48 protein-coding genes and 1 tRNA gene are annotated in these 46,915 nt (G+C 53.6%); 32 read left to right on the plus strand and 17 right to left on the minus strand.

From position 1 onward, the window contains the following. The coding region (locus tag ACKVOS_RS07780) for a 3-deoxy-7-phosphoheptulonate synthase (RefSeq protein ID WP_409211449.1) at window positions 1–848 on the minus strand (848 nt) is incomplete at its 3' end. 289 nt (window positions 849–1,137) lie between these two features. On the opposite strand from ACKVOS_RS07780, the gene petA reads away from it, so the two are divergent. The 7 genes from petA to ACKVOS_RS07815 all read left to right on the plus strand — a co-directional run bounded on the left by petA (window position 1,138) and on the right by ACKVOS_RS07815 (window position 7,080). Continuing rightward, a complete protein-coding gene (gene petA, locus ACKVOS_RS07785) occupies window positions 1,138–1,791 on the plus strand; it encodes a ubiquinol-cytochrome c reductase iron-sulfur subunit (protein WP_409211450.1) in 654 nt (217 codons plus the stop codon). 14 nt (window positions 1,792–1,805) lie between these two features. Next, complete coding sequence (locus tag ACKVOS_RS07790; RefSeq protein WP_409211451.1) at window positions 1,806–3,101, plus strand: cytochrome b; 1,296 nt, start codon at window positions 1,806–1,808, stop codon at window positions 3,099–3,101. A 19-nt stretch (window positions 3,102–3,120) separates the two neighbouring features. Continuing rightward, window positions 3,121–3,966, plus strand: coding sequence for a cytochrome c1 (locus ACKVOS_RS07795; protein WP_409211452.1), 846 nt, complete (start codon window positions 3,121–3,123; stop codon window positions 3,964–3,966). Between the two features lie 125 nt (window positions 3,967–4,091). After that, window positions 4,092–4,165 (plus strand) — tRNA-Gly (locus tag ACKVOS_RS07800). A gap of 144 nt (window positions 4,166–4,309) precedes the next feature. Then, window positions 4,310–4,888 (plus strand): EF-hand domain-containing protein, encoded by a 579-nt coding sequence (locus tag ACKVOS_RS07805; RefSeq protein WP_409211453.1) that lies wholly within the window; start codon window positions 4,310–4,312, stop codon window positions 4,886–4,888. Window positions 4,889–4,936: 48 nt separating this feature from the next. Next, entirely contained in the window at window positions 4,937–5,656 is a 720-nt protein-coding gene (locus ACKVOS_RS07810; protein ID WP_409211454.1) for a response regulator, read from the plus strand. Between the two features lie 56 nt (window positions 5,657–5,712). Next, window positions 5,713–7,080 (plus strand): sensor histidine kinase, encoded by a 1,368-nt coding sequence (locus ACKVOS_RS07815; protein ID WP_409211455.1) that lies wholly within the window; start codon window positions 5,713–5,715, stop codon window positions 7,078–7,080. A gap of 268 nt (window positions 7,081–7,348) precedes the next feature. Here the strand turns inward: ACKVOS_RS07815 and ACKVOS_RS07820 are convergent, their stop codons facing one another. Next, window positions 7,349–8,512, minus strand: a complete 1,164-nt coding sequence (locus tag ACKVOS_RS07820; RefSeq protein ID WP_409211456.1) for a cell wall hydrolase — start codon at window positions 8,510–8,512, stop codon at window positions 7,349–7,351. Between the two features lie 97 nt (window positions 8,513–8,609). After that, window positions 8,610–9,641, minus strand: a complete 1,032-nt coding sequence (locus ACKVOS_RS07825; RefSeq protein WP_409211457.1) for a glycosyltransferase — start codon at window positions 9,639–9,641, stop codon at window positions 8,610–8,612. A gap of 29 nt (window positions 9,642–9,670) precedes the next feature. Between ACKVOS_RS07825 and ACKVOS_RS07830 the strand changes: the two genes are divergently transcribed. Genes ACKVOS_RS07830 through ACKVOS_RS07855 form a run of 6 tightly spaced genes read left to right on the plus strand, consistent with a single transcriptional unit; the run spans window position 9,671 to window position 13,824 of the window. Further along, on the plus strand, window positions 9,671–10,132 hold the full coding sequence (locus ACKVOS_RS07830) for a tRNA (cytidine(34)-2'-O)-methyltransferase (protein WP_409211458.1): 462 nt from the start codon (window positions 9,671–9,673) through the stop codon (window positions 10,130–10,132). Next, window positions 10,129–10,986: an oxygen-dependent coproporphyrinogen oxidase gene (gene hemF, locus ACKVOS_RS07835; RefSeq protein WP_409211459.1), complete on the plus strand. Its 858-nt coding sequence runs from the start codon at window positions 10,129–10,131 to the stop codon at window positions 10,984–10,986. The genes ACKVOS_RS07830 and hemF overlap by 4 nt, the downstream gene beginning before the upstream one ends. A gap of 6 nt (window positions 10,987–10,992) precedes the next feature. Next, a complete protein-coding gene (locus ACKVOS_RS07840) occupies window positions 10,993–11,580 on the plus strand; it encodes a GNAT family N-acetyltransferase (RefSeq protein WP_409211460.1) in 588 nt (195 codons plus the stop codon). Beyond that, complete coding sequence (gene lipB, locus ACKVOS_RS07845; protein WP_409211461.1) at window positions 11,577–12,254, plus strand: lipoyl(octanoyl) transferase LipB; 678 nt, start codon at window positions 11,577–11,579, stop codon at window positions 12,252–12,254. Before ACKVOS_RS07840 ends, lipB begins: the two co-directional genes overlap by 4 nt. After that, on the plus strand, window positions 12,254–12,544 hold the full coding sequence (locus ACKVOS_RS07850; protein WP_409211462.1) for a hypothetical protein: 291 nt from the start codon (window positions 12,254–12,256) through the stop codon (window positions 12,542–12,544). Before lipB ends, ACKVOS_RS07850 begins: the two co-directional genes overlap by 1 nt. Continuing rightward, window positions 12,541–13,824, plus strand: a complete 1,284-nt coding sequence (locus ACKVOS_RS07855) for an NADH:flavin oxidoreductase/NADH oxidase family protein (RefSeq protein WP_409211463.1) — start codon at window positions 12,541–12,543, stop codon at window positions 13,822–13,824. The genes ACKVOS_RS07850 and ACKVOS_RS07855 overlap by 4 nt, the downstream gene beginning before the upstream one ends. Here the strand turns inward: ACKVOS_RS07855 and fdxA are convergent. The 4 genes from fdxA to ACKVOS_RS07875 all read right to left on the minus strand — a co-directional run bounded on the left by fdxA (window position 13,821) and on the right by ACKVOS_RS07875 (window position 18,491). After that, window positions 13,821–14,159, minus strand: coding sequence for a ferredoxin FdxA (gene fdxA, locus ACKVOS_RS07860; RefSeq protein ID WP_183941401.1), 339 nt, complete (start codon window positions 14,157–14,159; stop codon window positions 13,821–13,823). The two genes, ACKVOS_RS07855 and fdxA, sit on opposite strands and share 4 nt — an antisense overlap. A 106-nt stretch (window positions 14,160–14,265) precedes the next feature. After that, window positions 14,266–14,529 (minus strand): RNA-binding S4 domain-containing protein, encoded by a 264-nt coding sequence (locus tag ACKVOS_RS07865; protein WP_409211464.1) that lies wholly within the window; start codon window positions 14,527–14,529, stop codon window positions 14,266–14,268. 2 nt (window positions 14,530–14,531) lie between these two features. Continuing rightward, on the minus strand, window positions 14,532–17,249 hold the full coding sequence (locus tag ACKVOS_RS07870; protein ID WP_409211465.1) for a helicase-related protein: 2,718 nt from the start codon (window positions 17,247–17,249) through the stop codon (window positions 14,532–14,534). Between the two features lie 3 nt (window positions 17,250–17,252). Then, window positions 17,253–18,491 (minus strand): NAD(P)/FAD-dependent oxidoreductase, encoded by a 1,239-nt coding sequence (locus ACKVOS_RS07875; protein ID WP_409211466.1) that lies wholly within the window; start codon window positions 18,489–18,491, stop codon window positions 17,253–17,255. Between the two features lie 107 nt (window positions 18,492–18,598). Between ACKVOS_RS07875 and ACKVOS_RS07880 the strand changes: the two genes are divergently transcribed. The 4 genes from ACKVOS_RS07880 (at window position 18,599) to ACKVOS_RS07895 (ending at window position 22,926) form a co-directional block, all read left to right on the plus strand. Then, on the plus strand, window positions 18,599–19,765 hold the full coding sequence (locus tag ACKVOS_RS07880) for an isovaleryl-CoA dehydrogenase (protein WP_409211467.1): 1,167 nt from the start codon (window positions 18,599–18,601) through the stop codon (window positions 19,763–19,765). After that, window positions 19,762–20,499, plus strand: coding sequence for a gamma-glutamyl-gamma-aminobutyrate hydrolase family protein (locus tag ACKVOS_RS07885; RefSeq protein ID WP_409211468.1), 738 nt, complete (start codon window positions 19,762–19,764; stop codon window positions 20,497–20,499). The genes ACKVOS_RS07880 and ACKVOS_RS07885 overlap by 4 nt, the downstream gene beginning before the upstream one ends. A gap of 173 nt (window positions 20,500–20,672) precedes the next feature. After that, window positions 20,673–22,061, plus strand: a complete 1,389-nt coding sequence (locus ACKVOS_RS07890) for an aspartate aminotransferase family protein (protein WP_409211469.1) — start codon at window positions 20,673–20,675, stop codon at window positions 22,059–22,061. 55 nt (window positions 22,062–22,116) lie between these two features. Next, window positions 22,117–22,926: an FKBP-type peptidyl-prolyl cis-trans isomerase gene (locus ACKVOS_RS07895; protein WP_409211470.1), complete on the plus strand. Its 810-nt coding sequence runs from the start codon at window positions 22,117–22,119 to the stop codon at window positions 22,924–22,926. Here ACKVOS_RS07895 and ACKVOS_RS07900 read toward each other — a convergent pair. From ACKVOS_RS07900 to mscL, 7 genes are all read right to left on the minus strand, one after another. Beyond that, window positions 22,923–24,053: an ABC transporter ATP-binding protein gene (locus tag ACKVOS_RS07900; RefSeq protein WP_409211471.1), complete on the minus strand. Its 1,131-nt coding sequence runs from the start codon at window positions 24,051–24,053 to the stop codon at window positions 22,923–22,925. The two genes, ACKVOS_RS07895 and ACKVOS_RS07900, sit on opposite strands and share 4 nt — an antisense overlap. Then, window positions 24,053–24,895 (minus strand): ABC transporter permease, encoded by an 843-nt coding sequence (locus ACKVOS_RS07905; protein ID WP_409211472.1) that lies wholly within the window; start codon window positions 24,893–24,895, stop codon window positions 24,053–24,055. The genes ACKVOS_RS07900 and ACKVOS_RS07905 overlap by 1 nt, the downstream gene beginning before the upstream one ends. Next, window positions 24,895–25,809, minus strand: coding sequence for an ABC transporter permease (locus ACKVOS_RS07910; protein ID WP_409211473.1), 915 nt, complete (start codon window positions 25,807–25,809; stop codon window positions 24,895–24,897). The genes ACKVOS_RS07905 and ACKVOS_RS07910 overlap by 1 nt, the downstream gene beginning before the upstream one ends. Window positions 25,810–25,812: 3 nt before the next feature. Next, window positions 25,813–26,922, minus strand: a complete 1,110-nt coding sequence (locus ACKVOS_RS07915) for a PotD/PotF family extracellular solute-binding protein (protein WP_409211474.1) — start codon at window positions 26,920–26,922, stop codon at window positions 25,813–25,815. 139 nt (window positions 26,923–27,061) lie between these two features. Further along, window positions 27,062–28,276: a serine hydrolase domain-containing protein gene (locus ACKVOS_RS07920; protein WP_409211475.1), complete on the minus strand. Its 1,215-nt coding sequence runs from the start codon at window positions 28,274–28,276 to the stop codon at window positions 27,062–27,064. Between the two features lie 25 nt (window positions 28,277–28,301). Then, window positions 28,302–29,555: a class I SAM-dependent methyltransferase gene (locus ACKVOS_RS07925; RefSeq protein WP_409211476.1), complete on the minus strand. Its 1,254-nt coding sequence runs from the start codon at window positions 29,553–29,555 to the stop codon at window positions 28,302–28,304. A 55-nt stretch (window positions 29,556–29,610) separates the two neighbouring features. Continuing rightward, window positions 29,611–30,024, minus strand: a complete 414-nt coding sequence (mscL, locus tag ACKVOS_RS07930) for a large conductance mechanosensitive channel protein MscL (RefSeq protein ID WP_409211477.1) — start codon at window positions 30,022–30,024, stop codon at window positions 29,611–29,613. 139 nt (window positions 30,025–30,163) lie between these two features. Here mscL and ACKVOS_RS07935 point away from each other — a divergent pair, with 139 nt between their 5' ends. The 10 genes from ACKVOS_RS07935 to ACKVOS_RS07980 all read left to right on the plus strand — a co-directional run bounded on the left by ACKVOS_RS07935 (window position 30,164) and on the right by ACKVOS_RS07980 (window position 38,366). Next, on the plus strand, window positions 30,164–30,772 hold the full coding sequence (locus ACKVOS_RS07935) for a LemA family protein (protein WP_409211478.1): 609 nt from the start codon (window positions 30,164–30,166) through the stop codon (window positions 30,770–30,772). A 23-nt stretch (window positions 30,773–30,795) separates the two neighbouring features. Further along, window positions 30,796–31,599 carry a TPM domain-containing protein gene (locus tag ACKVOS_RS07940; protein WP_409211479.1) on the plus strand — a complete coding sequence of 268 codons (804 nt, stop codon included), beginning with the start codon at window positions 30,796–30,798 and terminating at the stop codon, window positions 31,597–31,599. A gap of 12 nt (window positions 31,600–31,611) precedes the next feature. Further along, window positions 31,612–32,301: a TPM domain-containing protein gene (locus ACKVOS_RS07945; RefSeq protein WP_409211480.1), complete on the plus strand. Its 690-nt coding sequence runs from the start codon at window positions 31,612–31,614 to the stop codon at window positions 32,299–32,301. Beyond that, entirely contained in the window at window positions 32,298–32,816 is a 519-nt protein-coding gene (locus ACKVOS_RS07950) for an NUDIX hydrolase (protein WP_409211481.1), read from the plus strand. The genes ACKVOS_RS07945 and ACKVOS_RS07950 overlap by 4 nt, the downstream gene beginning before the upstream one ends. A 552-nt stretch (window positions 32,817–33,368) precedes the next feature. Continuing rightward, window positions 33,369–34,055: a GH25 family lysozyme gene (locus ACKVOS_RS07955; protein ID WP_409211482.1), complete on the plus strand. Its 687-nt coding sequence runs from the start codon at window positions 33,369–33,371 to the stop codon at window positions 34,053–34,055. After that, window positions 34,052–34,474, plus strand: a complete 423-nt coding sequence (locus tag ACKVOS_RS07960; RefSeq protein ID WP_409211483.1) for a cytidine deaminase — start codon at window positions 34,052–34,054, stop codon at window positions 34,472–34,474. The genes ACKVOS_RS07955 and ACKVOS_RS07960 overlap by 4 nt, the downstream gene beginning before the upstream one ends. A gap of 9 nt (window positions 34,475–34,483) precedes the next feature. Next, window positions 34,484–35,038 (plus strand): dCTP deaminase, encoded by a 555-nt coding sequence (gene dcd, locus ACKVOS_RS07965; protein ID WP_409211484.1) that lies wholly within the window; start codon window positions 34,484–34,486, stop codon window positions 35,036–35,038. A 32-nt stretch (window positions 35,039–35,070) separates the two neighbouring features. Next, a complete protein-coding gene (locus tag ACKVOS_RS07970; RefSeq protein ID WP_409211493.1) occupies window positions 35,071–36,231 on the plus strand; it encodes a saccharopine dehydrogenase family protein in 1,161 nt (386 codons plus the stop codon). A gap of 42 nt (window positions 36,232–36,273) precedes the next feature. After that, window positions 36,274–37,038: a metallophosphoesterase family protein gene (locus ACKVOS_RS07975; RefSeq protein WP_409211485.1), complete on the plus strand. Its 765-nt coding sequence runs from the start codon at window positions 36,274–36,276 to the stop codon at window positions 37,036–37,038. A 17-nt stretch (window positions 37,039–37,055) separates the two neighbouring features. Then, complete coding sequence (locus ACKVOS_RS07980) at window positions 37,056–38,366, plus strand: M20/M25/M40 family metallo-hydrolase (protein WP_409211486.1); 1,311 nt, start codon at window positions 37,056–37,058, stop codon at window positions 38,364–38,366. 72 nt (window positions 38,367–38,438) lie between these two features. Here the strand turns inward: ACKVOS_RS07980 and ctrA are convergent, their stop codons facing one another. After that, entirely contained in the window at window positions 38,439–39,140 is a 702-nt protein-coding gene (gene ctrA / locus ACKVOS_RS07985) for a response regulator transcription factor CtrA (RefSeq protein WP_143776146.1), read from the minus strand. Between the two features lie 440 nt (window positions 39,141–39,580). Between ctrA and ACKVOS_RS07990 the strand changes: the two genes are divergently transcribed. The 5 genes from ACKVOS_RS07990 to ACKVOS_RS08010 all read left to right on the plus strand — a co-directional run bounded on the left by ACKVOS_RS07990 (window position 39,581) and on the right by ACKVOS_RS08010 (window position 45,277). Then, window positions 39,581–42,364, plus strand: a complete 2,784-nt coding sequence (locus ACKVOS_RS07990) for a TonB-dependent receptor plug domain-containing protein (RefSeq protein ID WP_409211487.1) — start codon at window positions 39,581–39,583, stop codon at window positions 42,362–42,364. A 164-nt stretch (window positions 42,365–42,528) separates the two neighbouring features. Then, window positions 42,529–43,245, plus strand: coding sequence for a pirin family protein (locus tag ACKVOS_RS07995; RefSeq protein ID WP_409211494.1), 717 nt, complete (start codon window positions 42,529–42,531; stop codon window positions 43,243–43,245). A 107-nt stretch (window positions 43,246–43,352) separates the two neighbouring features. Then, a complete protein-coding gene (gene arfB, locus ACKVOS_RS08000; RefSeq protein ID WP_409211488.1) occupies window positions 43,353–43,754 on the plus strand; it encodes an alternative ribosome rescue aminoacyl-tRNA hydrolase ArfB in 402 nt (133 codons plus the stop codon). A gap of 12 nt (window positions 43,755–43,766) precedes the next feature. Further along, window positions 43,767–44,249, plus strand: coding sequence for a GAF domain-containing protein (locus ACKVOS_RS08005; RefSeq protein WP_409211489.1), 483 nt, complete (start codon window positions 43,767–43,769; stop codon window positions 44,247–44,249). A gap of 149 nt (window positions 44,250–44,398) precedes the next feature. Beyond that, window positions 44,399–45,277, plus strand: a complete 879-nt coding sequence (locus tag ACKVOS_RS08010) for a glycine zipper 2TM domain-containing protein (protein ID WP_409211490.1) — start codon at window positions 44,399–44,401, stop codon at window positions 45,275–45,277. 13 nt (window positions 45,278–45,290) lie between these two features. Here ACKVOS_RS08010 and ACKVOS_RS08015 read toward each other — a convergent pair whose 3' ends face one another. Together ACKVOS_RS08015 and ACKVOS_RS08020 are read right to left on the minus strand one after the other, a co-directional pair. Then, complete coding sequence (locus ACKVOS_RS08015; protein WP_409211491.1) at window positions 45,291–46,046, minus strand: arginyltransferase; 756 nt, start codon at window positions 46,044–46,046, stop codon at window positions 45,291–45,293. Between the two features lie 106 nt (window positions 46,047–46,152). Then, the coding region (locus ACKVOS_RS08020) for a pyridoxal-phosphate dependent enzyme (RefSeq protein ID WP_409211492.1) at window positions 46,153–46,915 on the minus strand (763 nt) is incomplete at its 5' end.

Below are 46,915 nucleotides of genomic sequence, written 5' to 3' on the forward strand. Positions count from 1 at the left end.
CCGCGCAGATATTCAACGTGCGCCGATCCTTCAAAACGTGTCCGGTCGCCGATCCACAGGAAATGCGCCGATGTATCGTACCACCGGCCCGTCAAACTGTCCTGCCGTGTCATGGCCTGTTCATAAGGCAAAAGAAGAGCCTCATGACTGGTATAGAAACTCGTTCCCTTTATCTGCGGAACTGTTTCCGGTGTGATGCCGCATGCTTCCATGAAGGAAAGCGCTTCTCCGATACGATCAGCGGTTTCCTTATATTTCTGCGCCCATGGCGAGCGTCCCATATAATCATGGGTCCAGGCATGCACTTGCTGCAAATTGGCATAGCCCCCGTTGGAGAACGCCCGCAGCAGGTTCAACGTCGATGCCGCTTGGCTGTAAGCGCGAACCATGCGCGCCGGGTCAGGGGCGCGGCCGGCCGCATTAAATTCGATATCGTTGATGATATCTCCGAAATAGCTGGGAAGCTCAACGCCATCGATGGTTTCGGTGGGGGTCGAACGCGGCTTGGCAAATTGCCCTGCCATCCGGCCGAGTTTGACCACGGGCACTTTACCGGCGAATGTCAGAACCACCGCCATTTGCAAAATGACGCGAAACGTATCGCGAATGTTATTGGGGTGAAACTCCGCAAAGCTCTCGGCGCAATCGCCGCCCTGCAACAAAAATGCCTTGCCCTCGACAACCTTGGCCAGATCGGAAGTCAGGTTGCGCGCTTCACCGGCAAACACCAGTGGCGGGTAATTACGCAATGTTTCCTCGGTCGCGGCCAACGCGGCTGCGTCCTGATATTCGGGCATGTGAATACCCTTGGCGTTTCTCCAACTATAAGGCGTCCAATCCGTCGCCATGGCCATCACTCCAGCATTATTCATTTCAAAGGGGCGCTCTTTAGGCTCATTTTCTATGCACTAGCAAGCAAAAGCGGCAATTTTCCGTCACTTTCGAAATTTGCAACTGTCCTGCAAACTTTTAGAAGAATAACTGCCAAATTCCCTGTTGGCAAATTGGCACAAAGGCGTCTATCAGACCCGCTGAATCGCCCTGACAAAGAAGATGAAAATGCTTCCATTGTCTGGGTATCATGGGGTTTCGACGGTATAGCGGACATCATGTTCGCGTCGGTAATAAGGGCAGCATATGGCTACGGTCAAAAAGACAACAGGCACAACTCGAGCTCCGCGCAAAAAGCCCGCTGAAGCTTCAGCCGAGTCAAAAGCGACTGCGTCCGCTAAAAAAGCAGAGGATGCAGGAACTTCGCACAGCGAAGGCGAAGGCGTGCGACGCCGCGATTTCATCCACATCGCAACCGTAAGCTTCGCTGGCGTCGGCGCTGCGGCCGCTGTCATCCCGCTTGTATCGCAAATGAGCGCAAGCGCAGATGTTCTGGCGCAGGCATCGATCGAAGTGGACGTAGCGTCCATTCAGCCAGGCCAATCAATCAAGACAAGCTGGCGCAAGCAACCTGTGTTCATTCGTAATCTTACGGCAGAAGAAATCGCCGAAGCCAATAAGGTGAGCGTTGCTTCGCTTCGTGAACCGCAAACTTTGGCAGAACGGACCCAACCTGGTAAGGAAAACTGGCTGATTACGCTTGGCGTGTGCACCCATTTGGGATGCGTTCCACTTGGCGCGGCTTCGGGTGAAGTCAAAGGTGAATATGGCGGTTATTTCTGCCCTTGCCACGGTTCGCATTATGATACCGCCGGACGCGTTCGCAAAGGCCCGGCTCCGCTGAACCTTCAGGTTCCCGAATATGTATTTCTTTCCGACACAGTCGTGAAAATAGGTTGAGGAGCTAAGTCAAGATGAGCTTCCCTTGGGCAAATGAGTATAAGCCGCAAAGCGCTGTGACCAAATGGGTGGACGAGCGTCTTCCCCTGCCGCGTCTGGTGTATAATGCGATCGGTGCGGGTTATCCTGTGCCACGTAACCTGAATTATTTCTGGAACTTCGGTGTTTTGGCCGGGGTCGCTTTGGTTATTCAGATCGTAACCGGTATCGTTCTGGCGATGCATTATTATGCAAGTGTTGACGGAGCATTCAACTCCGTTGAGCACATCATGCGCGATGTAAATGCGGGCTGGTTTGTGCGCTATGCCCATATGAATGGGGCCAGTTTCTTCTTCATTGTGGTCTATATCCATATTTTCCGGGGCCTTTTCTATGGCTCGTACAAAGCGCCGCGCGAGATGATATGGTTGCTCGGCGTGGTCATCTTCCTGCTGATGATGGCGACAGCGTTCATGGGTTATGTGCTTCCTTGGGGCCAAATGAGCTTCTGGGGGGCGCAGGTTATCACAGGGTTTTTCTCCGCGATTCCTTTGGTTGGCGAACCTTTGCGCCAACTTTTGCTCGGTGGCTTTGCTCCCGATCAGGCGGCATTGAACCGCTTCTTCTCGCTCCACTATCTGCTGCCTTTCGTAATCGCAGGCGTCATCATTCTGCACGTTTGGGCTTTGCATATCCCAGGTTCGTCGAACCCGACGGGTGTTAGTGTAAAGGGTGAACAGGATACCGTTCCCTTCCACCCTTATTACACTGCCAAGGACGGCTTTGGTCTCGGCGTATTCCTGATTGGATTTGTTGTCATCACGTTCTTCGCGCCGAATTTGCTTGGCCACCCTGACAATTATATTCCAGCCAATCCGCTGTCGACACCGGCGCATATCGTTCCTGAATGGTATTTCTTGCCATTTTACGCGATCCTTAAAGCGTTCACTGTCAATTTCGGCATACCGTTTACTGGTATCGTGCTTATCGAAGCAAAGCTGATGGGTGTGTTGGCGATGTTCGGATCGATTTTGCTGCTGTTTTTCCTGCCTTGGCTCGACACTTCGCCTGTTCGTTCAGGACATTATCGTCCATTGTTCCGCAAGTTTTTCTGGTACGGCTTAATTCCTAGCCTGCTCGTCCTGACATATTGCGGCGCACAGCCACCATATACCCAATGGGTTGTATTGAGCCAGATTGCTGCGGCTTATTATTTCGCCCATTTCTTAATCATCCTGCCAATCGTCTCTCGCATTGAACGGCCACTTCCGCTGCCTAATTCAATTACCGAAGCCGTAACTGGCAAACCGCTGCAAACAGCGACCGCATAAAACAGGGAAAGCCTCTATAATGGTTCGTTTAATTGCTTTTTTGGTAGGCGTGTTCTTCAGTGGGATGCTGCTGATCGGCCTTGCTGACACCATTATTGGTGCGATCAAGGAACCCGCAGTTCCGACAGCGGAGCACGAATTCCACAAGACGCCAAAAGCGGTTAGTTTCGCTCACGACGGTCCCTTGGGTAAATTCGACACCGCCCAGCTGCAACGCGGCTTGAAAGTGTATGCCGAAGTATGTTCGGCATGTCACAGCCTGAGCCTCGTTTCCTTCCGCGATTTTGCTGCGCTGGGCTATGACGAAGAACAGGTTAAGGCGATTGCGAAGGGGTGGAAAACCGAAGTTCCTTCCATAAATCCTGAAACCGGAGAGCCGGCTACTCGGCCTGCCATTGCGGCCGATAAGATCCCCTCGCCTTTTGCGAATGAAGTTGCAGCGCGTGCGGCAAATAACAACGCATTGCCGCCCGATCTTTCACTGATCACCAAAGCGCGCGCTGATGGCCCGGCATATGTGTATTCATTGCTCATCGGTTATGAAGCCGCGCAGCCTGCGGAGCTTTTGAAAGAGTTTCCCGATGCCAAAACGCCGGACGGATTGCATTATAACCCGTATTTCGCCAACCTGAATATCGCAATGGCAGCGCCATTGACCGCCGATGATCAGGTGACATACGATGATGGTACGAAGGCAACGAAGGCTCAGATGGCAAAGGATGTTGCCGCGTTCCTGACCTGGACCGCAGAACCTAAGCTGGAAAACCGGAAAAGCGCTGGTTGGGCTGCACTGGGTTTCCTGATCATTTTCACGGTTTTAGCCTGGATGTCCTACAAAAGCATATGGGCCGACAAGAAACATTGATCGCTCGATTGAACGACCGCAATTAAAAGAGGCCGCGATTTTGCGGCCTCTTTCTTTGCAATCGACCCGTTGACGACGACGCAAGTTGCTGGCAATAGCGGCGCGACCAAGTGTCAAACCGGATTGCGGGTATAGCATAGTGGTAATGCACTAGCCTTCCAAGCTAGCTAGAGGGGTTCGATTCCCCTTACCCGCTCCAATACCGGGCCCTAATGATCGCCCTTGCTACTTTGATACACTTTGCGACAATGCAGCGATTGCGCTGACAAACCCTTGCGACATATTCTAGTTATACACCATTCATCCGGCCCATCGGTCGGTCACGAAGACAAGGAATGACGAAATGGACAAAAGCAAGATTGTTGGAGCGATATTCGCAATTACACTGACTTCAGCGGCACTTTATGCCGCACCAGATGTGGCCCCGGCCGCAGACGGCAGTAAAATCGTCACCAAAGCCGATGCACTTGCTGCCGCCGATGCCCGCTTTACAAAAATGGATGCGAATGCTGACGGTAGGTTAAATGAATCGGACCGGACGGCAATGATGAAGAAGCATTTTGCCGAAATGGATTCGGACAAAAATGGTGCCGTCAGCGAAGCTGAATTCATAGCGTCGTTTCAGGCGCGGGATGCAAAGCGCGGTGATCGTCATGCAAAGCGAATGGAACGCGGCAGTTCTCATGACGCGCATGTAGCCATGGGAAAAGGTCGAGGCGGACCGCATATTGGCGGAATGAAAATGCTGGCTATGGCGGACACTGATGGCGATAAATCGGTCACACAATCCGAATTTCGTAAAGCTGCCGAAGTCCGCTTTGCAAAGGCCGATAGCAACAATGATGGCACAATTTCAGATTCTGAACGCAAATCAATGCGGAAGGATCGCTGGTCTCATCAAGCTGCCCCTGCGGTACAATAGCATGCCTGGCCGCGCCGGTTATTTCAGGATTTCATTACAATCGAACCGATGAATAAATCCCGCCCTCATCTTTTGCTTGTTGATGATGAAGTTTCGATCCGGGAACCGCTTGGTAAATATCTCGAGCGGCAGGGATTCCGAATAACCGACGCGTCAGATGCAGTAACGGCGCGTTCTGCATTGCTGTCTTATGATATTGATTTGGTGCTTTTGGATATCATGATGCCCGGCGAAGACGGCCTGAGTCTTTGTCGGAACATCTCGGCCAACGATGGCCCGCCGGTTATATTGTTAACCGCAAAGTCGGAAGAGACAGACAGAATTGTGGGGCTTGAAATTGGCGCAGATGACTATGTCGTCAAGCCATTCTCTCCGCGCGAACTGGTCGCCCGTATAAAAGTCGTGCTACGCAGGGTTTCGACCGGTGCGACGAAATCGGACTGCATGGGGGAAAGATATAGCTTTGCTGGCTGGACGTTGAACAGCGTCCAGCAAAGCTTGCATGACCCGCAAGGTGTACTTGTCCCGCTTTCATCGGGGGAGCACAAAATGTTAGAGGCCCTGGTTAGTCGCGCGGGACAAATACTTTCGAGGGATCATTTGCTGGATTTGACACGTGGTCGTGAAGGGGGCCCTTTTGACCGCGCAATTGACAACCAAGTCAGCCGGCTGCGGCGAAAAATCGAAACGGAGCCAAAAGATCCTCAGCATATCAAAACTATTTGGGGCGGCGGATACCGGTTCTCCACAGAAGTAAAGCGCCTGTGATTTCGAATCGCAACCTGCGTTTCTGGCCACGAAACCTTTATGGGCAAATATTGCTGGTGGCGGCGTCTGCCTTGCTGGTCGCCCAGATGATCAACGCGACCCTGTTAATCATGGGCATTCGCAATCGCGCCGCTTCGGAAGCCGCTGCAATGGTCGTCAGCAGGGTCGCAAATCAGATCGAACGGATGGAAGTAGAGGGCAATCCAACTGGTCAGGGCGACTTGTGGTCATTATTTGGTAGCCCGATGAAAGGTGGCCATCGAAAGCGTCCTCCACCAGTGGCAATTGCGCTGCACGACAAACCGGTCAGTATTGACCGTTCCGAAACACAGGATGAATTGACCGAACGGGCACAAGAATTTCTGAGCCAAGGGGATATTGTTTTGACAGATGTCAATATTTCCACTGTTTCGGTTCATTTATTGCCTGCACAATTACGCGAACCGCCGTTGCGCCGCTGGCAAACCGGTCGGTTTCGCTCACGCGATCACCAAAAGCCCAAAACGGCTATATTGTTGTCGGCACGCTTACCTGACGGCACATGGATAAATGCGGCTGGTCTTGTTCGACCTTTTGAAAATGCTTCGGTCATCGCCCTGCTGCTCCAAACGCTCACATTGTTTGTCGCGGTCATGATACCGCTGGCGCTGGTCGCTCGCCGCATCGCAAACCCCCTAAACCAGTTAACCGTCAGTGTTCAGAGGTTTGGATTGTCGGACGGAATGTCCCCACTTCCCGCGGCCGGCCCCGATGATGTCAGGCATTTGATTGAAGCCTTTAACGCCATGCAATCTCGGGTATCTACGTTGTTGGGCGAAAAAGATGTGATGCTAGGTGCCATCGGGCATGACCTGAAAACACCTTTGGCGGCCCTCCGGGTTCGCATTGAATCGATCGAAGATGAACCAGAGCGGGAGAATATGGCATCGATCATCGATGAAATGGTCACCATATTGGATGATATATTGACACTTGCGCGGCTCGGCAAGTCGGGCGAAGCGGCCCAGTATGTCGATGTCGGCGCTTTAGTGGAATCTATCGCGCAAGAATTTTCTCCCGTCGAATATCGAGTGCCAGACCAACGCATCATTGCCACTATTCGCCCGGTACTTGTGCGACGGGCACTTCGAAATTTGATCGGCAATGCAATCATTTATGGGAAAAAGGCTCGAATCGAGATTCTCGAGAAAGCGGGACTCATTGAAATCATCATCAGCGATCATGGAAGCGGCATTGAACCATCCTTGATCGAAGCGATGTTTGAACCGTTTACCCGGGCAGAACGATCCCGCAGCCGCTCTACGGGCGGATCTGGTCTAGGTTTGACGATCTCGCGTGCTATCGCGCGCGCGCATGGCGGGGATGTCAAACTCACAAATCTTGCAGAAGGTGGCTTGAAAGCTATATTTTCAGTCAAGATATAACTGTCGGCCTCCGGTCGCGTGGATGTGGGATCGCGTCCGGAGGCCGATGTTTTATGACGTTACGGGTCAAACCCTTCAACGCCTGCCGACCACGCAGAAAGCCATTTCAGATGGACCAGTATCGCAGCTTGCGCTGCTCAAGAAATGGCCGTCCAACCGGTCTAATAGGTAAAACGGCAGGCTCGCTTCGAAGTTTATCAATTTTCGAAAAATTTTTTACGCCGCCAAAATCAAGCCGCACACCTGAAATTCAGCCGGCAAATCCATCTCATCCTACAGGTTGCGATTTCCAAGAACCGCTGTTTTGATATTCCGGTTTCACATCGGTCGCCTGCGGCAAAGCATTTTGGATCGAGGACATATCTTGGATTTTGGATGGATGTTCTTGAACATGATCCAGAGGAGAGTAAATGGCCGCTGCATTTGCGCGCGCTGCTGATTGTGCGCCTTGTTCAGCCAACAGACGTGCCGCCGCAAATTCTTTTTCATATCTTTGCTGCAGTTTTAAGGGGTCAAGATCGTCGCTCGCCAACGTCTGAAGCGATCGTGGTTTGGGGCCAGGAAAGGGTTCAATTCCGGCATATGTTCTAAAGAATGCTGAAAGACGACCAGCATTGCCCTTCCAACTGTAGAACCGGTGCGCACCGATGGTTGAAACGAAATTCAAACTTGGTGCCCAATAGGGATATACATAAGTCGCATGATAATGCGTAGCCATGCCTACCGGCGCATATACGTAACCTGCCAAGGCTTGCGCTGCGACATTTTGCGCGCGCAACCAAGATATTCTGGCTGGCACGCGGGTCATCGAGCCATCACAGCTATAGCTAAACTGGCAGCCTGTGGCCCGCTCCGATCCTTGATAGATTACACCACACACACTGTTGGGAAATGTCGGATGCCGCATCCGGTTCAATATCACCTGGGCAACGGCACGCTGCCCTGCACTAGGTTCATTCGCGGCTTCATAATAAATTGCATCCGTCAGACATTTCAGTGCCCGATTATGTTCGATCGTCCCGGCACGGAGTATAAAAGGCCGAGCTGTATTTTCTGCAGGAAAAGCACGCTCACCGTTTTGGGAGATATCGGGCAAATCTGAAACTTCCGGAACAGCAACAGCCGCATTATCGAGATAAAAAAAGGCAGATCCTGGAAAATTCTCGCTCGGCAATTCAGCGTGCCATTTCAACTCAATGACTTTTGCATCGCCTTTTGACTCACCAAATGGTGCTATTTGGGCAACCGAAGGTGCCAATGCCAACAAAGCAAATGCCAAAAGAACCAGGACAATCTCCCGTGTACCAATCAAGCGTCGTTGCGAAACGTTGCGAATTCGTCTTTTTCGCGGAGTGCTCGCTTCATTGATGTGTTCATGTATCATGAGGTGCTTTGCAGAAACGGCGGAGAAAGGTTTAATAAAAAGCGCCATTACATGAAATCTGGACAGTCTGCGCCTGCGTATTTCGCGCTGTGCCAGCGTGGGACGCCGACCTTTGAACTTGTTAATTGTTGTAAAATACTCACTGTTATGAATTGCTTATTACAAGACCAGCGACAGCAGATGCGAGTACAAGCGCGCGACACATGCGACCTTTCCGCCCCAGCCGTAAAATGGTTCGCATCGCCCCGTCAAAGCTTTCGCCAGCTCGGACTTGCTGCACCATCATGTTGAATTCCGGTCCCTCCAGCATTTCATTTGAATATCTCAGCCGTTCAACCACTTTACGCCTTACAAATGCGGATGCACCCACCTCATCAAATAGCTGATCAAGTTCGTCATAATGCGGCAAATCAGACCTGGCATCAAACAAGCTGTCATGACCATCGCACCGCCTAACATAATCCAACCACGCAACTGCAGCGGCCTTTGCTTGTTCGCCCGCATGCTTCTGGCTAATCTGTTGCGAACTGCGGCGGTAAAGCAATAGCCGATCCGGCAAGTTACATATGTCGGTAATTAAGGCAGCGCGCAGCCACAAGTCATAGTCTTCTGCATGACGAAAAGGTGCGCGATATCCTCCCAACTCCCGGATAATTGCCGTCCGCATCATTACAGACGGATGGCAAACGGGGGGGCCATTTTTCATCCAGTCGCGTGCAGTCGATGGCGAAAGCGGATATTCCTCTGTTGCCCTTATAATCAGACCGTCTTCATTCAAATCATGGGTGTTGCTGCCTAATATCCCGATGTCAGGATTGGCGTGCATGAATTTGACCTGCTTCGAAAAACGGTCAGGCATAGCAATGTCATCGCAATCCATTCTGGCAAGCAAAGGTGCTTGCGCTTCTGCGACAAGCTCGTTCAGGCTAAAAACCAACCCCCGGTTTTCGCGCTCGATAAGTCGGATGCGGCTGTCAGCAGCAGCAAGATTTTGCAAGATCTCTGAACTTTGATCGGTAGATCCATCATTAACAATTAGAAATTCGAAATTTGTAAAGCGTTGCTGCAAAATGGATTGCATACAGGCGTAGAGATATGGCGCGCCGTTATAGACGCTCATGATGACAGAAACGGTGGGCCCTGTTGCCATCCGCACCGAATAAACGCTAATCGTCACAAATTCGTTTCCAGCAGGCAAAATTTTCTATGCGTATTGCACTTTTTCAACCGGATATAGCTGGAAATGTGGGGGCTATATTAAGGATATCTGCTTGTTTTGGTGTGCCGTGCGATATCATTGAGCCATGTGGATTTGCCTTTTCAGACCGTGCCCTAAAACGTGCAGGGATGGATTATGCAGCGAAGGCCGCATTGACCCGTCACGCAGACTGGTCTGCATTTAGAAGTTCGGTCGGCCCATCTCGGCTTGTGCTTATGACTACCAAGGCGTCAGTGCCCCTTACTGCTTTTGAATTCAGACCAAATGACGTTTTACTGATGGGATCGGAAAGCCAGGGTGTTCCGGCCCATATCCATGATCTTTCAGATGCTCGCGTCTACATTCCGATGCGATCGGAATTTCGATCCTTGAATATAGCGGTATCGACTGGCATCGCCTTGGCAGAAGCATTAAGGCAAACCAAGCAATTCCCGGGAGAAGATGCGTGACACTGACCCTAGACACCCGCCAACAGGCTGCGCGTGCCTGGTTTGAAAAACTGCGAGACCGGATTTGCGCTTCATTTGAAGAAATTGAACGAGAAGCTGGTTCCCAATCAGGGTTTGAATATACCCCATGGGACCGGACCGACCATGACGGTTCGCCCGGAGGTGGCGGTGTGCGCGGCGTTATGAAAGGCAAGGTTTTCGAAAAAGTCGGTGTCAATGTATCGACAGTTGGCGGCAGCTTTAATCCGGAATTTGCCAAAACCATCCATGGTGCCGCCGAAGATCCGAATTTCTTTGCAACCGGCATCAGTCTCGTCGCGCATATGTCCAACCCGCATGTTCCTGCCGTACATATGAATACGCGCTATCTGGTCACCACAAAAAGCTGGTTTGGCGGCGGAGCGGATCTAAATCCGCCGATTCCTTATGAAGAGGATACAGCAGATTTCCATGCACGACTGCGTGCTGCATGTGCGCCATATGGTCCTGAAGTCTATGAAAAATATCGGGCATGGGCTGAAGATTACTTCTGGATACCACATCGAGGCGTTCATCGCGGTGTTGGTGGCATATTCTACGATCATCTCGAAAATAGCAGTGACGCGCTATTTGAACAAAATTTCGCTTTAACCCGCGATGTTGGCGAAGCACTTTTGGATATATTTCCCAAGCTGGTGCGCCGCCGGATGAACATGGAATATACGCCCGAGCAAAAGCAGGCGCAGCGGCGGTGGCGCGGTCTGTATGCAGAGTTTAATCTGGTGTACGATCGGGGGACAACCTTTGGGTTGAAAACTGGCGGAAATGTAGATGCCATATTGATGAGTCTGCCTCCGGAAGTGGCCTGGGACTGAGACCTTATGGCTTTTACACCTATTGATTCCGGAGTGATTGGCACCATCGTGACATCACTGGAAATGCTAAGTCGTCCAATTATGCGCGCTCAACCCATGTCGGATTTGAGCCTTGCGCGATGGGAAAAGCCGTCCGCCGAAAAATACCGAATTCTGTATCGTCGGGTCGGCGAACCATGGCTCTGGTGTTCCCGCCTGACCTTGGATGAGACCGAACTGTGCAACATTATACATGACCCGAAAGTCCGTATTTGGGCGGTTATCGATAAACGAGGGGTTGAACTGGGTATAATGGAATTGGATTTCCGGGTTAAAGGGCAATGTGAAATTGCATTCTTCGGTTTGGTGCCAGAAATGGCAGATAAAGGTCATGGCAAGTGGCTAATGGCTATGGCGTTGCAACTGGGCTGGAGCGAACCTGGGGTTGAACGTATGTGGCTGCATACGTGCACGCTTGATGCGCCAAAGGCCCTTCAATTTTACATGAAAGCCGGTTTCACACCCTTTCAGCGACAGGTCGAAACCTTTGCTGATCCGCGACTGTTAAATCTGATTGACCGCCACGCAGCGCCCCAGATTCCGTTAATAGTATGAACATCAACTGGGAAGTTACAAACGGTCTTACCTCTTATGCAGAAGCAGTAAGCCGCATGGAATTACTGCAAGCGGACATCCGGGAAAAAAGTGCGCGGGAATTGGTGTGGTTGCTCGAACACCCTCCCTTATATACTGGCGGGACGAGCGCGGACCCTGCGGAGCTTCTCAGTCAGCAATTTCCGGTTTTCAATAGTGGGCGCGGCGGACGATATACGTATCACGGTCCAGGACAACGCGTTGGCTATGTCATGCTGGATCTTGCCACACGGGGCAAAGATGTGCGGTGCTTTGTTCATGCCTTGGAAGGCTGGGTAATTGACGCATTGGCGCAATTCGATGTTCCGGCAAGAAGGGCCGAAGGACGCATCGGCATTTGGTGCGACACACTCAGCGGAAAAGAGGCGAAAATCGGAGCAATTGGCGTGCGGATCCGACGCTGGGTTACGATGCACGGCTTTGCGGTCAACATTGCTCCTGATCTTAGCCATTTTGCCGGAATTGTTCCGTGTGGCATCGCGGATTATCCTGTCACCAGCCTCGCCGATCTGGGGATCAAAGCGTCGCTTTCAGATTTTGACGATGCCTTGTATTCGACCTTTCCGAAATTCCTTAACACCGTTGCAAATGCGCCGGACGCATTTTGCGATTCACAGTCGCCTGAGGAGATATAATGATGCGTACCAACAGCATAATCGCAGCAATTTTTCTGATAGGTTTATCGGCCTGTAATAACACCAAAGAAGACAAAAAAGTTACTGAAACACGCGTGGACGATCTGGCGAGTCTCCAAGGTACGATTAGCGACGATATGATCATAACAGACACCTCCACGGATGAAGGACCATTGGAAGCCGCTCCACCTGCCAAAACAAAAGAAAAAACGCAGACGGAAGAACAGCCAAAGGAAAACACATTAGTATCTGTGCCGGACGACAACGTTGAAAAGGCGGCAACCGAATGAAACTTGCCGATCCTTTATTACTGCCCTGCGGTGCGCAATTGCCAAACCGCATTGCCAAGGCTGCTATGACCGAAGGGCTTGCGGATACAGACGGGCAGCCAACTGCCGAGTTGGAAAAGCTGTATGGACTTTGGTCGGATGGTGGCGCCGGGTTGCATATTTCGGGCAACATTCAAATCGATCGCGATCACTTGGAACGGCCTGGCAATGTCATAATTGACCGAATGCCTTCGCCAGAAATGCGCGATGCACTTTTGCGTTGGACGGCAGCTGCGACACGGGGTGGCAATCATTTCTGGGCGCAGATCAGCCATGCGGGACGGCAGACTATGAAGCCTGTCAATCCGCGCCCAAAAGCGCCGTCCGCAGTGAAGCTTGGATTGCCAGGCGGTCAATTTGGAACGCCTGTCGCCCTGACTGAAGCTGAAATTCTCAATCTAATCAGTCGTTTTGGTCAAGCTGCTCAGATATGTAAAGAAGTCGGTTTTACAGGTGTTCAAATCCACGCGGCGCACGGATATTTGATTTCGCAATTCTTGAGCCCGCGCAGCAATCTTCGCGAAGATCGTTGGGGGGGAAGCCTTGAGAATCGGGCTCGCTTCCTGATGTTTAGCATCAACACCGTCCGCCAATTGGTTGGGCCTGCTTTTCCTATATCGGTTAAACTCAACAGCGCAGATTTCCAACGTGGCGGCTTTGCATTTGAAGAAAGTCTTCAGGTCGCTCGGTGGTTGCAGGATGCCGGAGTCGACTTAATCGAGATTTCGGGCGGCACATATGAACAACCCAAATTGCTAGGCATTGAAGGCTTAGAGGAAGCCGAATCTCCGGATATTCCCGAAACAACACTCGCGCGGGAAGCCTATTTCGTGGATTTCGCCAAAGCCATGAAGGACGAGCTCTCCATACCGATGATGGTCACCGGTGGCTTTCGTAGTGCATCTGCTATGGAGCAAGCTCTTAAGACCGGTGCAGCCGACATTATCGGATTGGGACGTCCGCTTTGTGTCCTTACGGATGCGCCGAAGAGACTGCTAAGTGGCATGGCGATATTACCGAAAACAGAAGCGCAGTTGGCATTGCTACCAGATTGGCTCTCCGGATTACGCAAAATCAAGCTGATCCGCGCCATTGACGGATTCGCGGTACAATATTGGTATTATAGCCAAATCTATGCACTGGGTCGCACGGGCCGAACCAATTTGGAAATGTCTGTTTTTTCCGCGTTGCGCGAGGTTGAAAAATACCAAAAGAACTGGTTGCGAGAACGACGGTCTTAGTCGCCCTCACCAGGTTCTGCCGAGAAATATTTGTCAAATTTTCCTTCTTCGCCTTTATGTTCATCGGCGTCAGCAGGTGGTTCCCGGCTGCTGGTAATGTTGGGCCATTCCGCGCTGTAAGTCGCGTTAAGTTCAAGCCATTGCTCCAGTCCGCTTTCAGTGTCGGGCAAAATGGCTTCTGCCGGGCATTCAGGCTCACACACGCCGCAATCGATGCACTCGTTCGGGTTGATGACGAGCATATTGTCGCCTTCGTAGAAACAATCCACCGGACATACTTCAACACAATCCATGTATTTGCAGCGGATACAAGCATCGGTAACAACATAAGTCATCGGTGGAATTCTCCCAAACGCAGCGGCGGGTTGTCCGCTTTATCTTTCCTGCCTATTGTCAGACGCAGGGTCAAGTCAACGCAGTTATGCGTCATTGTGCAAATTTTTAATCGATAAGCTGATAGCATGCCTTTGCCTCTATTGCCGGACCACGGCGCAACGGCATGGCAAGAAGCTTAAAAGTAAGAACTCCTTCACCTTGTGGTAATGTCACAATATCGCCGATGCAAACGGCCGCGCTGCCCTTTTCTATCCTGCGCCCATTGACCCGGATGTGCCCTTCGTAAGTCCAACTATGAGCCAGGCTGCGGCTTTTCGCGATCCTTAGGAAAAATAGCAGTTTGTCGATGCGGATCGCAGTCATCGGCATATCTATGACAGTTTCAGTCCCTTCAACGCCGCCAATTGCAACGCCAACGCGGAAGGTGGTGCGACTTCTTTAGGCTTTTCAGCTTTACGATCTCCTATCGCTCCTGTCCGGTCTTTCGACTGAGGTCTTGCACGATCAGGCTTTACGCGCTGCTTAGCTTTTTCAGGCGGCCGTGGTTTGGGGAGGCCAATCCAGCGCCAATGTGTAAGCAGCGCAGGTTGTGCACCCAAATCGGGGACTGGCGGAATATTTTCCTCACTTAATGAAGAGCTCTCTGCGTTTGAGCTTTTCAGTTCCGAATTAGCATCAATTTTATCGGCAGGCGCGTCAACTGATCGAAATCCGGCATCACGCATAAGCGCTCTTAAACCGGCATCGCTCAGGCCCAAAGATGTCGCAAAGGCCATATCCAAACCAAAAACATTGGCTTGCCCTCGCGCTTCATGGGCTTTTTTGATCACCCGTTCGGCAAGGTCGATCCGGACATATTCGTCACCAATCCTGCGAAACCCCGCATTACGGGCGTCACCGGGATGCGCGAATTTCCACTCTTTCAAATGAACCGCGCTTTCTGGGGGAAGTTTGGTCATTGGTCTACTGTCACGAGCAGCAAACAGAGCAGCACGCCATTTTGCGGCCGCAGGTTTCAACGCCGCATGATGATAGATATCAAGTGCCCCGAAAACGATGCCACCCTTTCGCGCGGCACCACGAGCTTCTTTTGGTAAGGCGGCAACAGCTTCGGCGAGATAGTGTCGACCTGCAATACCGCCGGCCTCCGCTAATTGTACAGCGAGAGCCCTTACATTGCCGTCGACATCGGCCTGTTGCGCCAGTTCTTGCAAGCCGACGATACCGCCCATCGCCTTCGCCAATTGCCCCTCTATCCAGTTCTCAACCCTTCCAGAAATCTCCCGCAAGGCATCGCTTTCAAGCCCGGACACCGCTTTGACCGGTTCAAACATTGGCTGCATCAGGCTGCGTCCCTTAACCAAAAAGCCAAGCAATTCGTCTTTCCAGTAGATGGCAGGCTTTCCATCTGCGTCCGCGCCGAGTGCTAAATCACTCTCTTCTGCCATTCCTACTTCCCTTGCTTTTTGCCGTAAGTATTCCGCCAGATGCCGTTCAGCCGCTGCCAATAATAGCTTACGGTCACTTGCTTTCGCTTTTGGGTCAACCCGAAACGAAAAGCCCTGTAAAGTTCCAATGTCCTCGCCATCCACAAAAACCTTGCCATCCGCGTCAATTTCGACAGGGAAAAGCCCCCCGTCACTGGCGTTTTTACGCAGCAACATCGACGTCCTTTTATCGACAAATCTTTGGCGCAATGCATCGTGCAAAGCATCGGAAAGTTTTTCCTCCAACCCACGCGCGCGTTCGGCCATTGCCGTTGGATTGGCCAGCCAATCCCCACGATGCGCGATGTAGGTCCACGTCCGAACCCCCGCAATGCGCGCCGACAGGGTGTCAACATCGCCCTGCACATTTTCCAGCCTGCCTAGTTCGTTCATATAGAGCGACTGCGGCAAAACACGTTCGCCCTGCCCCAAATGCTGCCAGAGAGAAGCGACGAAGCGGCTGTGATGCTCTTCCCCCATCTGGCGAAAATCCGGAAGGCTAGCGACTTCCCAAAGCCGTGCAACATCAACTGGATGGCGTATAAGTGCCACTACTTCGCGCATCTCCGCCAACCGCTTCAGGACTGCAAGGTCAACAGCTTTGGGCGCAGGCAAAAGACCGGGGCGGTTAGGCTTAGCCTCCAACCCTGCAATCAAAGATGCGACAGAATTAAGAGCAGGCTCCGCATCACGCCAATAGAGCCAGTCGAGACTTGGAAAATTATGGTTCTCAATCGCCAACACTTCTTCAGGCAAAAATTCGCTACCTTCACCAGCCAATGTCCCGAAACTACCGTCACGTTGATGTCGGCCTGCGCGCCCTGCAATCTGGGCCATTTCGGCAATCGACAAGCGCCGTCGTCGTGCACCGTCAAATTTGGACAAACCTGCAAAAGCGACATGCGCCACATCGAGGTTCAAACCCATGCCAATAGCGTCGGTCGCCACCAAATAGTCAACCTCACCTGACTGGAACATGGACACTTGGGCATTTCGGGTCCGCGGGCTTAGTGCTCCCATAACGACGGCGGCGCCCCCGCGCATCCGGCGCAGTGTTTCGGCGACAGCATAAACCTGTTCAATAGAAAAGGCCACAATAGCTGAGCGTTTGGGCAGCCGGGACAGTTTTTTCGCCCCCGCATAACTTAGCGTGGAGAAACGGGGGCGCGAAATTATCTCTGCTTCGGGCAACAAGCTCTGGATAAGGGGGCGAAGACTTTCCGATCCCAATATCATGGTTTCTTCGCGACCGCGTGCATGTAGAATCCGGTTGGTAAAAATATGTCCGCGTTCGGGGTCCGCGCCTAATTGCCCCTCGTCAATCGCCACAAAAGCAAAGTCTTTTTGAATCGGCATGGATTCCACCGTGCAGCAGTACCACCGCGCCTGCGGTGGTTCGATCCGCTCTTCTCCGGTGATCAGGGCGACTTGATGCGCACCTTTGGTTGCAACGATGCGATCATAGATCTCCCGCGCCAACAACCGCAGCGGAAAGCCCATCATACCACTGGAATAAGCGCACATTCTTTCGACGGCCAAATGGGTCTTGCCGGTATTTGTGGGGCCCAAAATAGCCGTTAGAGAAACGCGATCTTTGGACAAATTTCAGACGCTGGACGGACCTGCCACCAATTCTTTCAAGGTAACTGACGTGTCGGCCAATTGTTCGGGGGTAAAGCGCATTCGACCGCTAACCAGCGCTTTCCCCTGAACATAATCCTTGGTCATATTCACGCAATCAAGCGCGATGATGCCTCCGTTTTTTTTATAAATTATCGAAAAACTGCGATCTTTGGGATCTCCACGAACGACATAAGAGTCATACCCTACCGACAGGCCCACCGTTTGCAGACGCAGATCATATTGGTTTGACCAGAACCAGGGCACCGAATGATACGGTGTCAACTCGCTCACGATGCTCTTGGCAACGGCATTGGCCATGTCATTGGCATTTTGCACCGATTCAACCCGCATCACCGCGCCGTCGGCAAAGCTGTTTGCGTGAGCCGCGCAATCGCCGATTGCATACACATCGGCAAGCGATGTGCGGCAAAATTCATCTACGTCTACACCTGCTCCGCCGGCGGCCCCCGCATTCAAAAGTGGTGCCACCGCCGGTATAATGCCGATACCCACAATAACCATTTGCGCTGCAATATGTTCTCCATCATCCAGAAGCACTCCGTCGACATGATGATCGCCTGACAATGAGGCAACCGTAACGCCCAACCGCACATCCACGCCATGCGCGCGATGCTCTGCTTCAAAAAAACGCGACAGTTCCTCTCCGGCAACCCGCGCAAGAACGCGATCCATCGTCTCAAGAATAACCACCTGCTTGCCCATTTTACGCAGGACCGCAGCAGCCTCCAGGCCGATATAGCCTCCACCAATAATCGCAACGGTTGCGACATCATCCAATTCGGAAATCATGCCATCGACGTCCGATTTATTTCGCACGACATGAACGCCGGGTAATTGCGCCCCTTCACACAATAACCGGCGCGGGGAACCGCCGGTGGCCCATATCAGGTTTTGATATTCCAGAGCTTCACCATCCGAAATTGTCACAATGTGCGCCGCAGGGTCAACGGCTTCAGCGCGCCTGCCTAAATTTACGTCAATGGAACGCTCGGACCAAAAAGCCGGTGGACGCAACAATATCCGTTCGAAAACCTTGTCACCGGCAAAATAATCTTTCGACAACGGGGGGCGCTCATAGGGATATTCCAGTTCATCGCTGATGATCGCTATGCTGCCTTCAAATTTTGCTTGCCGCAGCGCTATGGCGGCCTGCGCGCCGCTATGACCGCCCCCAACAATCAGAACGTCATACTGTTGCATGTGAACGCACCCTTTTACTGTATTTTGTCAATAAACGGTAGGCAGATGGCATGGATAATACCAGCCCTAAGCTTGCGAGTTGGGCAAATAGATGGCAGAACGAATGCATGACATCCCATATGAACCTAGATTTTGCACTCGGTGAAAACGCCGAGATGATCCGAGAGACAACCCAGCGCTTTGCGAACGATAAAATTGCTCCACTCGCAGCGAAGATTGATGCTGACGACTGGTTCCCGCGTGACGAGCTGTGGACGGCAATGGGCGATCTTGGCCTGCACGGCCTGACCGTTGCGGAAGAAGATGGCGGCCTTGGCCTCGGCTACCTAGAACATGTGGTAGCGGTCGAAGAAGTCAGCCGCGCGTCTGCATCAATAGGCTTGTCATACGGGGCGCATTCCAACCTGTGCGTCAATCAAATCCGGCGTTGGGCATCTCCCGAACAAAAGGCAAAATACTTGCCCAAGTTGATTTCCGGTGAACATGTCGGCAGCTTGGCCATGTCCGAAGCCGGAGCCGGGTCGGATGTAGTTTCGATGAAGCTGAAGGCTGATGCCGTTCAAGGAGGATATGTCCTGAATGGCACCAAATTCTGGATCACCAATGCATCTTTTGCCGATACTTTGGTTGTGTATGCAAAGACATCACCTGAGGCCGGATCACGCGGCATTACAGCCTTTCTGATCGAAAAGGATATGGAAGGGTTTTCCATTGGCCAGAAAATTGACAAAATGGGGATGCGTGGTTCGCCAACCGCAGAGCTTGTGTTCAACGATTGCTTTGTCAGTGAAGAACAGGTCATAGGGCCGCTCCACGGCGGCGTTGGTGTCTTGATGTCCGGTCTTGATTATGAACGGGTTGTTCTAGCCGGTTTACAACTGGGCATCATGCAAGCTTGCCTTGATGTGGTTCTTCCTTTCGTGCGTGAGCGCAAACAATTTGGCAAAGCTATCGGATCGTTCCAACTTATGCAGGGTAAGATCGCGGACATGTATGTTGCCCTGAACTCCGCGCGCGCATACACATATGCAGTTGCCCGTGCTTGCGACGCGGGCCAGACTACGCGGTTTGACGCAGCCGGAGTCATTCTGCTGGCGTCGGAAAATGCCGTAAAAGTTGCCGGTGAAGCCATTCAGGCATTGGGTGGCGCTGGCTATACAAAAGATTGGCCGGTGGAACGGTTTTTCCGTGATGCAAAACTGCTGGATATTGGCGCGGGCACAAACGAGATTCGTCGCATGTTGATTGGTCGGGAATTGATCGGCGCAGCATGAGCAATCGCCCCGTCTTAGGCGTAATCGCATGCAATCGCATTGTTGGCACCGAAAGCGCGCAGGCAGTCATGGACCGTTATATCCGTTCCGCAATGCGTTATGCCAATGTGGCCGCGCTGATCGTGCCTTCGTTGCCCGATCTCATGACGGCGAACGAAGTCGCGCCTAGGCTCGACGGCATATTGCTGACCGGAAGCCCGTCCAACGTCGCAACGCTTCGCTATGGCGAGGATAATGGCGACGGCCCCTTTGATGAAGCCCGGGACGAAATCGCTATTTCGATGGTGGACCGGATGATAGACGCGCAAAAGCCTGTCTTTGGCATTTGCAGGGGTTTTCAGGAGATCAACGTCGCTTTGGGCGGGACGTTGCGGCGCGATACTAGCACCAGCGACGACCTCATTCGTCACCATGCGCCTGATGATGTTGGCTTTGATGCCATGTTCAGCCATCGACATCCGGTCGAACTGGTAGATGGCGGGATGCTTGCAAACGCATATGCGAAACCGGATTTGGAAGTAAATTCCGTGCATTATCAGGGGATTGACAACCTTGCAGATGGGCTGTCGGTCGAAGCCCGCGCGCCCGATGGGCTTATAGAAGCCTATAGCGCCCGACCCAATGGGGCACCCTTATTGGCCGTGCAATGGCATCCGGAGTGGGGGACAGAAAATGACCCGGATTCGCAAACCTATTTTCACCTGTTGGGAAAAGCGTTAAGAGGCGAGTTATGAACCGCTGCGTTACACGTTATAACCGGTATCAGGCCCGGATAGGCTTTTCGCCCTGATATCCTTTTGAATCCCGCAGAAAACGGTGATGCGCGGAATTTTTGATTTCAGCATCTACCGGGCAATTTCTGCGTATTTTTTTGCCCTTTAGCAAACCCAATTCAAAGGATAGATTTATGCCCCGCAATTACGACATCGCCGAACTTCGCCGTATGGATATCGCCCATCACCTTCCCGCCCAGGCCGACTGGCAGGAAATCGAAGATTTGGGCGGCAGCCGGATCATTACCCATGCCGACGGATGTTACATCCATGACGGGGACGGTAACCGCATATTGGATGGCATGGCCGGACTTTGGTGCGTCAATGTAGGCTATGGACGCGACGAACTGGCTGAGGTCGCACGCGAACAGATGCTGGAACTGCCATATTATAACAGCTTCTTCAAAACCGCGAACCCGCCTGCCGTCATGCTGGCGGACAAGATTGCGAGCCTGACGGGTGGTCGTCTGCCCCATGTGTTTTTTAACAGTTCCGGTTCCGAAGCCAATGACACAATCTTGCGTATGGTTCGTCATTATTGGCAAGTGAAGGGTGAGCATAGTCGCACCATCTTGATTAGTCGCCACAATGCCTATCATGGTTCGACTGTCGCCGGCGTGAGCATGGGAGGGATGAAGGCCATGCATGGTCAGGGTTTCCCAGCCCCCGGCATTTTGCCGCTTTCCGGGATCGAACATGTTCGGCAACCATATTGGTACAATGAAGGCCGCGACATGACACCCGAAGATTTCGGCTCCGTCTGCGCTCAAGCTATCGAAGACAAAATTATTGAAGTCGGACCGGAAAATGTCGCTGCCTTTATCGGTGAACCGGTCCAGGGTGCGGGCGGGGTAATCATTCCTCCGGCCAATTACTGGCCGCAGGTTGAAGCCATCTGCCGTAAATATGGGATCCTGCTGGTATGTGATGAGGTTATTTGCGGCTTTGGCCGGACCGGCAATATGTGGGGTCATGAAACAGTTGGCGTAAAACCTGATATCATCGCTATGGCAAAGGGTCTTTCGTCAGGTTATCTGCCTATTTCTGCTGTAGCGGTCAGTGCCGAAATTATCGCGGTTATGAAAACTGGTGGAGATTTCGTGCACGGATATACCTATTCGGGTCATCCGGTCGCATCGGCAGTCGCGCTGCGAAATATCGAAATTATGGAGCGCGAAGGCTTGGTGGAACGGACCCGGAGCGAAACTGGGCCCTATCTTGCAAAAGCTCTTGCGGCGTTAAACGACCACCCGCTGGTCGGCGAGGCACGCTCGGTCGGTTTGCTTGGTGCAGTGGAGATTGTGGCAGACAAAGCAACGGGCGCCCGCTTTGGCGGGGCGGAGGGAACCGCAGGACCAATGGTGCGCGACATCTGTATTCGCAACGGCCTTATGGTTCGCGGCATTCGCGACAGCATTGTCATGTGCCCGCCACTAATCATCTCTACCAGCCAAATTGACGATCTTGTCGGCATAATTTCGAAATCGCTGGATGAAGCGGAGCCGAAGTTAAGGGCGATCTGATCGTCGCCGGAAATTTGTTCCGGTAAAAATAGACCCAAACATTCCGCGAGATCACATGACCTATATTTCTATAAAACGTGCGACAATCGCACTCATATTGGCGCCCGGCCTGATTTTAGGGACATCCCCTGCAGCAGCAACCGCGCCCGATGATGCCAAGGCCAAACCACCGGCTCTGACGTGCGACACCACAACGCCGGAGGGATTATCCTATACTGTCATTAAAGCCGGAAAGGGCGAAAAGCCGGGGGCAGATGCCAAAGTTAAGGTCAACTACAAAGGCATGCTGACATCTGATGGCAGTATGTTTGATTCCGGCGAGGGCACTGAATTCAAAGTAAGTGCTGTTATTTCCGGCTTTGCACAGGGCCTGCAACTCATGCAACCGGGCAGCAGCTACCGTTTCTGTATCCCTTCCAAGCTCGGATATGGTGCCAACGGTTCCGGGCCGATCCCTGCCAACGCCGATCTGGTATTTGAAGTTGACCTCCTGTCGTTCACTTTACCGCAGCCAAAACCGGTTATACCTGTCGCGGAGCGTACTTGTGACAAGACCACCGAGTCCGGTTTGCGCTACTTTGTCATTCAATCAGGAACAGGAAAAGTCCCCACCACGTCCGATATGGCATTGGTAGATTTTGCAACATTCGATGCAAAAACAGGCATCACGCAAGATCAACGCGAATGGGAAAAGATTACATTGGCGCAAGCTACGCCCCAATTCGTCGAAGCATTGAAACTGATGAAAGCGGGGTCAAGCTACACCTTCTGTATGCCGATGCCAAAAACTGATGTGGTGGCACCGGAAATCAACATCAAGATAAATCTGCTTGACGTGCGGACCGCACCGGAATTGGATTTTTAGCTCAAAAGGACGACCGGGCTATCGGCACGCCAATGCATACTGACCTTGTCATCCCACGTGAAGTCTTCCTGATCGTGGCGTGACAGGTTCGGGCGGGAAACGCGTATGATTTGTCCGCTTTCCAGCTGGATTTCATACAAGGTAATATCGCCAAGGTAGCTCATGCCCTTGATCGTCCCCCGTGCAAGATTATGCGCATCGGGTGCGTCTTGCGCGGCGGCGCGGATGGCTTTGCCTTCGCCGGGTACGTGCAGATAAATCTTTTCCGGCCGCAACGCGACCCAGACATCGGCCCCATGTGGGCCGGTGACGCCGTGATTGAGATAAACCTTGCCCAGACCCGGACAGTCGACCGCGGCCTTGTCGGGTTCGTCGAGCGTCAATTTGCCTTCAAAAATATTCACCGATCCCACGAAGTCCGCCACAAAGCGGTTGGCAGGATATTCATACAAGTCCGAGGGCGCCGCGAGCTGCGCGACTTCGCCCTTGTTAATGACAGCCACACGGCTTGCCATAGACAATGCCTCGTCCTGATCGTGCGTCACCGTTACAAAGGTAATTCCGACCTTGTCCTGCAAGTCCGAAAGCTCAAACTGCATCTGCGCGCGCAGCTTTGCATCCAGTGCAGAGAGCGGCTCGTCAAGAAGTAGCACTTTGGGCCGCATCACCAGACTGCGCGCCAGCGCCACGCGCTGCCTTTGCCCGCCTGACATCTGGTCCGGCATCCGGTCTTCAAACCCGCCCAGCTTTACCAGTTCCAACGCTTCTGCGACCCGATCCCGGATTTCACCCTTTGCCACGCCCGCGATCCTCAACCCGTAGCCGACATTGTCCGTAACATTCATGTGGGGAAACACCGCGTAGCTTTGGAACACCATGTTCACGGGCCGCTTGTTCGGCGGCACCAAACTCATATCCTGACCGTCAATGATGATCTGCCCTTCGGTTGGCATTTCAAAGCCGGCGATCATGCGCAGCAAGGTGGTCTTGCCGCAGCCCGAAGGACCGAGCAGGACGAAAAATTCTCCGGCCAGAATGTCGAGGCTGATATTATCGACCGCCGTGACCTTGCCAAAGCGTTTGGATACGTTGCGGATCTGAATGATGGGCTGTTTTGTTTCAGTCATTAGTGAGTCTCCGCTATACCCTTCACCCCTTGCAACTTCAGCGCAATGAAGGTGAGGATGACGGTCAATAAGATGAGCAATGTTGAGGCGGCGTTCACTTCAGGAGTGACCGAAAAGCGCACCATGGAATAGACTTTCACAGGGAATGTAATCGTATCCGGGCCGCTGGTGAAAAATGTGATCACGAAATCGTCAAGGCTGAGGGTGAAAGCCAGCAACGCCCCTGCCACAAGGCCCGGTTTGATATGCGGTAGGAGGACATCACGAAAGGCCTGCCACTCGGATGCCCCTAAGTCCTTGGCTGCTTCTTCCTCTTCCTTGTTAAAGCTCGCCAGCCGTGCACGCACAACCATCGCTACAAAGGGGAAGCAAAAGGTAATGTGGGCTATCGTAATTGCGGACAGGTTGAGCGGCCACATGAGGTCAGTTGGCCATTCCACCTTGGCAAAGAAAATGAGAAACGCGACGCCGAGGCAAATTTCAGGAACAATGATCGGCAACGACATAGTGCCTTCGACCAGACCCTTGAACGGAAAGCGGAACCGCCAGAGCATGACCGCCGCGAGCGCTCCAATGACAAGACTAACGACGGTTGCCAAAAAAGCGATCGTCAGTGAATTGACCAGCGCCTCCACCAGACTGTCGTTATTGAGCGCTTTTTCATAATATTTAAGCGTGAAACCTTTCCAGACGACATTGCGCTTGCTGTCGTTAAAACTGAAAACCATCAGCACTAGCAAAGGGGCATAGAGAAACAGCATGGTCAGTCCGACCCAGCTACGCATCCACAATTTGCGGGTATATTCCAGCGGCGCAATAGGTGCAGAGCGGAACAGAGCCATCAGCGCACCTCCTTCGTCTTGTTCGCTTTCATCGATTGCAAGGCAATCAGGATGAACATGGCGTAGATTAGCAGGAACGAAAGCGCTGCACCGAAAGGCCAATCGTTGGCGCGTTTGAATTGCCGTTCAATAACATTGGCGATCATCTGGCTATCGGTCCCGCCCATAAGGTCGGGTGTCAAATACGCCCCCAACGCAGGAATGAGTGTAATCATAACACCGGCAACAATGCCCGGCGCCGCAAGCGGCACCACGATTTGCATGAAAGTTTTGAAATGCCCTGCCCCAAGATCAAGGCTTGCCTCAATCAGACTTTTGTCCAGACGATCAAGTGCAGAATAGAGCGGCAGGACCATGAAAGGCAGATGCACATAGACCAACCCCAATACAACGGCGAAATTGTTATAGAGCAACTGGATTGGCGTCCATGCCTCCAATGGTTGCATGCCAACTAAAGTACGGAGCCAGCTTGCCCCTTCCCACAGGCCACCCAGTCCCTTGTTCATATATCCGTTCGTGCCCATGAGAGCCATCAATGCATAGGTACGGATCAACAAATTGGTCCAGAATGGGAGCATGATGCCAAGCAATAGCCAGGGGCGCCATTTGGGAGCTGCGAAGGTGATAGCCATCGCAACCGGAAAACCAATAATCAGACAAATCAGAGTAGTAAGCGCCGCAACCGCAAGGCTTTTGAGGAATATCGACAGATACAGCCATTCGATTGCGCGTTTATAATTATCGAGTGTTCCGGAAATATTGATATCGGCAGGGCCTGCATTTTCGCCAAAGCTATAGAGCCAAACTATGGCCATGGGCGCGATAAAGAAAATCGCGAGCCACAACACCGGCGCCGACGCTATCGCGGCGAACGGCTTTTTCTGGTTCTTCCAATCTTGCAGCGCCCCCGCCACTGTTTAAGCCGCCCGCACGCGGGTAAAAGCCTCCTCATATTTCGGCTGTAGATCCGGATTAAACTTCGCATATTCGCATTTCGCCAAAACATCTGCTGGCGGGAAAATCACTGTGTTGTTTTTATAATCATCTGGCATCAAAGCCTTGGCGGCATCATTGGGTGTAGGATAAAGAATTGTTTCGGTAATCTTTTTACCTGCCTCTGCATCGAGCAAATAGTTGATAAACGCGTGCGCATTTTTGGGGTGCGGCGCCCCTTTAGGAATACAAAGATTGTCGGAATTCAGCTGACCGCCTTCTTTGGGAATGACGAATCCGATGTCGGAATCTTCCACCATTGCCTGCGCGATATCGCCATTATATTCCAGCACCAGATCGACTTCGCCCTTGAGCAACAAATCCTGCCCATTATCTTCATGGAAAGATTTGATGTTGGGCTTTTGCTTAATCATCATGGCCTCGATGGTTTTCAGATCTTCGTCAGTCAGTCCATTGACAGACTTGCCCAAATATTTTCCGTAAAGCCGGAACATATCTCCAGCTTCGGATAACACTGCAATCCGGCCTTTATATTCATCGCTATCGAACAACACTTTCCAGCTATCAGGGGTGCCATTCACCTTTGACTTGCGATACCCAATGCCGAGCGCCAACCAAGTGTAGGGCATCGAATATTTGCGCGCCGGATCGTAAGGTACATCCTGATAATCTTTAGCGACATTTTTGAAATTGGGAATCTGCGCCTGATCCAGCGGCATTAACATGTCCGCTGCCGCCATACGCTCCACAAAATCATTCGATGGCACAATGACATCATATCCCTGATTACCGGCGCGTAATTTGGCAAACAGCTCATCATTACTGGCAAACAATGTCATGTTTACATCTACGCCAGAACTGTCCTTATAGTCTTCGAGTGTTGTCTCGCCGATATATGTGTCCCAGTTGTAGAAGTTCAGCTTCGCCTCTTCGCCATTGGCCAGCTTTTTGGCTTCCTTTTCGCCACATCCCGCAAGTGCACCCGTTAAACTGAAACCGACGGCAGCTACGCCCATGCCCTTTAACATTGCGCGACGATTATTGCCTGCTTGCAAGAATGTTTTGAAATCCATCTTTTTTCTCCGACTGACCCACCTGATTTAATTGACTATGCTGGACCAAATTCGACGTCAGGAAAAGCCCCTTTTTTCCGACCCTTGCACAGGCTTCAATTGCGTAATTTTATTACAGATCATCACAACAATTGAACGGTTAGGATGCTTGTTTTGGAGGAGCCACGGGCGCGGTTTCGGCGTCGACTGCGGCTTGCACCGCCCTGTAGAACGCCTCGCGCTGTTCACCGACTGTATCGTCGGTTGCCTTTGGCCAGTTGCTGTTGGACGCGATCACAAGCTTACGTTTGGGGTCGATAAATATGCCCTGACCAAAAATACCTTGAGCCGCATAGCTGCCATCATCATAGGTCCACCATTGGAATCCATATCCTTTGCCGGGATCGCCAATGCCTGCCTGCTTGGTTGTCGCAGCCGCGATCCAGTCATACGGCAAAATCGATTTACCGTTCACTATCGCTCCGCCCAGCATGAATTGCCCGAAGCGGGCAAAGTCGCGGACCGATGCCTGCACACAACATCCGCTAATTTCATGCCCGGTTGCGCCCAGCAGCCAGGTTGCGTCTTGCTCCATCCCAAATGGAACCCAGACTTTTTCAGTTAGATAATCGGACAGTTTCTTGCCGGTCGCCGAACTGACCAACACACCGATCAAATTGGTCTCTCCGGTTTTATACACCCATTTGGTCCCGGCCGGAGCTTCGCGCGGTAACGTCCGCATATAGCTGACCGTCACATCCATGCCATCCTTTGCCTTATGCTGGTTGAACAGCGCTACATCCGATTTGGGGTCGGCGTAATCCTCGTTCCATTTCACACCAGATGTCATGGTCAACAATTGACGGATAGTGACATCATCATAGGCCGATCCTTTCAGATCGGGGATATAGGCCGAAACCTTGTCCTCTATGCTTTTGATATGGCCGTCTTTTATGGCTGCCCCGACAAGTGTCGAAGTGAAGGATTTAGCGACCGAAAAACTGGTCCACTTGCCATCTCCGGAAAAACCAAGGCCGTATTTTTCAAACCGTATTTTCCCATCGTGAACAATGACCAGCCCGGCGGTACGCTGCGCTTTCATATAGGCATCCACATTCGTGCCGATCTTGATTGCGGGACCTTTTGGAAGCGCGAAAACGTCATCCCCGGATTCGATGATGTTGGACTTGGCGAGAATGGGAATCCGGTCGAGAGTGCGAAACGCGGCGTCGCGTTGGGCGGTGTTCCAGAACAGCACGTTGGCGTCGGTGGGAAGGCTCGACACCAGAGCCTTCATATCGTCATCGGTTGTTGCCCAAAATCCCCCTGCTGCACCACCAATTACCAGAATTATTGCCAAAATCAGTTTTTTCATCGCACCCCGACCCCTCATTTTCACATTATGGCTTCAACAATGTCACTTGTGCAACATTGATGCCTCCACCCCTGAACCCTCCTTCGCAATACATCAGATAATAGCGCCACAGGGAAATGAATTTTTCGTCGAAGCCGCCCGGTAGCCTGCCTTCCTCGATTGCCTCGTCAAACCTCTGCCGCCAGCGTTTGAGTGTTTCGGCATAATGGAGGCCGAAATCATGCTGGTCATGCCATTCCAGTCCATTGGCCTCCGCCAATGCACGGAACCTGCTTTCCGACAGCAACATGCCACCGGGAAAGATATAGTGCTGGATGAAGTCAGTGCCAAGGGCATAGGCTTCGAATATATCATCCTCGATCCGGATATATTGGATGGCGGCACGGCCACCGGGTTTTAGGCAGCGGGACAGGGTGGATAGATAGTCCGGCCAGTATCTCTGCCCCACTGCTTCGACCATCTCGACGCTGGCAATGGCGTCGTATTTTCCGGTGACATCCCGATAGTCTTTTGACTCGGCTGAAGCTTGGGGGGCCATTTTCAGGCGGTCGTCGATGTAGGATTTCTGGGTGGCCGACAGGGTAATGCCGTGATATTTAACGCCTTGTTTTAAAACAGATATTTCTGCCAAACTGCCCCATCCACAGCCAATTTCCAGCAACGAATCCCCCGCCTTAAGCTCCAACCGCGCCAGCAGCGTTTCGATCTTGCGCGCCTGCGCGTCTTCAAGTGTTTCGTCGGCCGAAATCGGCTCGGCAAACAACGCGCTGGAATAGGTCATGCTGCGGTCCAGCCACGCGGCGTAAAAATCATTGCCGAGGTCGTAGTGGAATTCGACATTCCGGCGCGCACCCCCGCGATTGTTGTCGCGCAAACGGTGCAGTATCTTGCCGATATATTTGGCCAGACCCGATGCACGCCCGACATTGCCAAGCTTTACCCGGTTCCGCATGAACAGGTCGAATATCAAAACCGGATCGGGGCTGCTCCACTCGCCGGCGGCCCATGCTTCGTACCAGCCGATAGATCCGCCGCGCACCAAACGGAACAGCGCATTCCAATGATGGATGGTGATCTGCGCCGAGGGCCCGGGACCACGTCCGCCGACAATCCGGACCGAACCGTCGGGCAACACACCTTCGACGGTGCCAAAATCGAACCCGTGATCGATACGGTCGACAATCCTGTCAAACCCGCGCTTGAAAAGGCCGCCAGTAAAGGCCCGCAATCCTGAACTGCGGGTTAAATGGCGGCCTCTTTTTGCGTCTGGAGCATTCATGCCCGCGCCTATGCTACAGCACAGTCGGCTTTGCAATTACTCCGCACCCGGACACTTATTTCTTGCGCAATTCGTCCCGTATTTCGGTGAGCAGATCAACGTCGGTCGGGCCGGTCGCCGCAGGTGGTGGCATGGCCTTGTTCGCCTGACGCACGATCATGAAAATGACGAACGCCAAAATGATAAAATTGATCAATGCCGTGATGAAGCTGCCATAGGCAAAAACATTGGCACCAGCCGCCTTTGCCGCGACCAGCGACATTCCGGTCGTAATTTTCTCCGCTCCGCCCAAAACAATATATTTGCTGCTGAAATCCACACCGCCACCTGTTGCCAGCGAGATGAGCGGCATGATCAGATCATCCGTCATCGATGTCACGATTTTCCCGAAAGCCGCACCGATAATCACACCGACCGCAAGATCGAGCACATTGCCCCGCGCTATAAATGCCTTGAATTCGCCTAACATATACATTCTCCCATTTTCAAAAAACCCCGCAGCGAAATGCCCTATTTCGCAAAGAAACGATAGCCGTCATTGCGTAAAATCTTCACGCGCCTTATATGACTAATACACAAAGCAGTTGCCCCTTAAAGGAGTTCCCTTGATGCGTACCAATTATGCGAAATTTCTTTTGGTTCCCGTGGCTGCGGCGACGCTCACCGGTTGCGGTATCAACAGCGTTCCGACCGCTGAGGAAAATGCGAAAGCCAAATGGGCCGATGTGCAGGCCGCGTTTCAGGAACGCGCCAATCTGATCCCCAACCTTGCCAATGTGGTCAAGGGTGCCGCTGCGCAGGAAAACAAGACACTGACTGAAGTGATCGAGGCACGCGCTAAAGCGACCTCGCCCAATATTCAGGTTAACCCATCCGACTTGAGCGATCCGGCCAAGATGGCCGCGTTCCAGTCCGCGCAGAACCAGCTGTCGGGCAGCCTGTCGCGCCTGCTGGTGTCGGTCGAACAATATCCCGAGCTGAAAAGCCAGGAAGGCTATCTGAAGCTGCAGGACCAGTTGGAAGGTCAGGAAAACCGCGTCCGCATTACGCTGCGCGATTATAACGAAGCCGTCCGGTCGTATAACACGACGATCCGGACGTTCCCTGACATCATCGGTGCCAAGATCATCCACGGTGCGAAACCTATGGTCCCCTATCAGGCGACCACGCCGGGTGCCGAAGCAACGCCCCAGCTTGATATGGCCCCCACCAGCTAATCGCTGAAACACGGGATATTGAAATGAAAAAGGCCATCGGCCTTCTCGTCGCGGCGCTACTGGTCCTAACCGGCCAGTCGGCGCTCGCGCAGACATTTCCCAAATTGTCCGGCCGCGTGGTGGACGAGGCCAATCTGCTCGATCCCGCGCAAGAGGCCGCGCTCACCGCCAAGCTGGAAGGTCTGGAAACCCGCACCAACCGGCAACTCGTGGTCGCGACATTGAACAGCCTCGAAGGCTATGAGATATCCGACTATGGCTACCGCCTCGGACGGCATTGGGCCATCGGACAGGATGGCAAGGGCGAAAGCGAGAAGGATAATGGCGCGATCCTGATCGTCGCGCCCAATGAACGCAAGATGCGGATCGAGGTCGGCTATGGCCTCGAACCCATACTGACAGACGGCCTGTCCTCATCCATCATCCGCAACGAAATCACCCCCCGTTTCAAGGATGGCGATTTCCCCGGCGGCATCAATGCCGGTGTCGACCGCATTGTCATCCAATTGGAACTGCCTGCGGACGAAGCCGCGAAAGTGGCGGCCGAAGCGCAGAAAAACCAGAAGGACGATGAAGGCTTCCCCTTGGGTGCGCTGATATTCATGCTCTTCCTCATCTTCTTTGTTCTTTTGCCCATGATCCAAAGCATGAAAGGCGGCGGGCGCAGACACCGGCGCGGCGGCGCTGGCCCCGTGATTATCTGGGGCGGCGGCGACTGGGGTGGCGGTGGCGGCTCATCGTGGGGTGGCGGCGGAGGCGGCGGCTTTGGGGGTTTCTCGGGTGGTGGCGGCGGCTTCGGTGGCGGCGGCGCATCGGGCGGCTGGTAAGGAACGGACGATATGGCCTTACATAAAATAAACCGGATGACACAAGCCGACCATGTGCGCGTGACCGAGGCGGTTGCCGCCGCGGAACAGCACACCAGCGGCGAAATCGTCACGATCGTCACCGACCTGTCGGACCATTATGAAGATATCGGCCTGTTCTGGGCCAGTGTCGCGGCGTTTCTGGCGCTGGCGGCATATGGCCTGTTCCCCGATTTCTATCTGGGGCTGGTCAACGCAATGTCCGGCGGCTGGGCGCATGATTATAGCACCGGCGAGATTTTGGCGATGATCTTCGTCGCGATGATCCTCAAATGGGTGGGCACGTGGTTGATCCTGAAGTGGATGCCGTTGCGCCTTGCCCTCACCCCCAAAGCCATCAAGATGACCCGCGTCCGCGCCCGCGCGATCAGCCTGTTCAAGGTCGGCACCGAAGCCAAAACCTTGGGCCGGACCGGCGTGCTGCTCTATCTGTCGATGAAGGAACATCGCGCGGAAATCGTGGCCGATGAAGAAATCGCCAAGCTGGTCACGCCCGAAATCTGGGGCGATGCGATGGTCGCCTTGATCGAACGGGTCAAGGCCGGGCAGCCGGGCGAAGGCATGGCCGAAGCCGTGCGGCAAATGGGCATTGTTCTTGCCGAACATTTCCCCAAGGGCCATGAAAATCCCAACGAGTTACCCGACAGGTTGATTGAACTATGACGACGGATGCCGAGCCTGAAGAAATCATGTGGCAGGGGCGTTTCATCACCGCCAAAACACGGGGAAAATGGGAATATGTTTCCCGCGCACGCGGCATAAAGGCCGCCGTCATATTGGCGGTGGAGGATGGCCATGTCCTCCTCGTCGAACAATATCGCGTGCCGTTGGGCGCATCCTGCATCGAGCTTCCCGCCGGGCTGATCGGCGATCATGATGCAGGCGAAGACGCCCTCACCTCCGCCGCGCGCGAGTTGGAGGAAGAAACCGGCTATCGCGCCGGCAGACTGGACATCGTCGGCGAATTCTTCTCCTCCCCCGGCATGGTCAGCGAAAGCTTCACCCTCGTCCGCGCCACCGGCCTGAATAAGGTCGGCGACGGCGGCGGGGTCGACGGCGAAAACATCATCGTCCACCGCGTGGCGCTTGCGCAGCTTCCGGCCTTTGTGGCGGGCAAAAGGGCCGAAGGCTGTGTGGTGGATGTGAAGTTGCTGATGTTGCCGGGGATGGTGTTTTAGGCTGCGAGGCTTTTTTCCGCTAAAAGGAAAAAGGCAAAAAGGAAGAAGGCGTTGGCCTTTCCTTCACCCCTTTTGGGAAGAGGAAAGGTAGTCTAGTCCTCGGACTTTGAGAGGAATAGCCCCCAACGTCACGTTCTACGGGGACTGTCCCAAAAGGGACTGTCCCCAACCCCGCAGCGTAACACACCCGTCACCCTGAATTCGTTTCAGGGTCCATCGTGCAACGGCAACCTTAGCGGGAAATATAACGCAACCGTGCGTCCCAGCTTAGCTTGCCACACACGGCGCAGGAATGGGCTGACAAATAGACCCTGAACCAAGTTCAGGGTGACGGTAAGGGTGCAAAGTTTGGCTCCTTACTCCCCTCCCGCAAGCGGGAGGGGGACTTAGCGACGCCTTCTTCCTTTTTGCCTTATTCCTTCTGACGAATCCAACACCACACCCGCTCAGCCCCGCTCCGCATCGATCAGGCGGCAAGTTGCCACGTTTCGCTCGACTCGCGGCGGTGTCAGGGGCAATAGATTTATTGATTCGGGAAGGACCACAGATTGCATGGCACGTGTTTTAGGCCGCCATTTTCGTTGGATAGCGGTTGCGGTGGCCTTGCTTTTGGGGGCTTTTGCGGTGTGGAGCCTCGTGACCGGATGGACCCCGGCGCGCGATGAATATCCGGTACAAGGCGTCGTTGTTGCAGAGGTTAACGGCACGCCGCAATGGGCAAAGCTCGGGGCGACCGGCGTCGATTTTGCCTATATCACCGCTGTCGAAGGGGCGCGTGGCCGTGACCCGCAATTTGAGGCAAATCTGGATGGCGTAAAGCAAGCAGGCATAAGGTTCGGGGCGCTGCATCATTTCGATATATGCCGCCTGGCGTCCGATCAGGCGATGCTGTTTATCACGACTGTGCCACGCAATTCCGCCGCTTTGCCGCCCGCGGTCCAGCTCGACTTCAGCGAAAATTGCACCAACCGCCCCAACCGCGCCCTCATTTTATCCGAACTCGCGACGTTCCTGAACCTGATCGAAGCGCACAGCGGTTCGCCAGCGATCCTTTTGCTCACGGCAGATTTCGAAAAGGAATATCAGGTCAGCAGCGCGATTGACCGCACAGTCTGGCTGGAACGCAACTGGTTCCTGCCCGATTATTCCGCGCGGCCGTGGGTGATGTGGACAGCCAATACCGGGTTGCGTATGGACGGCATAGAAGGCCCTGTTCGTTGGGTTGTGGTGAGGAAATGACGCAAAATCTTGTAAATGCCGCAATAAAGGCGGCGGCCAATGCCTATGCGCCTTATTCAAACTTTCATGTCGGTGCGGCGGTGTTGCTGGATAATGGCGACATTGTCACAGGATCGAATTTTGAAAATGCCAGCTATGGCATGACATTGTGCGCCGAAACCGTGGCCATAGCGAAGGCCAACAGCGATGGTTTGCTGAAAAATATCGTCGCTATTGCGGTTGCCGGCGGTCCCGCCGATGGCGTCGCCGCCAACGCCGAAGCCATTACGCCATGCGGACGGTGCCGTCAGATCATCAAAGAAGTTGCGGACCTGACGCAGCGCGATATTCCCGTGCATTGTGCGCGCGCCGACGGCTATGATAGCTATCTGCTTTCCGAACTGTTGCCGCACGGTTTCGGTCCGGCAAATCTGAAATAAAGGAAATATATGTCCATATTGTCCGACATCTGGATACGCGAACAGGCGCAAGCGACCGGCATGATCGAACCGTTTGTCGAGGCGCAGCGGCGCGACGGCTGTATCAGCTACGGCCTGTCCTCTTATGGTTATGACGCCCGCGTTGCCGATGAATTCAAGATTTTCACCAATGTCGACAGCTCGGTCGTCGACCCCAAGGAATTTGATCCCAAAAGCTTCGTCGACCGCAAAACCGATGTGTGTATCATTCCGCCAAACAGCTTTGCCCTTGCCCGCACGGTCGAATATTTCCGCGTGCCGCGCGATGTGCTGGTGATCTGTCTGGGCAAAAGCACTTATGCGCGCTGTGGGATCATCGTAAACGTGACCCCGCTGGAACCCGGCTGGGAAGGCCATGTGACGCTGGAATTTTCCAACACCACCCCCTTGCCAGCAAAGATTTACGCCAATGAGGGCGCGTGCCAGTTCCTGTTTCTAAAGGGAGAGCAACCCTGCGAGACAAGCTATGCCGACCGCGCGGGCAAATATATGGGGCAACGCGGGGTAACCTTGCCGAAATTATAACAAGACTTTGAACTGTTGAGAGGATGAACGAGATGACCAAGGCGAGAGAATTCGACATCATTGTCTATGGCGCGACCGGATATACAGGCCGGTTGGTTGCGGAATATCTGAAGGACAAAAGCGGCGTCAAATGGGCGATGGCGGGGCGCAGCGCGGACAAGCTGGCCGAGGTGCGCGACCTGATCGGCGCGCCGGCCGATACGCCCTTTGTTGTTGCCGATGCGTCGGACCCGGCCTCTCTGGATGCGATGGCGAAACGGGCTTCGGTTATTTTGACTACGGTCGGGCCTTATCAGTTGTATGGCAATGAACTGGTGGCCGCCTGCGTCGCCAATGGCACCGACTATACCGACCTGTGCGGCGAACCGGCGTGGATGCGGCAGAAGATTGACGAACATGACGCCGCGGCCAAGGCGTCGGGCGCGCGGATCTGCTTTTCCGCCGGTTTCGATTCCATCCCCTTTGATCTGGGCGTCCTGATGCTGCAGAAACATTGCATCGAAAAATTCGGCGCCCCTGCCCCGCGCGTCAAAGGACGTGTGCGTGCCATGGCGGGCAAATTCTCCGGCGGGACGGCGGCCAGTTTGAAAGCGACGATGGCAGCGGCTGCCAAGGACCCTGCCGTGATCGGCTATCTCACCAATCCATTCAGCCTCGCCAATGGTTTTGAAGGCCCGCTGCAGCCCGCCGGGAACAAACCGGAATATGACGAAAGTTTAGGGAGTTGGGCGACAAACTTCGTAATGGCCCCCATCAACACCAAGAATGTGCACCGCACCAATGCGTTGCTGGGCCATATGTACGGCACCGACTTTGTCTATGACGAAATGATGCTGACCGGCCCCGGCGATGCGGGGCAGCAAGCGGCGGAATATGTGGCGAAGACGCCGATGATCGGCACGCCCGACGATCCAAAGCCCGGCGAAGGCCCGACCAAGGAAGAACGCGACAACGGCTTTTATGACGTGCTGTTCATCGCGGAATATCCCGATGGCCGGACCGCACGGCTAAGCGTTAAAGGCGACCGGGATCCGGGCTATGGCTCCACATCCAAGATGATTTCGGAAACCGCGATAGGCCTGAGCGAAATCGATGGCGCGGGCGGCGTGACGACCCCCGGGGCGGCGCTTGGCGAAGCGTTGGTCTCGCGACTGCAAAACTTTGCAGGACTCACTTTTGCCGTCGAAGGTTAACCTCTTTCAAAGCATAGCCTGTGCGCCTATATCGCGCAGGCCATGCTAGGTCGCCTCTTCAAAAAAACCGCCATTTTGCGTCCGCTCGATACCGCGCGGGTGCCGGACGGCATGCGTGTTTATGCCATTGGCGATGTACATGGCTGCAACACATTGCTGCACGAACTGCTCCGGAAGATCGAAGCCGACGACCTCGCACGGGGGCCTGCCGAAACGCATATCCTGTTTCTGGGCGACCTGATGGATCGCGGTCCGGACAGTTCGGGCGTTATCGAAACCGCGATGGCATTGCAGAAGGCGGGCCGGAATGTCCGGTTCCTGATGGGCAACCATGAAGAAGTGTTCGTGCGCGCCTGCCGCAAAAATGATGTTAAGGTGACGCGCTTCTTCATCCGCATCGGCGGCGAAGCAACGATTTTGTCCTACCCCATTACCCGCAGCGACTATATCACGCTCGACATGGAACAGCTTTCCGAACGTTTGGGCACGCTGGTCCCCCAAAGCCATCTGGAATTTATTGAAAGCTTTGAAGACCAGATCATCATCGGCGATTATGTCTTTGTCCACGCCGGCATCCGCCCCGGCGTCCCTCTGGCCGACCAGAAACCAAGCGATTTGCGCTGGATCCGTGAAGATTTCGTGGATCAACGCGGCGACCTCGAAAAAGTCGTCGTTTATGGCCATACGATTTATGAAGATGTGGAAGAACGCGGGTCCCGCATCGGTATCGATACCGGCGCATATGCATCATCTGTATTAACCGCGATTGCATTGGAAGGTGGCGAACGCTGGTATCTGCAAACATGATGTGCCATAGGAAGCCTATGAAAAAATACATCTTTTTGGCAAGCGCCCTCGCCCTTTCATTTCCCCATCCCGCTTCGGCAGACAATGGGCCCAACCCCGAACGGCTGAAGGCTGATGTTGAAAAACTGGTCAGCTTTGGCACCCGGCACACGCTTTCGTCGGCAACGGACCCGAAACGTGGCATCGGCGCGGCGCGGGCATGGGCAAAGGCCGAATTCGAAAAGATTGCGAAGGCGTGTAAAGGCTGCCTGACGACCGAGTTGATCGAACGCAATATGATCGGCCCACGCGCGCCAAACGGGGTCAACATCGTTGATGTGCTGGCCATAAAGGCCGGAAAGATGGGCTGGAACCACGTCATTATCATCGCCGGGCATATCGATAGCCGCGTGTCCGATGTCATGGATTTCACGCAGGATGCCCCCGGCGCAAATGACGACGGATCGGGCAGCGCTCTGGTTATCGAAGCCGCTCGGGTGATGGCGCAACACCCGCAGAGCGACGCGACAATCATTTTCGCCCTGTTATCGGGGGAAGAGCAAGGCCTGATGGGCGGACGGCTGCTGGCGGAAACCGCCAAAGAGCGCGGCTGGAAAGTCACCGCCATGCTCAACAACGACATTGTTGGCAACACATTGGGCACCGACGGGCGAAAAGTCGACGCAATCGTCCGCGTCTTCAGCGAAGGTATCCGGGCATCTGAAGATATTACCGCCCAAATGGCACGGCGGGGCAGCGGTGGTGAAGATGATGGCCCAAGCCGGGGATTGATGCGCTATGCCGACACTGTGGCGGCGGCCAATCCCGGCATCGGGCTTGATGTATTCGGGGTCCGTCGCCCCGACCGCTTTGCACGTGGGGGCGACCATTTGCCCGCGCTTGAACTTGGCCTTCCGGCCATCCGGTTCACCGTGGGGGTCGAAAATTACCATCACCAGCATCAGGACCTGCGGACCGAAAACGGTATTGAATATGGTGACACTGTCGACAAGATGGATTTCGCCTATCTCGCCAAGGTAACCGCATTGAACGTCGCAACGGCGTCCGCACTTGCCAGCGCCCCGCCCGCGCCTGAATCCGCAACGCTGGGCGGAGCCGTCTCATCGGACACAAGCGTGACTTGGACAGCTGCGCCCGGCGCGGTGCGTTACCGTGTCTATCAACGTCGCGCTGATGCGCAGGACTGGACGCTGGCACAAGAGGTCGAGGGTACGGAAGCGCTTTTGAAAGGCTTGATCGTCGACGACCATTTCGTCGGCGTAAGCTCCGTAGGTAAAAACGGCGCCGAAAGCACGATCACGTTCGGCGGACTACCTCCAAGGAAGTAATATCTGGATCAAAAAAAGGGCGCAGCCTCCTCAGACCGCGCCATTTAGATTCTTTCGGGTGAAAGCGGGAGATCAGGCAACCATCGGTTGTTCCATATCGTCAAGGTCACGCAGCACATAGCCACGGCCCCAGACGGTTTCGATATAATTTTCTCCACCGCAAGCCAACGCCAGTTTCTTACGAAGTTTGCAGATGAAAACGTCGATAATCTTGAGTTCAGGTTCGTCCATGCCGCCATAAAGATGGTTGAGGAACATTTCCTTGGTCAGCGTAGTTCCCTTGCGGAGCGAGAGGAGCTCCAGCATGGCATATTCTTTCCCGGTCAGGTGGACGCGGCTGCCGTCGACTTCGACTGTCTTGGCATCCAGGTTCACCGACAGCTTGCCGGTACGGATAACCGATTGCGAATGTCCCTTTGAACGGCGCACAACGGCGTGAATTCGGGCAACAAGCTCTTCGCGATGGAAAGGCTTGGTCACATAATCGTCGGCACCAAAACCGAACGAGCGCACCTTAGAATCCATTTCGGAAATACCGGATAGAATAAGAACCGGGGTCTGCACCTTGGCGACACGCAATTTCTTCAACACATCATAGCCGTGCATGTCGGGCAAGTTGAGGTCGAGCAATATAATATCATAATCATAAAGCTTACCCAGATCGAGGCCTTCTTCGCCCAAATCAGTGGTGTAGACATTGAAACCCTCGGTCGCGAGCATCATTTCGATGGCCTTCGCCGTGGTTGGTTCGTCTTCAATCAAAAGCACACGCATTGGGCAAACCCCTCTTTGCTTATTGCAACTCCGCAACACCACCAGACCCATCCAATGGTGCGTTGGACTTTATTAACCATAAGGGAAATGAACTGAAAAGGTTAATTTCATATTAACGCAGGAATTCCGGCGAGTCGCACGGTGCCAGACCGGTAAAAAGTGAATCATTTCCATAGACTTGAGCGCCAATCGGGCGGGTGTAAATTTTTTTGGTCCAAATTGGCCACCAGAGATGTGGCAAATCGGCAACAGTGCCGAGGCATTTGCACCAAATAACGCCATGCTTCCTTTACATATCGAAACTATCTAAACATACATAGTATTACTTTGCATATTTTCACGCGAACATCCTGTGCGCGCAATGCATCATGCAAACCAATAAAAGCGCCTGAAACCATAAGGTTAAAGGTAATTTGAATCGTAAAACGGAGAATGATTTCATGAAGAATAGTCGCTATTTCGACGCGTTAAAGGTCAGCAGCGCGGCATTGGCAATCGGCACCGCGCTCGCGTCGGCCCCTGTCATCGCACAGGAAACCGCCGAAGACGCCAGCGAACAATCCGCCATCGTCGTAACCGGCTCACGCATTGCGCGACCTGATTTGAATTCCAACTCGCCGATCAGCGTTGTGACTGGCGACCAACTCCAGGACCAAGGTGTTGTAAACGTCGAGCAAGCTTTGAACCAACTGCCGCAAGTTACGCCCGGCTTGAATGCAAATGTCAACAATGGCGGCAATGGCACAGTCACGGTCGACATTCGCGGACTGGGTGCACAACGGACACTCGTTTTGGTCAATGGCCGGCGTATGGTCCCGTCAAACAATACCGGCGTGGTCGATTTGAACGTCATCAACCCAATGCTTATTGAACGTGTCGATGTTGTAACTGGCGGCGCATCGGCAACTTATGGCTCCGACGCCCTTGGCGGCGTTGTGAACTTCATTCTCAAAAAGGACTTTGAAGGCATCGAACTTTCCAGCCAATTCGGCGGTTCCACTCGCGGAGACAGCGAAAGCTGGACAATTGGCGGATTGCTAGGCGGAAATTTTGCGGATGATCGTGGAAACGCGACCGTCGCCGTTTCGTACACAGATCGTGGCGATTCATTTCAGGCAGACCGCGAATTTTCGCGGATCGATATTTTTGGGGGAAGTGCAACCGGGATCGCCGGACGACTGGATAACCAATTTAGTAATCCGTTCGCAACCAACGCAAACACTGCTTTCAATGCAGACGGATCGGTTCGAAATTTCCGGAACATCTTTGATTTAACCGACCCGACGACCGACCGGTACAATTTTGCACCCGTCAATTATCTGCAAACGCCGCTCAAGCGCTTTACGTTTTCAGCGCTGAGCCATTACGATATTACCGATAGCATCCAAGCGTTCGCAGAAGGCCATTATGTCCAAAGCAATGTAAAGCTGCAACTCGCGGAAACGCCGGCCACTAATATCTTTGTTAATCCGTTGTCGCCGGTTCTCTCCGCTTCGGCGCGTGCCCTTGCAGCGACGCGACCTGATCCTTTGGCACCATTGGTATTCCGTCGCCGGATGACCGAAGTTGGACCGCGGATTCAAACATTCGAATTTGATGTTACGCAATTAACCGCCGGATTGACTGGAAAAGTGTTTGATGGCTGGAATTGGGAAGTATCATATGGCCGTGGTCGCGTTGATAGCGCGCAAAGCTTGCAAAACGATGTTTCGCGTTCGCGGCTGACTTCCGGTTTAAATGGCTGTCCAGCAGGTTCGCCAGCCGGATGTGTCGTTGTTGATGCTTTTGGTCCCGGACGTCTTTCGGAATCGGCTGTCAACTTCATTCGTATCGCTTCGTCGGTTGACCTCTTTGCTTTCAACCGTGATAATGTTCTTGCATCGCTGTCCGGCGAATTTGGCGGATTGCCTGCCGGGGACATCGGCTTTGCGGTTGGCGCCGAATTCCGGAATGACAAGTCCAATTTTGTTCCGTCGGATCAGGCACAGACTGGCGATTTGACAGGCTTCAATGCCGTAAAACCGATTAGTGGTTCAATAGAAACCAAAGAAATATTCGGCGAAGTAAATATCCCGCTGCTTGCCGATGTACCATTCGTTCAAAAACTGACGCTCGCGCTCAAAGGCCGCTTTTCGGACTACTCGACTGTCGGTGGTATCGGGACGTACTCGATTGAAGGCGAATGGATGCCCGTTGACGGCGTGCGTGTTCGTAGCACTTATTCGCGGGCCAACCGCGCGCCTTCGGTATTTGAGCTGTTTCAGGCAGGCGACCAAGATTTCCCTCAAGTAGTTGACCCATGTTTCCGTGGACAACCCAGCGGACTGAAGGGGCCAGTAGCCGCCAACGTGGCGACAATTTGTCAGTTGCAGGGACTTCCAGACCCCAATGCCAATATTCTGGTGCAAACAAACACGCAAATCGAAGCAACCAATATCGGTGATTTGAATTTGTTCGAAGAAACATCGGACACCTTCACGGTAGGCGTTCAGTTTACGCCGCAATTTGCTCCGCGTCTGAATGTTTCGATCGACTATTTCGATATCTCGGTCGATAATTTCATCTCACGTGTGCAAGGCGGTGCATCCGGGTTAGTTGCCAAATGCTTTAGCCAGACAATTGCCAACGCAGCGGAGCTTGCTGCTGATCCGTTCTGCAGCCTGCTTTCGCGAAGAGCAAATGGCGACCTGTTGGCGACTGTACCTTTGACCAACTTGGCCGACATTGGCGAGAGCAATAAACTGCAAACGCGCGGCGTTGATATCTCCTATAGCTATGCCCAACCACTTGGCGATAAAACCACGATAACCTTTGGGGGCAACGTCACCTATCTTGCTGATTACAAGTTCAACGGTGTTCAGCAGGCATCATTTTCAACTCCCGATTTTGGAACCCTGCCGGAATTCAGGGCAAATAATCGCCTGACATTTGACCATGACGCGTTTTCAATCAGCTTGAACTGGCAATTTATCGGGGAGTCGACAGATACAGCGGGCGATCTAAGTGACCCTGCTGGCTTTGCGAAAATCAAACCTGAAAGCTATTTTGATCTGAATGCGAGCTTCAAGGCTTCTGAAAACTTTGAATTTTTTGGTGGCTTGCAGAACATGTTTGATAACCAGCCGCCAATCGTCACTTCAGGGGCGGCCGCGACTAACACGGACGAAACAGTGTATGACGTCATCGGACGGCGGTTCTTTGTTGGAGCAAAGATGAAATTCTAATAACCCCACAAAATCAAATATCAGGGCCTGGAGAATTCCGGGCCCTTTTATTTTTGGGTCGAAGCATTTGGCAGGGACCCCTTGTAACGCGTCGCTCCGCGCACCATTTGTCGGATATTCCGGCGGTCAACTTCCCCGCCGATGCGGACATGAACATGACCGATATTTCAACAGCATTACCCCTTTCCATTGAATCCCGACCCTTTGCCTCGCTCGGCAAACGCGACCATGGGTGGCTGAAACCGAATTTCCATTTCAGCTTTGCCGATTATCACGCCCCGGACCGGATGGGCTGGGGCAATATCCGCGTCTGGAATGACGATGAAATCGCCGCGCAGACCGGCTTTGCCCCGCACTCCCATGACAATATGGAAATCATTACATATGTCCGCGAAGGTGCAATTACGCATAAGGACAGCATGGGCAATGTCGGACGCACGGCGGCAGGCGATGTGCAGGTGATGAGCGCAGGCACCGGCGTGACGCACAGTGAATATAATCTCGAAGATGTGCCTTGCCGACTGTTCCAGATATGGGTGCTGCCGCGCGAACGCAATGTCGCACCCGCGTGGGATCAACGTCAGTTTCCCAAAGGCGACCGGTCCGGAACCTTCAACGTGCTGGCCAGCGGCTATGGCGATGAAGGTGCGCTTTCGATCAACGCCGACGCCCGCGTGCTGGGTGCGACTGTCGCGGCGGGTGCGACGGTGCATCATGATCTGGCCGACGGGCACTTCGCCTATCTTGTCATTGCCAGCGGCCGCGTGCGGATCGACGGCACAGAATATGGCGCACGCGATGGTGTTGCAATTCGTGGCGGCGGAATGCTCGCCATTGAAGCCATCGAAGACGCAGAACTGGTAATGGTCGACAGCGCGTAAACGCCCAAGCCCGTTCGTGTCGAGCAAAGTCGAGGCACCCATAAAGCGCGCGCGGCCGAAAGGTGTCTCGACTTCGCTCGACACGAACGGCTAAGGGTGTGCGTGATATGGCTTACGACCTTCCCGAAGACCTGCTTGAAGAAACGTTCCTCGCCTCCACCGGGCCGGGGGGGCAGAATGTGAACAAGGTTGCCACCGCCTGTCAGTTGCGGGTGGATATATTTGCACTGGGATTACCGCCTTATGCATTCCGGCAATTGAAAACACTGGCGGGGTCCAAAATGACGGTGGCGGGCGAACTTATTGTAACCGCCCGCAACCATCGTACCCGTGAGGCAAACCGTGCCGAGGCCCGGGCGCGCGTCATCGAGCTGATCGACCGCGCGCACATCCGTAAAGCGCACCGCGTTGCGACAAAGCCAAGCAAAGCCGCCAAAGCCCGCCGCGTCGACACCAAAAAGGGCCGGTCCACGGTAAAGAAAAACCGTGGCAAGGTTAGTCTCGACTGATAGGAGGCGCGCATGTACGAATTTGGAATCAACACATCTGCGCCAAAATCCGAATTATATCGGGAGATTTTGCGCTCGGCCGACGCGTTGACGGCGTGCGAGCCCGATAGTGTTGCCAATATGGCAAATGTCGCCGCGTTGCTGTGGGAATATCTTGGCGATGTGAACTGGACCGGCTTTTACCGGATGGTCGAAGGCGAATTGGTCTTGGGTCCGTTTCAGGGTCGGGCCGCCTGCATCCGTATCGCGCTGGGCGATGGCGTGTGCGGTGCTGCGGCGGCCAGCGGCGTGACGCAATTGGTCGACGATGTCCACGCATTCCCCGGCCACATTGCGTGCGATGCGAAAAGCGCATCCGAACTGGTCGTGCCTATCATTCGCGACGGCGAAGTGATTGCCGTTATCGATCTCGACAGTCCGACATTGGCGCGTTTTGATGCCTATGATGCCGCCGGAATAGAAGCGCTTGCCAAGTTGCTTGCCAGCCGCATCTGAAACGAGTGCGTCATTTTGAAACAAGGCGTTGTTTGAACGCGTAATTTACATTCGCGTGCATCGCCATTGCCATCAAAAACTGTTAACAGCCCCTTAACTAAATGCACCGGCCCATTTGGGCACAAACGATGATTGGGGAGTCGTTAACTATGAAATCCGTTTTGTTATCAGGGGCTGCGGCCACTGCACTGCTGTTGGTAGCCACCCCTTCATTCGCGGGCGAATCGGCACCAGCGACCACCAAAACCATCGAGAAAAGCTCGACCGTCATCGTGAAGAACGAAAGCCCGGACCGTACCGGAGACTTTCGTGAACCGGAAATCGGTCCTGAAATGCACCCGAATGCCCAAATTTATAACTGGAACGACGACGCAGTATTCGCGGCACCCGACGGGTCCAGCTACAAATATGACGGCGATTGGGACGGCAAATATGTCGATCCCCGGGGCGACGTGTTTGAAGGCGAATGGACCGGCAAGGTAATCCGGCAGGGTGGTGTGTCTGCACCGGGCTTTCCGATGCCACCGATGCACAACGGTGCCCCCCATGATGCGCCGGAATATGACGAAACCTATGACGACGAATATTATGAAGTCCCATATGGCTATGAAAATTACGAACGGTGCCTGAAAAGCAATGGCTTGAAAGGTGCTGCTATCGGGGCTTTGCTCGGCGGGCTTTTGGGCAATCGCGTTGGCGGCCGCGGCAATCGCACGGGTGGCACTTTGGCCGGGGCCGGAATAGGCGGACTGCTGGGCGTTGCCGCAGAAAAAGCGAACGACACATGCAAAAAAGAACGCCCACGCCGCCCGCGTGGACCGGGATATTATCCCCCGCAATATCAAAACTGGTCACACGGATATTATTATTATCCGCAGGCACCGGTGGTTACGGTAACCGTTCAGCCAGCCGTGACGACAACAACCGTGACCGAAGAAATCTATTATGAAACGGTTCGCTTGGCACCCCGCAAAAAAGTGGTCCGTAAATGGAAAGCGAAACCAAAACCGCGCTGCGTTTGCCGTTGATTAGGGGTAGGCTTTAAACGGCCTGCTCTACCGCGGCAGGTTCGAACCGTTCCCATCCCTCTGGTCCGAGACGTTCCAGCGGGGTGTACCGGATTTTATACTGCATCCGGGCTGCGCCTTCGACCCAATAGCCAAGATAGACATAAGGCAGACCAGCCGCTTTTGCGCGCATGATATGGTCAAGGATAATGTAGTTACCGAGACCGGGACGGCCTTCCACTTCGGGATCGTAAAAGCTGTAAATCATCGACAGGCCGTCGGCTTGCTGATCGGTCAGGCAGGCGCCGACCAACTCGCCCAAGCGGCCAAAACGGCCGGGCGTGCGATATTCTATGACATTGCTGCGAACCGGCGATTGTTCGACCATATCGGCATAGTCCATATCGTCCATATTGGTCATGCCGCCAACAGGATGACGTTGGCCCAGGTACCGGCGCAAAAGATCATATTGTTCAGATGTCGACCAAGGCCGGCATGCGCTGACCACCAGATCGGAATTGCGCCGGATGATCCGGCGTTGCGTGGCATTGGGTTGAAATTCGTTGGTAAGCACCCGCACCGAAACGCATGCCTTGCAGTCAATGCAGCTGGGTCGATAGGCGACATTCTGGCTTCGCCGGAAACCGATGCGGCCAAGCGCATCGTTCAGTTCGTCGGCATGCGGGCCGTTCAGTTCGGTAAAAACCTTACGTTCCGTTTTGCCCGGCAAATAGGGGCAAGGACCGGGGTTCGTGACAAAAAAGCGTGGAAACCTGACGGGTGCGCTCATCGTATAGGGCCCTCAAGACCTAAATTGTTTGTGAATTGATCACATTATATGCACAGATGTCAGTAAAGTGAAAAGGGCGTTTACCATGAAAGTTGTGGAAGCCGGTTTACTTGTTCAATTCGACCCGTTCGACAAGATAACCGGCCGCGTTCAAACCATCAACAAGTCCCTGTAATTGTTCCGCATCGCGCGCTTCACATTCGATGTCGGTAATCAAACCCTTGGCAGGCAGGGTCGTAAAGATACGCTGGTGATAGATTTCGATGATGTTGACATTGTGCTCGTTAAACAGGCGCATGACCTTGTACAAAGCGCCGGGGCGGTCCTGTAACGTCAGGCGCAGGCGCGCGAGTCGGCCCGATCGGGCGAGATCGCGCAGCAGGACATTGGCGAGCAAGCGGGTGTCGATATTCCCCCCGCACAGAACAACGCCGACATTTTTGCCAGCAAAAATCTCCGGATTGGCCATCACCGCAGCAAGGCCAGCCGCACCGGCACCTTCGACCACAGTTTTTTCAATTTGCAACAGCAGGCTGACCGCGGTTTCCAGTTGAGCTTCGCTGACCAAAACGATGTCATCGACCAGATCGCGGATCACTTCGCTGGTAAAGCTGCCGGGTATCTTGACGGCTATACCTTCGGCCAGCGTATCGCCTTCACAGGGCAATTGCTGGTTTTTAAGCAAGGCATACATGGACGGATATAATTCCGCCTGCACGCCGATCAAACCGATATCCGGTTTCAACGCGCGCGCTGCGGTGCCCATGCCCGACAGCAAACCACCGCCGCCGATGGGTACAACCAGCATATCGAGCGATGGTATGCTTTCCAGCATTTCAAGGGCAACCGTCCCCTGCCCTGCGGCAACA

Origin of the sequence: Sphingorhabdus sp., assembly GCF_046154385.1 — a bacterium.
Lineage (GTDB): Bacteria > Pseudomonadota > Alphaproteobacteria > Sphingomonadales > Sphingomonadaceae > Sphingorhabdus_B.

Coding starts and splice junctions, on each gene's coding strand:
- petA (WP_409211450.1), top strand. CDS start 1,138: ATGGCTACGGTCAAAAAGACAACAGGCACAACTCGAGCTCCGCGCAAA.
- ACKVOS_RS07790 (WP_409211451.1), top strand. CDS start 1,806: ATGAGCTTCCCTTGGGCAAATGAGTATAAGCCGCAAAGCGCTGTGACC.
- ACKVOS_RS07795 (WP_409211452.1), top strand. CDS start 3,121: ATGGTTCGTTTAATTGCTTTTTTGGTAGGCGTGTTCTTCAGTGGGATG.
- ACKVOS_RS07805 (WP_409211453.1), top strand. CDS start 4,310: ATGGACAAAAGCAAGATTGTTGGAGCGATATTCGCAATTACACTGACT.
- ACKVOS_RS07810 (WP_409211454.1), top strand. CDS start 4,937: ATGAATAAATCCCGCCCTCATCTTTTGCTTGTTGATGATGAAGTTTCG.
- ACKVOS_RS07820 (WP_409211456.1), bottom strand. CDS start 8,512: ATGGCGCTTTTTATTAAACCTTTCTCCGCCGTTTCTGCAAAGCACCTC.
- ACKVOS_RS07830 (WP_409211458.1), top strand. CDS start 9,671: ATGCGTATTGCACTTTTTCAACCGGATATAGCTGGAAATGTGGGGGCT.
- ACKVOS_RS07840 (WP_409211460.1), top strand. CDS start 10,993: ATGGCTTTTACACCTATTGATTCCGGAGTGATTGGCACCATCGTGACA.
- lipB (WP_409211461.1), top strand. CDS start 11,577: ATGAACATCAACTGGGAAGTTACAAACGGTCTTACCTCTTATGCAGAA.
- ACKVOS_RS07850 (WP_409211462.1), top strand. CDS start 12,254: ATGATGCGTACCAACAGCATAATCGCAGCAATTTTTCTGATAGGTTTA.
- ACKVOS_RS07855 (WP_409211463.1), top strand. CDS start 12,541: ATGAAACTTGCCGATCCTTTATTACTGCCCTGCGGTGCGCAATTGCCA.
- fdxA (WP_183941401.1), bottom strand. CDS start 14,159: ATGACTTATGTTGTTACCGATGCTTGTATCCGCTGCAAATACATGGAT.
- ACKVOS_RS07865 (WP_409211464.1), bottom strand. CDS start 14,529: ATGCCGATGACTGCGATCCGCATCGACAAACTGCTATTTTTCCTAAGG.
- ACKVOS_RS07875 (WP_409211466.1), bottom strand. CDS start 18,491: ATGCAACAGTATGACGTTCTGATTGTTGGGGGCGGTCATAGCGGCGCG.
- ACKVOS_RS07880 (WP_409211467.1), top strand. CDS start 18,599: ATGACATCCCATATGAACCTAGATTTTGCACTCGGTGAAAACGCCGAG.
- ACKVOS_RS07885 (WP_409211468.1), top strand. CDS start 19,762: ATGAGCAATCGCCCCGTCTTAGGCGTAATCGCATGCAATCGCATTGTT.
- ACKVOS_RS07890 (WP_409211469.1), top strand. CDS start 20,673: ATGCCCCGCAATTACGACATCGCCGAACTTCGCCGTATGGATATCGCC.
- ACKVOS_RS07895 (WP_409211470.1), top strand. CDS start 22,117: ATGACCTATATTTCTATAAAACGTGCGACAATCGCACTCATATTGGCG.
- ACKVOS_RS07900 (WP_409211471.1), bottom strand. CDS start 24,053: ATGACTGAAACAAAACAGCCCATCATTCAGATCCGCAACGTATCCAAA.
- ACKVOS_RS07905 (WP_409211472.1), bottom strand. CDS start 24,895: ATGGCTCTGTTCCGCTCTGCACCTATTGCGCCGCTGGAATATACCCGC.
- ACKVOS_RS07915 (WP_409211474.1), bottom strand. CDS start 26,922: ATGGATTTCAAAACATTCTTGCAAGCAGGCAATAATCGTCGCGCAATG.
- ACKVOS_RS07920 (WP_409211475.1), bottom strand. CDS start 28,276: ATGAAAAAACTGATTTTGGCAATAATTCTGGTAATTGGTGGTGCAGCA.
- ACKVOS_RS07925 (WP_409211476.1), bottom strand. CDS start 29,555: ATGAATGCTCCAGACGCAAAAAGAGGCCGCCATTTAACCCGCAGTTCA.
- mscL (WP_409211477.1), bottom strand. CDS start 30,024: ATGTTAGGCGAATTCAAGGCATTTATAGCGCGGGGCAATGTGCTCGAT.
- ACKVOS_RS07935 (WP_409211478.1), top strand. CDS start 30,164: ATGCGTACCAATTATGCGAAATTTCTTTTGGTTCCCGTGGCTGCGGCG.
- ACKVOS_RS07940 (WP_409211479.1), top strand. CDS start 30,796: ATGAAAAAGGCCATCGGCCTTCTCGTCGCGGCGCTACTGGTCCTAACC.
- ACKVOS_RS07945 (WP_409211480.1), top strand. CDS start 31,612: ATGGCCTTACATAAAATAAACCGGATGACACAAGCCGACCATGTGCGC.
- ACKVOS_RS07950 (WP_409211481.1), top strand. CDS start 32,298: ATGACGACGGATGCCGAGCCTGAAGAAATCATGTGGCAGGGGCGTTTC.
- ACKVOS_RS07955 (WP_409211482.1), top strand. CDS start 33,369: ATGGCACGTGTTTTAGGCCGCCATTTTCGTTGGATAGCGGTTGCGGTG.
- ACKVOS_RS07960 (WP_409211483.1), top strand. CDS start 34,052: ATGACGCAAAATCTTGTAAATGCCGCAATAAAGGCGGCGGCCAATGCC.
- dcd (WP_409211484.1), top strand. CDS start 34,484: ATGTCCATATTGTCCGACATCTGGATACGCGAACAGGCGCAAGCGACC.
- ACKVOS_RS07970 (WP_409211493.1), top strand. CDS start 35,071: ATGACCAAGGCGAGAGAATTCGACATCATTGTCTATGGCGCGACCGGA.
- ACKVOS_RS07975 (WP_409211485.1), top strand. CDS start 36,274: ATGCTAGGTCGCCTCTTCAAAAAAACCGCCATTTTGCGTCCGCTCGAT.
- ACKVOS_RS07980 (WP_409211486.1), top strand. CDS start 37,056: ATGAAAAAATACATCTTTTTGGCAAGCGCCCTCGCCCTTTCATTTCCC.
- ctrA (WP_143776146.1), bottom strand. CDS start 39,140: ATGCGTGTGCTTTTGATTGAAGACGAACCAACCACGGCGAAGGCCATC.
- ACKVOS_RS07990 (WP_409211487.1), top strand. CDS start 39,581: ATGAAGAATAGTCGCTATTTCGACGCGTTAAAGGTCAGCAGCGCGGCA.
- arfB (WP_409211488.1), top strand. CDS start 43,353: ATGGCTTACGACCTTCCCGAAGACCTGCTTGAAGAAACGTTCCTCGCC.
- ACKVOS_RS08005 (WP_409211489.1), top strand. CDS start 43,767: ATGTACGAATTTGGAATCAACACATCTGCGCCAAAATCCGAATTATAT.
- ACKVOS_RS08010 (WP_409211490.1), top strand. CDS start 44,399: ATGAAATCCGTTTTGTTATCAGGGGCTGCGGCCACTGCACTGCTGTTG.
- ACKVOS_RS08015 (WP_409211491.1), bottom strand. CDS start 46,046: ATGAGCGCACCCGTCAGGTTTCCACGCTTTTTTGTCACGAACCCCGGT.